We start from the raw sequence: 56164 nt of genomic DNA, 5'->3' as shown, positions 1-56164 counted from the left end.
AGCGGCGGGTGATAGTCGCCCAGGGGCTGCTCGACCAGCTCGCCGAGACGCCGTCGGCCGCCGAGAAGGAGGCCGGTTACTCGACGTACGTGCGGGGCGGGATGAGCGTCTGGGGACCCCGGGCCGGGGATCCCGACGACACGCTGCGGCTGAGTACGTCGCCGCCGCAGCTGACGTCGTACGCGCTGGCCCAGATCGTGTGCACGCTGTCCGACTCGGCGGCCGCGGAGGGGGACGGGTCGGTGATCCTGGGCGGGCCGGGGACGGAGCCGTTGCGGCGGTACGAGTGCACGGACGCCGTGCGGAATGCGCCGGGTGGCAGCCGACCCCCGTCCACTGAGGTGGCTTCCGGGTGAGGGGCGTCGGGGCGCCTAAGGGGGTGCCGCCTAAGGGGGTGCCGCCTGAGGGTATGGGGCGCGTGCGGGTTGTGGGGGGTTGCTCGCGCAGTTCCCCGCGCCCCTGACGGCGCGCGTCTGCGGGGGCGCGTGTTCGCGGGCGTGTGTCCGAGGCCTCACTCCCGTATCCGGAACCGATCGTGTGCACGGGGGCGTCTTGGGGGGCGTGCAGCGTCCAGGCTCCATCGGCGGCAGCGCCGCGATCCGCGTCCGTGTGGCAGGAGGTGTCCTCCTTGTCGCACACCTCGTGTTCGTCGCCTGGCTGATGCTGCGGCCGCTGGACGTGCCCTGGGTGATGCCCGCCAACCTGCACCCCTTCGCCGGTATCCGCGCCGACCTGGCGCTGGGCTGGCGCGAGGCGGCCCACCGGATCGGTGAAGGCCTCGCGCTGCTCGCCCCGCTCGGTGTGCTGCTGCCGATGACCCACGGGAAGCTCCGGGTCTCCCCGCTCGCCTCGCTGATCAGTTCGGCCGCCGCGGGCGCCATGATCTCGCTGGGCATAGCCCTGCTGCAGACCGGAGTGCCCGGCCGTGTGGTGGACGTCGACTCGATACTCCTCAACACGGCCGGCGTCGTCGTCGCGCATCTGGCGGTGGTTCCGGCGGCCCGCTCCCGGCTCCGTCGGCGGGGTGAGCGGCGGCGGCCCGCCGCCCTCCCCCAGGAGGAAGCGGCTCAGGGTCTTACCCCGACGATTCCCAGGGTCGGGATCGCCCCGTAGAGCGACGCTTCGACCCGGTTCGTCTCCGTAGCGTTGAGGGCAGACGAGGGGCCGGAAGGGCCGCCTCGCACCGGACGCTCACGAAGGAGCCGCAGATGTCCAGCCTCGCCCGCCCCACCCATGGCCGCATGATCGGCGGAGTGTGCGCCGCGCTGGCCCGGCGCTTCGGCACCTCCGCGACGACGATGCGGGTGATCTTCCTGCTGTCCTGCCTGCTGCCTGGCCCGCAGTTCCTGCTCTACATCGCGCTGTGGATCCTCCTCCCCTCGGAGGAGAAGGCCGCCGCCTGGTAATCCGCTAATCCCCTTGTACGACCTGTACGGCAACGCCGTTGGGGCGCCTCGGTAGACACCGGGGCGCCCCAACGGCGTTGCCGATCGGCTGGGGAGAGGTCAGCCGAGCGGAATCCCGTTGATCGGCAGGCCGTGCGTGGGCAGACCCTGGAGCGGCAGTCCGCCGAGGAGGCCGGCGACGGGCTTGGTCGGGCCGTCGGCGAGGGCCTGCTGGACGGCGGGCTGGACGGCGGTCAGGCCGGCCCCCAGGGCGGTCTGCCCCTGCGCGAGGGCCCCACCGGCGACCGGCAGGGCCTTGGCGACGTTCTCGGCCGGCAGCGTCTTGGTGACGGTGCCCAGGGCCTGGGGGGCGTCCGGGACGGCCGGGGCGGCGTTGGCCGCGCCCGCGCCGACGGCGGCGAAGGCGGCACCGAGGGCGGCGACACCGAGGGTCTTGGCAGCAGACTGCTTCATCGTTAATGCGTCCTTGGAATGCGGTGACGGGGATCGATAACGCGCTGAGCGGTCCACGACCGTAAACATGCCGGGCCGCCCGCCGCAAACACCGAAATGCGGACGGATAGTGAAGACCCGTCCGCATTCCGTTCCCCACCCGGATACCCGATCAGCTCTCCGGATCGACAGAACCGCTGGTGGAGGCGGCCTGTCGGAACAGCCATTCGGATTTCAGCTCCGCATAACCGGGCTTGACGACGTCATTGATCATGGCAAGGCGTTCATCGAAAGGAATGAACGCTGATTTCATCGCATTGACGGAGAACCACTGCAGGTCGTCGAGCGTGTAACCGAACGCCTCGACGAGGTGCTCGAATTCGCGGGTCATGCTGGTCCCGGACATCAGCCGGTTGTCGGTGTTCACGGTGGCCCGGAAGTGCAGCCGGCGCAGCAGCCCGATCGGGTGCCCGGCATAGGAGTCGGCGGCCCCGGTCTGGAGGTTGGAGCTGGGGCACAGCTCCAGCGGGATCCGCTTGTCGCGGACGTACGACGCCAGCCGGCCGAGCTCGACCGTGCCGTCCTCGCGGACCTGGATGTCGTCGATGATCCGCACCCCGTGCCCGAGCCGGTCGGCGCCGCACCACTGGAGCGCCTGCCAGATGGACGGCAGCCCGAAGGCCTCACCGGCGTGGATGGTGAAGTGGTTGTTCTCCCGCTTGAGGTACTCGAAGGCGTCGAGGTGCCGGGTGGGCGGGTAGCCCGCCTCGGCCCCCGCGATGTCGAAGCCCGCCACCCCCAGGTCCCGGTAGCGGTTGGCGAGCTCGGCGATCTCCAGGGAGCGGGCCGCGTGCCGCATCGCGGTGAGCAGGGCGCCGACCCGGATCCGCCGGCCCTTCTCCCGGGCGATGGCCTCGCCCTGCCGGAACCCCTCGTTGACGGCCTCGACGACCTCTTCGAGGGAGAGGCCCTGCTCCAGGTGCTGCTCGGGGGCGTACCGCACCTCGGCGTAGACGACGCCGTCCTCGGCCAGGTCCTCGGCGCACTCGCGGGCGACCCGGACGAGGGCGTCCTGGGTCTGCATGACACCGACGGTGTGCGAGAACGTCTCCAGGTACCGCTCCAGCGAACCGGAGTCGGCGGCCTCGCGGAACCAGATGCCGAGCTTGTCCGGGTCGGTCTCGGGGAGGCCGGCGTACCCGGTCTCCTGAGCGAGGTCGGCGACGGTGCCCGGACGCAGGCCGCCGTCGAGGTGGTCGTGCAGCAGAACCTTCGGCGCCCGGCGGATCTGGTCCGGCGTCGGGGTGTTCGCGGTGCTCTGGCTCGTCATTTCCGCACTGTAACTCCTACGCGCGTAGATCGCCTGGTACTCGGAGATTCCCGTTTCCGTCGATACGCAATGGTGACCGCACGGACGGGTCGCGTACACCGCCTCTTCTGACACTGTTCTGTCATGGCACAGCAAGCGACGCCGGCCCGAACGGCCAGCCTGAGCAGGCCGGTCGGCCAGGAACCGACGACGGCGACCGGGGCGGTCCTGCTCCTCCCCGGCGGGGAGGAGATCTCCGCGCGCAAGCCGTCCCTCGTATGGGCGACGGCCCTCGTCCGCGCGCTCGGCCGCCGACTCGCCCGGGACGGCCGGGACGAGGGGCTGGCCGCGCACGTCGTCCACTACCGCTACCGCGGCTGGAACGGCAACGAGGCGCATCTCGCGGGGGACGCCGGTTGGGCGGCGGACGAGGTGGTACGACGGTACGGCGATGTGCCGGTGTGCCTGCTCGGCGTGGGGATGGGCGGCCGGGCCGCGCTGCACGCGGGCGGCCACGAGGCCGTCAACTCCGTCGTCTCCATCGCCCCCTGGCTGCCCGAGGCGGACGTGGCGGTGCCCGAGGAACCGGTTCGCCAGCTGGTGGGGCGGCGGGTGCTGATCGTGCACGGCACGAACGACGAACGGACCGACCCGGAGCTGTCGTTCCGGCTGGCGGCGCGGGCGAAGAAGGCGAATCGGGAGGTGTGCCGGTTCGAGGTGCACTCGGACGGCCACGGGCTGCATCAGCACCGGGACGAAGTCCTCGCTCTCGCCTCGGACTTCGTCATGGGGGCGCTGTACGGGCGGGCGGTGTCTCGGCCGGTGGAGGACGCACTTGCCGCGCCGCCGCCGATCGGGTTGCGGATGCCGTTGGCTGCGGGGTTCGGGCGGTCGCTCCGTAAGAGCTGAGGTCCGGTTTCGGGGTGCGGGTGCGGGGGGGCTGGTCGCGCAGTTCCCCGCGCCCCTAGGGAAGGAGACTCCCCCGCCTTGAAAGCAGAAACTTCTTGAAGGCGGCCACCGGCGGGGTGTCCGGGTGGCCCTCCAGCCAGGCCACGCCGATTTCTCTCGCCGCTCTCGGGGCCGTGACCGTGAGTTCGACGACTCCCGGGCGGGGAAAGGCGGGTGGCGGCAGCAGCGCGACCCCCAGTCCGGCCGCGACCAGGCCTCTCAACGTCTCCGCCTCCTCCCCCTCGAAGGCGATCCTCGGCCGGAAACCCGCCTCCTTGCACAGGTCGTCCGTGATGCGGCGCAGGCCGTAGCCCGGTTCCAGGGTCACGAAGGTCTCGTCGGCCGCCTCGGCGAGGCGGATGCGCTTACGGGACGCCAGCCCGTGATCCGCGGGTACCACCAGCCGCAGCTTCTGTTCGTCGAGGCGGCGGGCGGCCAGGTCCGGGGCGTCCGGCATCGGGGAGGTCAGGCACAGGTCCAGCTCGCCCGCCCGCAGCTTCTCGATCATCGCCTCGCCGTAGTTCTGGACGAGGCTGAAGCGGATGCGGGGATGGTCGACGCGGAAGGCCTGGAGGAGGCCGGGTACGGTCTCCGCGCCCATGGTGTGCAGGAAACCGAAGGCGACCTTGCCCGTCGTGGGGTCGGCGTCGGCGCGTACCTCGTCGGCGGCGCGCCGCACCTCGGCGAGGGCGCGCTCGACCGAGGTGAGGAAGGTACGGCCGGCGGGGGTGAGGGAGACGGTGCGGCCGTGCCGGGTGAAGAGGTCGACGCCCAGGTCCTGTTCCAGACGGACCATGGCGCGGGAGAGGGTGGACTGGGGGACGTCGAGCTCCTGGGCGGCCCTGGTCACATGCTCGGTGCGGGCCACTCCGGCGAAGTACGCGAGGCGGGGCGCGAGCAACATCGTCATGTCTTCTCTGTCACTGTACGGTGACAGGCGCTCCGCTGACCTCTGCTGATGCTCCATGGGAACGATTATGGCAATTCCATGCATTGGACGGATCAGCATGGCGGTCCGTACGTTCGAAGCATGTCTCCCGCCAGTACCGGGGCGTCCACCACCGTGGACGCCGTCCCGTCCCTCCCCGCCTCCGACTCCCGCCTGACCCCGGGCGGTCCCGGCTACCGCCGGATGAGCTTCGCGCTCTTCCTGGCGGGTGTCGCGACCTTCGCCCTCCTCTACTCCACGCAGGCCCTGCTCCCGCTGATCTCGGACGGCTACGGCGTGTCCGCGAGCGACGCGAGCTGGACGGTGGCGGCGGCGACCGGCGGCCTGGCGCTGTTCGTCCTCCCGATGAGCGCGCTCTCCGAGCGCTTCGGGCGTCGTACGGTCATGACGGCCTCGCTGGCGGTGGCGGTGACCGTCGGACTGCTGGTGCCCTTCGCGCCCTCCCTGGGCGTGCTGGTGGTGCTCCGTGGCGTCCAGGGCGCGGCGCTGGCCGGCCTGCCGGCCTCCGCGACGGCGTACCTGGCCGAGGAGGTCCGCCCGAAGGCGCTGGTCACGGCCATCGGCCTGTTCGTCGCGGGCAACAGCGTCGGCGGGATGAGCGGCCGGGTCATCACCGGCTGGGTCGCACAGGAGTGGGGCTGGCGGGTCGCCGTGGGCGTGATCGGGTTGATCGCCGTCGGCTGCGCGATCGCCTTCCGGCTCCTCCTCCCCGCCCCTCGGCACTTCAAGGCGGGCTCGCTGCACCCGCGCCGGCTGCTCGGCACGGTCCGCGACCACCTGGCCGACCCGCTGCTGCGCCGCCTGTACGCGATCGGCGCGCTGTTCATGACCGTCTTCGGCGGCGTCTACACGGTGATCGGCTACCGCCTGACCGAGGAGCCCTTCTCGCTCCCCCAGGGCATCATCGGCTCGATCTTCCTGGTGTACCTGGTGGGTACGGTGTCCGCGTCCACGGCAGGCCGCCTGGTCGGCCGCCTGGGCCGCCGAGGAGCCCTGTACCTGGGCGGCGGCACGACGGCCGCCGGCCTCCTCCTCTCCCTGGCCGACTCGCTGCCCCTGGTCCTGCTGGGCCTCGTCCTGATCACCGCGGGCTTCTTCGCGGGCCACGCGGTGGCCTCCTCCGCGGTCAGCAAGACAGCCACCCACGGCAGGGCCCAGGCCTCCGCCCTCTACCAGTCCGCCTACTACATCGGCTCCAGCGCGGGCAGCACGGTGGGCGCGATGGCGTTCCACGCGGGGGGCTGGGCGGGCACGGTCGGCGTCGGACTGCTCGCGATCCTGGGCGTCGTGACGATCACGGTCCTGGGCTCGGTGGCGGCGCGCAGGCACGTCCTGGCGAACGCTCACTGATCGGCGCCCTCACTGGAGCGCCCCGAAAGGGGCGCGGGGAACTGCGCGAGCAACCACGACGGCGCCGCACCCGCCACCCCACCGCACACCCCACCCCCTTGGGCGACCACCCCACCTCACCTGCACGTTTCCCCACTCCGGGGGCCGTTGTCAGTCCCCTGCGGTAGCTTCCGAAGTGCTGGAGCGCAACGGCGCGCGAACAGGAACGGCCACAGGGGTGGGTGGACGGAAGATGACCGACGGCACGGCGACGGCGGAGCTGGACGTCGCACTGGACAAGTACCGGACCGAGCTGACCGGGTACTGCTACCGGATGCTCGGCTCGTCCTTCGAGGCCGAGGACGCGGTGCAGGACACGCTCGTGCGGGCCTGGCGGAGCTACGAGAAGTTCGAGGGCCGCTCCAGTCTCCGGTCGTGGCTGTACCGGATCGCGACGAACGTGTGCCTGGACATGCTCAGCGCGGGCAACAAGCGGGCCCGGCCGATGGACCTGAGCGAGTCGACGCCGCTCGCCCAGGCGGCGCTCTCCCCCCGGCCCGACAACACCTGGCTGGAGCCGGTGCCGGACGCGCGCGTGCTGCCGACGGTGGACGACCCGGCGGAGGCGGCCGTGGCGAAGGAGTCGATCCGGCTCGCCTTCATGGCCGCGCTCCAGCAGCTGCCGCCCAAGCAGCGGGTGGTGCTGATCCTGCGCGAGGTGCTGGCCTGGAAGGCGACCGAGGTGGCCGAGCTGCTCGGCACCACGGTCGCGTCGGTCAACAGCGCGTTGCAGCGGGCCCGGGCCACCCTGGCCGAGCAGCGGCAGTCGGGCGCCGCCGCCGAGGTCTGCGACCCGCTCGACGAGGAGCAGCAGAAGCTCCTGGAGCGCTATGTCGCCGCCTTCGAGGGCTACGACATGACGGCGCTGACGGCACTCCTCCACGAGGACGCCGTCATGACGATGCCGCCGTTCGACCTGTGGCTCACCGGCCACGACGACATCACCGGCTTCATGACCACCATCGGCTCCGCCTGCGAGGGCTCGCGGCTGCTCCCGGTCCAGGTCAACGGCCTGCCCGGGTTCGCCCAGTACAAGCCCGACCCGGACACCGGGGGCTGGAGCCCCTGGTCCGTCCAGGTCCTGGAGATCTCAGACGGCCGGCTGACCGGGTTCCACTTCTTCCTCGACACCAAGCGCTGGTTCCCGCTCTTCGATCTCCCCCTCCACCTGGAGGCCGAGGCCGACGAGACGGAGGAGGGAGCGTAGGGCGGGGCCGGGGTCGCGGAGCCGTATCCGTCCTCCCGCCCTGCGGGCCGCCAGCTCCAGCCGGGCCAGCAGGTCGACGGCCGCCAGCCCCGGCGGTCCGGGACCAAGACCGCCCACGTCGCAGACGACCACCCCGGCGCCGGTGACCGCCAGCAGGTCGCGCACGTCGTCACAGAGCCCCGGCACCTCGTCCCTGGTGACGGGGCCCGACAGCACGAGCACGGCGGGGGGCACGGCATCCACGAGGCGGTAGACCCCCGGCAGCGCCCCGACTCATCGCCAGGGGCCGCGACTCATCGGTAGAGGGTCGCGCAGATCACGTCGATCACAAGGACCACAACGTTGACCTGCACCTGACCGACCCAGAGGGTTGGTGTATGCGCCACGCACCGCCATCGCCCCCGCCGCCCGTCGGCCACCCGGCACCCGCCGAGGGGGTCCCGTGCAGGGGGTGCTGAGCGGTTTCGCGGTCATCGCGATCGTCATCGCCGTCGGCTACGTCCTGGGCCGCGGCGGCCACCTGGGGGCGAACGGCCGCGAGGTCCTCACCGAGCTCGCCTTCCACGTCGCCTCCCCCGCCCTGCTCTTCACCACCCTCGCCAAGGCCGTGCGGCGGCGGGCGCGTTCGTGGCGGTGGGCGTCGTGTGGCACCGGGGCGTGGACCCCACGGCGACAGGCGTGGCGGCGTTACCGAGACGGGATCAGTCGGCGGGGAACTCGGCGGTGTCGATCGTCAGGTCGAACGGCTCCGGCAGCTTGATGGGGTCGCCGAACTTGACGGCGCTGAGGACTCGGTAGACGTCCCCCTTGGGCTCGCCGTAGAGCGTCGCGGTGGGGCCTCCGGGCGCCCAGCGGTCGACGAGGAGGTAGAGCGGGATGCCCGCGGTGGCGTAGGCGGCCGGCTTGCTGACGCGGTCGTGGCGGGCGTTGGCCTTGGAGGTCACCTCGACGACGAGTTCGGCGAGAGCGGCCGGGATGTGGGATTCCGCCTCCACACAGTCCTGCACGGGTGCCACCACCAGGTCCGGGATGAGCATGCCCAGACGCGACGGCACCGCGATGGCCAGTGTCTGGAAGATCTCCAAGTCGTCAGGAACCACGCTGTAGAGGCGGCGCTGGATGCGGGCCGCGATGACGTTGTGGCGGGAGGCGGGAGCAGGTGACACGGTGACGATCCCCTCAATGATCTCCACCTTGCTGCCCTCGGGCCGATCCATCTCCTCCCAGAACCGGACGAGTTCGTCCCAGCTCTGCTCGGGGTCGTGGCCCACGGTGAGTGCGCTCATGGCGGTCTCCTTCGGGTGCGTCACCGATCCCAGCATGCCGAACGGGACCGGCGCAGGTCCACCGGTCCCGTTCACCCGATCGAGAAATCCCCTGGTCAGGCGATACGTTCCAGCACAACGGGCGACGCCGTGAACTCCGTGCCCGCCGCCCCGATGTCGTACGAGCCCTCGACCGCCTGGAGCGCGTACTCGAAGCGCTCCGGCGTGTCCGTGTGCAGGGTCAGCAGCGGCTGGCCCGCCGTCACCGTGTCGCCCGGCTTGGCGTGGAGTTCGACACCCGCGCCCGCCTGTACCGGGTCCTCCTTGCGGGCGCGGCCGGCGCCCAGGCGCCAGGCGGCGACGCCGATGTCGTAGGCGTCGAGGCGGGTCAGGACGCCGGACGAGGGCGCCTTGATCACGTGCTGTTCCCCCGCCACCGGGAGCACCGCGTCCGGGTCGCCGCCCTGGGCCGCGATCATCCGGCGCCAGACGTCCATCGCCGAGCCGTCGGCCAGGGCCTTCGCCGGATCGGCGTCGCGCACGCCGGCCGCGTCGAGCATCTCCCGGGCCAGAGCGATGGTCAGCTCGACGACGTCCGCGGGGCCGCCGCCCGCGAGGACCTCCACCGACTCGCGGACCTCCAGGGCGTTGCCCGCCGTGAGGCCGAGGGGGGTGGACATGTCCGTGAGGAGGGCGACCGTCTTCACGCCGTGGTCGGTGCCGAGGCCCACCATGGTCGAGGCCAGTTCGCGGGCATCGGCCAGCGTCTTCATGAAGGCGCCCGTGCCCACCTTCACGTCCAGGACCAGGGAGCCGGTGCCCTCGGCGATCTTCTTCGACATGATCGAGGAGGCGATCAGCGGGATCGCCTCGACCGTGCCGGTGACGTCGCGGAGCGCGTACAGCTTCTTGTCGGCGGGGGCCAGGCCGTCGCCCGCCGCGCAGATCACCGCGCCGGTGGTGTCCAGCACCGACAGCATCTCCTCGTTGGAGAGGAGGGCGCGCCAGCCGGGGATCGACTCCAGCTTGTCCAGGGTGCCGCCGGTGTGGCCGAGGCCCCGCCCGGAGAGCTGGGGGACGGCCGCGCCGCAGGCGGCGACGAGGGGGGCCAGAGGCAGGGTGATCTTGTCGCCCACGCCGCCCGTGGAGTGCTTGTCGGCGGTCGGGCGGGACAGGGAGGAGAAGTCCATGCGCTCGCCGGACGCGATCATCGCGGCGGTCCAGCGGGCGATCTCGCGGCGGTTCATGCCGTTGAGGAGGATGGCCATCGCGAGCGACGACATCTGTTCGTCGGCGACCTCGCCTCGCGTGTACGCGTCGATGACCCAGTCGATCTGCTGGTCGCTGAGTTCACCGCGGTCCCGCTTGGTGCGGATGACGGAGATGGCGTCCATGGTGGCCATGGCGTTCCCTTCGAGAGGTGCGATGCGTACGGCCCCTCCGGACGCGACGGACGCGGAGGGGCCGTACGGGAGTTACTTGGTGAGATGGGCCGGGCCGAAGGCCTGGGGCAGCATCTCGGAGAGGGGCAGGACGCCCTCCGGGGTGTCCAGGAGGAGGTCCGGGCCGCCGAACTCGTAGAGCAGCTGGCGGCAGCGGCCGCACGGGACCAGGAGCCCGCCCGTGCCGTCCACGCAGGTGAAGTGCGTGAGCCGGCCGCCGCCCGTGCGCTGGAGCTCGGAGACCAGTCCGCACTCGGCGCACAGGCCGAGGCCGTACGACGCGTTCTCCACGTTGCAGCCGGAGACCGTGCGGCCGTCGTCCACCAGGGCCGCGACCCCGACCGGGAAGCCGGAGTACGGGGCGTACGCGTGGGACATGGCCTCGCGGGCCTCCGCGCGCAGGGACTCCCAGTCGAAGTCGGCGGCCGCGGTGGTCACTTGCCCTGTCCCTTCCGGTACGGCAGGCCGTCCGCCTTCGGCATCCGCAGGGACTGCGCGGACAGCGAGAGGACGAGCAGGGTGACGAGGTACGGGGTCGCGGTCACGAGCTGGCGCGGGACCTCGTTGGTGGTGGCGTACCAGATGAACATCAGGACCGAGATGACGATCGTGATGACGGCCGGGACGTACTTCCTGCGCCAGGCCAGGTAGGCGGCGCCGAACACCAGGAGGATCGCGAGCAGCAGGATCAGCGCGTGCACGTTCACCGTGCCGCCGCGCAGGTTGAGGCTGTCGGTGTAGCCGAACAGGCCGGCGCCGAGGGCGAGGCCGCCCGGCATCCAGTTGCCGAAGATCATCGCGGCGAGACCGATGTAACCGCGGCCGGCGGTCTGGCCGTCGAGGTACACGTTGGAGGCGACGATGGAGAGGAAGGCGCCGCCCAGGCCCGCGAAGCCACCGCTGATGATCACCGCGATGTACTTGTACTTGTAGACGTTGACGCCGAGGGACTCGGCCGCCACCGGGTTCTCGCCGCAGGAGCGCAGGCGCAGGCCGAAGGCGGTGCGCCACAGGACCCACCACGTGATCGGGACGAGGGCCACCGCGATCACCGTCAGCGGCGACAGGTCGGTGAGCAGACCGCCGACCAGGCCCGCGATGTCGGAGACGAAGAACCAGTGCTTCTGGTTGAGCGTGTCCAGCCAGTCGGACAGGCCGGGGACGCTGAACGTGCCGAGTGAGTCGATCGGCGGGGACTGCTTGGAGGAGCCGCCCTCGGCGTTCTCGAAGGTGAACTTCGAGAGGTAGCGGGTGGCGCCCAGGGCGAGGATGTTCAGGGCCACACCGGAGACGATGTGGTTGACGTTGAAGGTGACGGTGGCGACGGCGTGCAGCAGGGCGCCGAGCGCGCCGCCGAGGATGCCGAAGACGACGCCGACCCAGGGGCCCCACTGGTAGCCGGCCCAGGCGCCGAACCAGGTGCCGAGGATCATCATGCCTTCGAGGCCGATGTTGACGACGCCCGCGCGCTCGGCCCACAGACCGCCGAGACCGGCGAGGCCGATCGGGACGGCGAGGCGCAGCGCGGTGGACATCTGGCCGGTCGAGGTGATGCCCTCGGCGCCGGTGATGATGCGCACGGCCGAGGTCAGGACCAGTACGCCGGCGATGACCAGCAGGAGTACCGGGAGCGACATTCGGCGGCCGCCCCTGCCGGGCTGCTTCGCCTGCGGCTTGGCGATGGTCGCGGTGGACATCAGGCCGCCACCTCCTTCTTGGTGTTCTTGGCGGCGGCCGCGGCGAGCTCCGCGCCGACCTGGCGCTGCTGGCGGCGCAGACCCCACTGCCGTACGGCTTCGTAGGAGATGACGACGGAGAAGACGATCAGGCCCTGCATGATCGTGGCGATCTCCTTCTCGTACGCCACCGGGGTCGCGTAGTCGAGGGCGGGCGAGGCCTTGTCGAGGAAGGCCCACAGCAGGGCGGCGAAGGCGATGCCGCCGGGGTTGTTGCGGCCGAGGAGGGCGATGCCGATGGCGGTGAAGCCGAGGCCGGCCGGGAAGTCGAGGCTGTAGGTGTGCGAGTCGCCGAGCAGCAGCGGGAGGCCCGCGAGGCCGGAGACGGCGCCGGAGATCAGCATGGAGACCAGGACCATGCGCTTGGCGTCGACGCCGGAGGCGGCCGCGGCGGACTCGGAGGCGCCGGTGGCACGCAGGTCGAAGCCGAACCGGGTGCGGTTGAGGACGACCCAGTAGCCGATGCCGAGGGCGATGGCGACGAAGACCATGCCGTAGATCTCGCCGACGTCGGAGCCCAGGTTGATGCCGGGGAACCAGCCGGACTTCTTCATCACGCCGGTCGTCATGTTGTTGCCGACCTGGACGCCCCACACGTTGGAGAGGGTGATGTATCCGATGACGCTGGTGGCGATGGCGTTCAGCATGATCGTGGCGACGACCTCGCTGACGCCCCGGGTGACCTTGAGGACGCCCGCGATGCCGGCCCAGAAGGCGCCGGTGAGCATGGCGACCAGGAGCAGCATCGGGATCTGCAGGAAGGCGGGCAGGCCCACGTTGGCGCCGACCACGGCCGTCATCACGGCGGCGAGGCGGTACTGGCCGTCGACGCCGATGTTGAACAGGTTCATCCGGAAGCCGAGGGCGACCGCGATGGCCGCGATGTAGTACATCGCGGCCTGGTTGATGATCAGGACCTGGATGTCCGAGTACGGCAGCTGCTGGAGCATCAGCACGTACGGCTCGAACGGGTTGCGGTTCGAGGCCAGCAGGACGATCGAGGTCAGGGCGATCGCCAGGACGAGCGCGATGACCGGGCCGGCCACCGCGAGGAGCACCCGCTCCTTGTCGAACTTCTTCATCGGGCCTCGTCCTCCGGACCGGCGTCGTCGTCGGTGGTGGTTTCCACGTGTTCCAGGTGGCCGGACGCGGCACCCGTCATGGCGGAGCCCAGCTCCTCCGGGGTGATGGTGGCCGGGTCGGCGTCCGCGACCAGCTTTCCGTCGTAGATCACGCGCAGGGTGTCCGACAGGCCGATCAGCTCGTCCAGGTCGGCGGAGATCAGCAGCACGGCGAGGCCCTCGCGGCGGGCGTCCCGGATGCGGTCCCAGATCTGCGCCTGGGCGCCGACGTCCACACCGCGGGTGGGGTGGGCGGCGATCAGGAACTTGGGGCTGTGGCTCATCTCGCGGCCGACGATCAGCTTCTGCTGGTTGCCGCCGGAGAGGGAGGCGGCGGTGACGTCGATGCCGGGGGTGCGGACGTCGAACTCCTCGACGATCCGGCGGGTGTCCGCCTGGGCGCCCTTGATGTCCAGCCAGAAGCCCTTCGCGTTGGGCTTCTCGGTGACGTGGCCGAGGATGCGGTTCTCCCAGAGCGGGGACTCCAGGAGCAGGCCCTGGCGGTGCCGGTCCTCGGGGATGTAGCCGACGCCGGACTCGCGGCGCCTGCGGGTCTGCCAGCCGGTGACGTCCTCGCCGAGGAACTCGATCGCGCCGGAGTCGGCGTGCTTGGTGCCGATCAGCGCGTCGATCAGCTCGGTCTGGCCGTTGCCCTCGACCCCGGCGATGCCCATGACCTCACCGGCGTGGATGGTGAAGGAGACGTCGTCGAGGACGCGCTTGGCGGCACCGGGGGTGGTGGCCTCGGTGAGCACGTCGGCGCCCGGCGCGGCACCGGACGAGCCGACCGTCGCGGTCTCGGGCTGCGCGCCGACCTCGCCGAGGGAGGCGATGCCGCCGCTGGCGTAGACGGTGAGGTTCTTGACCGTGACCACGGGCTTGTCGGTGACCGTGGACTCGGCGGTCTCCGGGGTGGGCAGCTCGCTGCCGACCATCAGCTCGGCCAGCTGGCGCGGGGTGGTCTCGGAGGGGATCGCGGTCCCGACCGTCGTACCGCGGCGGATGACGGTGATGTCGTCGGCGACGGACAGCACCTCGCCGAGCTTGTGGGAGATGAAGATGACCGAGAGGCCCTCGGACTTCAGCTCGCGCAGGTTGTCGAAGAGTGCGTCGACCTCCTGCGGGACGAGGACGGCGGTGGGCTCGTCGAGGATCAGGGTCTTGGCGCCGCGGAAGAGGACCTTGAGGATCTCCACGCGCTGCCGGTCGGCGACACCGAGGTCCTCGACCAGGACGTCCGGGCGGATGCCGAGGCCGTACCGGTCGGAGATCTCCTTGATCTTCTTCCGGGCGTTGCCGCCGATGCCGTACAGCTTCTCGCTGCCGAGCACGACGTTCTCGAGGACCGTCAGGTTGTCCGCCAGCATGAAGTGCTGGTGGACCATGCCGATGCCGCGCGCGATGGCGTCGGCCGGGGACGAGAAGGAGACCTGCTCGCCGTCGACCGCGATGGTGCCCTCGTCCGGCTTCTGCATGCCGTAGAGGATCTTCATCAGGGTCGACTTGCCGGCACCGTTCTCGCCGACCAGGGCATGCACGGTGCCCTTGCGGACGGACAGGTGGATGTCGTGGTTGGCTACGACACCCGGGAATCGCTTGGTGATCCCCGCCAGCTCGACCGCGGCTGTCGTCTCTGCGGTGAGCGGAGGGCTGCTGGACGCGTCGATGGCGCACTCTCCTAGAGAAAGGGGCCGCTCTACGCGCGTAGCGCCCCTGCTTTAAATAGTGCCCGGACCTGACCGAGCTTTTTCGACTCTCGATCCGTTCCGAGCATTCTGCCGCGCGAACGGGGGTTGCCCCTGCCGCTGATCCACCGGACCCGTACCCGAGCTTCCTGACCGAACGCTCGGATCCGCGCCAGGGCCCCGACCGGGTCCCCGGATCATGGCAGGGGGCGCGGGAAGAACATCCTTCCCGCACCCCGTTCCGTGGCCGTAACGCTGCCATTACAGCGTCTCTTTGACCATGCCTACGACAAGGTCATGACCGCCGGGTCAGGAGGTCTTGACCGTGATGGAGCCGTCCTTGATGCCGGCCTCGGCCTTCTTGAGCGCGGCCTGCAGGGTGGCGTTGTTCTTGAAGACCGGGTTGGAGTCGGCCAGGCCGACGCCACCGTTGGTCAGGGAGCCGCGGATGTCGCCGGACAGCGGCTTCTTGTCCTTGATGACGGACTTGGCGAGGTCGTACACCGCGCCCTCGACGTTCTTGAGGGCCGAGGTCAGGATGTAGTCCTTGTACTTCGACAGCGCGGCCTGGTTGTACTGGTCGGAGTCGACGCCGATCGCCCACACCTTGTGCGCGGCGGCGGCCTTGATGACGCCCTGGCCGGAGAGGCCGGCGGCGGCGTAGACCACGTCGGCGCCCGCGCCGATCTGGCCCTCGGCGGCGGCCTCGCCCTTGTCGGGGCTGGAGAAGCCGCCCTCCTGGGCGGTCTGGGTCAGGTACTGGGCCTTGACCTTGACGTTCTTCTTGGTGTCCTTGACGCCCTGCTCGAAGCCCGCCTCGAACTTGTGGATCAGCGGGACGTCCACGCCGCCGATGAAGCCGACGGTGTTCGACTTGGTGGTCAGCGCGGCCGTGACGCCGGCCAGGTACGAGGACTGCTCCTCGTGGAAGACCATGTCCGCGACGTTGCTCGACTGGTCCTGGTTGTCGTCGATGATGCCGAAGGTGACCTTCGGGAACTTCGCGGCGGCCTCCTTGACGGCGGGCGCGTAGGCGAAGCCGACACCGATCACCGGGTTGTAGCCGGCCTTGGCCAGGGTCTCCAGCCGCTGGACCTTGTCCGCGTCGGACTCGCCGTCCTGCGGCTCGATGTCCCGGCCGGTGACGCCGAACTCCTTGTCGGCCTTCTGGAAGCCGGCGTAGGCGGCGTCGTTGAAGGACTGGTCGCCCTTGCCGCCGACGTCGTACGCGAGACCGACACCCTTGGACGCGCCGGCCTTGCCGGTGGACGAGCTGGACGAGCTGCCGCACGCGGAAACGGTGACGGCAAGGGCTGCGGTTGCAACGCCCGCAACGGCGATTCGGGACACCCGGCGCATGGAACGAGACTCCTTCGTGCAAGCGCCCAAACCAGGCGCTGGTTCCGCGGCAGCGTAACGCGCGTAGACCAGACGGAAAACCCCCAATGTCCGGTCCGTTATCTAGCTGTGGCCACAGTCACTGCCAAGGCTACGGACAGCAGCGCGCCCCTTGCGGGAGGCAAGGGGCGCGGGAACTGCAACGACGCCAGGGCAGCCGTACTCGCGGGTACGGCCGCTCACCCGGCGACTTATATATGTCGCATTACTTCGTGTTGACGGTGACCTTGCCGTCGATGATGTCCTGCTTGGCCTTGTCGACGGCCGCGACGACCTCGGTCATCGCCTTGTACTTCGGGTTGGTGTCCGCGAAGCCGACGCCACCGGTCTTGAGGGTGCCGTTGACGACACCGCTCTCCGGCTTGCCCTCGTAGACCGACTTCACGAGGTCGTAGACCGCGCCGCCGACGTTCTTCAGGGCGGAGCCGAGGATGTAGTCCTTGTACTTGGCGAGCGCGCTCTGGCTGTACTGGTCGGAGTCGACACCGATCGCCCACACCTTGGCGGTCGAGGCGGCCTCGATCACGCCCTGGCCCGAGAGACCGGCCGCGTGGTAGATGACGTCGGCACCGGCGTCGATCTGGCCCTGCGCGGCGGCCTTGCCCTTGTCGGGGCTGGAGAAGCCGCCCTCCTGGGCCGTCTGGGTCAGGTACTGCGACTCGATCTTGACCTTCGGGTTGACCGACTTGGCACCCTGGTCGAAGCCCGCCTCGAAGGTGTGGATGAGCGGGATGTCGACGCCGCCGATGAAGCCGATGTGGTCCTTCTTGGTGGCGGACGCCGCGGCCACGCCCGCGAGGTACGAGGACTGCTCCGCCGCGAAGACCATGTCGACGACGTTGGAGGCCGTCACCTCGTTGTCGTCGATGATGCCGAAGGTGATCTTCGGGTACTTGGCCGCGACCTCCTTGACGGCGGGCGCGTAGGAGTAGCCGACCCCGATGATCGGGTTGTAGCCGGCCTTGGCGAGCGTGTCGAGGCGCTGCACCTTGTCGGCGTCGGACTCGCCGTCCTGCGGCTCGATGTCCCGGCCGCTGATGCCGAACTCCTTCTCGGCCTTCTGGAAGCCGGCGTACGCGGCGTCGTTGAAGGACTGGTCGCCCTTGCCGCCGATGTCGTAGGCGAGGCCGATGCCCTTGCCGTTGTACTTGCCGGACGAGTTGGTGCTGGTCGCACCACTGTCCGAGCTGGACTTACCGCATCCGGCAGCCGCGAGGGCGAGGACCGCCACGGTCACCGCTGCCTGGGAGAACCGTGTCCTCCGACCCGAGATATGACGCACAGCAAGCACCCCTTCGTCCCCACGGCACCGTCACCGGCCCGCTTCCCCAACCGTCCACCCTCGGTGGCGATTTCGGCGCACAGTAACGCGCGTAGAAGCGGAGGGGAACGGGGTTTCTCCGGGCCGTTATCGAACCGTGCCGACTCCGGGTTACAAGCGGAGGCCAACGGTTACGGCGGGGTGACACAAGGGGGCGAAGAGGTACCGACCGGGCACCTCTTCGCCCCCTGGGGAACTTGCGCGGCTTACGGGGGAAGCTGACCGTTTCTCCCGCCGTCTGATACGACTACCACCGCTGTGACTACATGGTCGCGTCGATCAGGGCGGCGGCCGTGAACAGCTCCACCCCGACGGTGATGGCCCGCTCGTCGGCGTCGAAGTGGCCCTGGTGCAGATCGCGCACGGTCCGCTCGCCCGGCGTGCGCACCCCGAGCCGGGCCAGCGCGCCCGGCACGTGCTCCAGGTACCAGGAGAAGTCCTCGCCGCCGAGGCTCTGCTCGGTGGTCTCGATGGACTCGGTGCCGCGCCGGGCGGTCATCGCGTCCCGCAGCAGCTCGGTGATCACCGGGTCGTTGACGACCGGCGGCACCCCGCGCACGTAGTTGATCTCGGACTTGGCCCGGTGCAGGGTCGCGACCTCGTCGATCGCCGCGTGCACGACGTCGGGCGCCGTCCGCCAGGCCTCCAGGTCCAGGCAGCGCACGGTCCCGGACAGCTCGGCGTGCTGGGGGATCACGTTGGGCGCGTGCCCGCACTCGATCCGGCCCCAGGTCACGGCGAGCCCGCTCCGGCTGTCCACCCGGCGTCCGATGATCGCCGGCACGTCGACGGCGACCCGGGCGGCGGCGGTGACCAGGTCGGTCGTCAGATGCGGGCGTGCGGTGTGCCCGCCGGGCCCGTCCAGGGACACCTCGATCCGGTCGCAGGCGCTGGTGATGGCACCGGTCCGGAGCCCGATCCGCCCCACGTCCACCCGGGGGTCGCAGTGCACGGCGATGATCCGCCCCACCCCGTCCAGCACCCCGGCCTCGATGGCGTCGGCGGCACCGCCGGGCAGCACCTCCTCGGCGGGCTGGAAGAGCAGCCGTACCGGCCGCGGCAGCTGCCCCTGCGCGTGCAGCTCGGCGAGAACCAGTCCGGCGCCCAGCACCACTGTCGTATGCACGTCATGCCCACAGGCGTGCGCCCGGTCCGGCACGGTGGACCGGTACGCGCACTCGGTCTTCATGTCCGGGATGGGCAGGGCGTCGATGTCGGCGCGCAGGGCGAGCACCGGAAGCCCGTCCCCGACCGGTCCGATGTCACAGATGAGCCCGGTCCCCGCCGGGAGGACGCGCGGCCGGAGACCGGCCTTCTCCAGCCGTTCCTTGATGGCGGCCGTGGTGCGGAACTCCTGGTTCCCTAGCTCGGGATGCATGTGCAGGTCGCGGCGGAAGGCGACGAGTTCGGCGTGCAGTTCCTCGCTGAGCACGCCGGGGAGCACATCCCCGGGAAGGTCGGCCTCGGTCTCTGTGGACATCAATTGGTTCACCCTCTGAAGGGTAGGACGCCCGAAGGGTCAACTGACCCGAGATCAACAAAAGTTCAGCCCGTTAGGGGAAGAAAATCTGACCGCGGACGCATGACCTCGGACGTGGTTGGGTAACACCTATGTTTCCTCTTCCACGCATACCACGCGCGGCGACGATCACGCCGGTCCTGTCCACCCACCGAAACGGGACCGAGCCGCAACCGGGTCTTCGCCACGCGGGCCACGCCCGCCCGGTAGCGTGCGCGACCGTGACGGACTCGGAGACACCCGACTTCATACAGACCACCCGTACGTCCTACGACACGATCGCCAAGGACTACTCCGCCGCCTACCCCGGCCTCCCCGAACGGCCGGTGGACATGTCGATGATCGCCGCCTTCGCCACGCTGGTGAAGGCGAACAGCACCGCCCCGGTGGCCGACCTGGGCAGCGGCCCCGGCGACATCACGGCCCACCTCAACGACCTGGGAGTCCCCGCCTTCGGCATCGACCTCTCCCCCGCCATGGTCGGCCTGGCCCGCGAGGCCCACCCCGCCGTGCGCTTCCACCGGGGCTCCATGACGTCCCTGGAGCTGCCCGACGAGACCCTCGGCGGCATCCTCGCCCTCTACTCGATCATCCACGTCCCGGACGACCACCTCCCGGCGACCTTCGCCGGCTTCCACCGCGCCCTGGTCCCCGGCGGCCACGTCCTGCTGTCCTTCCAGAAGGGCGAGTCACCCGGGCTCCACCTCACCGAGCGCTTCGGCCACGAGATCGACCTGCGCTACTACTGGCGCCCCGCGTACGCGGTCGGAGACATGCTCGCCAAGGCGGGCCTGGAGGTGGCGGCGACCCTGATCCGGGAGCCGGTGGAGTCGGAGAAGTGGCCCCGGGCCTTCGTCCTGGCCCGTAAGCCGGGCTGAGCGGACGGGCCCAGGGGCCGCCCAGGGGGCACCTGCGACCCCGTTCATCCGGTGTGGGCCACCAGGGCGTCGATGATCTCGGGCCAGAGCTCGCGCGGGCGGTCGTGTCCCATGTCGGGGACGAGGAGGAGGTCGGCGCCGGGCACCAGGTCGGCGGTGCGCCGGCCGCCGTCGACGCCGATCAGGGTGTCGTCCAGGCCGTGGATCACCAGGGTCGGCACCCGGAGCTCGCGGAGCGCCTCCGCGCGGGAGCCGCCGAGGATCATCGCGCCGAGCTGACGCCCGGTCCCGGCGGGGTAGTAGGCCCGGTCGTAGCTGCGAGCGGCCAGCTCCCGCAGCACCGCCGGGTCGCCGTAGCGCCTGGACGCCCACACCAGCTCCCGCTCCGCCGCCGCGACATACCCCTCGCGGTCCGCCGGTTTCGGACTGAACAGCACCGCCTGGGCCTCGGGGGTGGGCCGGCCGTACTCGCTCTCCCCGGTCGAGGACATCATCGACGTCAGCGTCAGCACCCGCTCCGGCCGGGTGACGGCCATCGTCTGGGCGATCATCCCGCCCATCGACGCCCCGACCACGTGCGCCCGCTCGATCCCGAGCGCGGCAAGCAGGCCCAGCCCGTCGTCGGCCATGTCCCGCAGCCGGTACGGGACCATCGCGACGGCGGCGGAGACGTCTCCCGAGCTCACGGCGGCGATGAACCGGCCGACGTCGACGGGATGGTCGTCGAACTTACTGGAGAGCCCACAGTCACGGTTGTCGTAACGGATCACATGACGACCACGCCCCGCCAGCTCCCGGCAGAAGTCCTCGTGCCAGGCGATCAGCTGGGCACCGAACCCCATCACGAGCAGCACCGGAGGGTCGGAGGGGTCGCCGAAGCAGTCGTAGGCGATGGACACTCCGGGCGATACGTCGACGATCGGCATACCCGGATCCTGCCAGCCCCACCACCCGGCGCACCCGAATTACCGGCCGGGCCCCCGCTCGGCGATCACTCCTCGGCGAACAGTTCCGCGGCGTCGGTGACGTGAACCGCGCGCTGGGCCCAGAGCTCTGCTCTGCGCTGATCACCCACGCGGGACGGGCGGGTGTGGAAACCCGTGTCCTCCGCAGGGTCGTCGGTGTCCTGTGCCTTCTCTGCTCACGAAGATGCGTAGCCATGGCTGCGTGTCACTGCGAGCCTGTGGCCACCAGGGTCGCGGTGATGGGTTCGAGCTCGGTGATCAGTTCGTCGAGTTCGGCGGGGGACAGGGCGTCGTAGGGCGGGGCGGCGAGTTCGTCGGTGAGGGTTTCGATGCGTTGTCCGGTCGCGCGGCCGGCGTCGGTGAAGTGGCCGTCGGTGTCGATGAGTCCGCGTTCGCGCATGCCGTCCATGACCGCGGCCAGTCGCTCTTTCGGCAGGTGATGGATGCGTCCGAACGACTCCGGGGGGTGGATGCCCTGTCCCAGAGCGCAGAGCACGTGGGCCTCCGTGCCGCCGATGCGCGCGCCGACGAGAGCGGCGATGTGCCCGTCGCCGCGGTGCTCGCGCAGCATGTTCGCGGAATGCCACAGCCGGGCGACGGGGTCGCTGGGCACCTTGAGGGTGCGCATGCCGGCGTACATCACCCGGCCTTCGGTGGGGGCGCTCGTCGCGGCCTTGGTGGTCAGGTCTGCGGCGCGCACCAGGCCCGGCGAGTCGGCCAGTTCGTCGCCGAGGATGCGCCGCAGGGAGGCCGCGCTGCCCCGCTCCCGCGCCGCGACGGAGGCCTCGGGCGGGATCGTCTCCCAGGCGCTGGGAATGTGCCGTTCGGCTTCCCCGTCGGCGAAGTTGTAGAAGGCTGCGTGCACGACCTGGGCCGGCACCCGTCCCAGTGGTGCGGCGCGGCTGGCGAAGTAGCCGTCCCAGTAGGTGCGGTGGCCGAGTGCGGCCAGTTCCTGGTTGCACTCGTCGGCCATGTAGGTGACCAGGCAGATCGGCTCCAGGAGCTCGAACATGCGACGGGCGATGTGAGTTGTCGGATGCAGGCGCGTCCTGCCCATCGGCTTCTCCCTTTGTCAGGTGTGCCGACTTGGACCGTCCGGCACACCGAAACTCATCGGCGTCGGCCCGGGCCATCAGAACTGATCTGGACGAAACTCCCTAGTTGCGCAGCATCACCACGAGCAGCACCACCAGGGCGATCAGGAGCGCGGCGGCCGCCGACGCCAGGGCGATCTTCACCGCGCTGTACGGCCGCTCCCCGATGACCTCGCCGGTGCGGGCGTTGACCATCACCGGCCATGCCTTGCCGGCGTGGAGGTAGGTCAGGAACCAGACGGGCAGCAGCACCAGCTTGTAGGTGAGGCCGCTGTAGGACGTGGACATCGAGTGCACCCGCTGCTCGTCGCCGCCGATGTCCCGCTTGCAGTCGGCGCGGATCACCGGTGCCATCCGCGCCTTCGCCGCCTCCAGGCCGGCCTCCGGCTCGACGTCGTAACGGACGGTGCGGAAGCCCGCCAGGTACTCCTCCTGGTAGGGGACCGTCTCCTCCAGCGGCCAGGGGGTCAGCTTGTCCAGTTCCTGCACGGGCACCTGGCCGCTGCCGGGCACCAGCACGTCGTCGAAGAACCGGCCGACCGTCCCGGACGTGTGGTGCCACCGGGTGTGCCGCACCTGCCGCTTGCGGCCCTCGGAGTCCTCCTCCTCCACCCAGTAGTGCTCGCCGCGCTCACCGGTGTAGTGGGTGGTGGTCTGCGCGTCGTACGTCCAGTGCGGCAGGTAGCTGCCCCGGAAGGTCTCCGCCTCGGTGACCTTCTTCAGCTCGTTCGGCGCGAACCAGCGGGACGTGGTCCACTTCGCCAGCGCCGCACGGGCCTGCTCCCGGTCCACCCCGAAGGGCAGCACCGCCTCGGGCACCACACGCTCGGTGCCGGAGGCGTCCGAGACCAGCGGGGTGCCGCAGAACTGGCACTTGTCGCTGAGCGTGTCGCTCTCGGTCACCGCGTGGCAGCCGGGGCAGGTGTACACCTTCACCCGGTCCGGCGCGGATGCCCGGCGGGGCAGCGCGGCCAGTTCCTCGACCGGGTGCTCGGTCACCTGCCGCGGTACCGGCGTGATGTCCTGCTCGTGCTTGCAGTACGGGCAGCGCAGCGCGTAGGTCCCGGGCGCGTACTCGCTGACCCCGCCGCAGGCCTCGCACTGGAACGCCCGGTCGGGCGCCGGCACGACGTCCTGATCCGTCAACTCACTTCTCCGATCTCAGCCCTGCGGGGGCAGCGGCGGCGGGACGTCGGCGAGCAGCGAAGTGAGTTCCGGGACCTGGTCCGCGGGCTGCCAGGCGGCCTGCCCGCTGCGCCAGACCAGCGTGGTCCGGGTCAGGTTGCCGGCCGCCACCTGCCCGGCCAGCGCGCTCTCGTCGTACGGGCCCTGCTGCTGTCCGCCGACCGCGATGAACCAGCGGGGCGCGGTGGGCAGCGGCGGCGGGACGTCGGAGGGGGCGGGAGCTGGGGCGGGCTGCGGCGGGACCGCGGCGGCAGCCGCACCGGACGTGCTCTGCACGATCCGCTGGCCCAGCGCCATGCCCACACCCAGCCCTACCGCGTCTCCGCCGGTGCCGGGGTTGGCGGCGGCGAGCGGGATCGCGTCGGCCGCCTGGAGCTTGGCGTAGTCGTCCAGGTTGCCGGTGATCGCCATCCGGGAGCGGGTGTCGATCGCCGCCTCGACCTCCGGCGGGACGCTGATGTTCTCGATGTAGAACCGGGGGATGGAGATGCCGGTGGCGGACAGTTCCAGGGTCAGCGCCTTGGCCAGCTGCTGCCCGATGCCGTCCTGCCGGGCGGCGAGATCGAGGAGCGGCACGCCGGCCGCGCCCAGGGCCGAGCCCAGCTTGGAGACGATCAGCTGACGCAGGTGCTCGCCGACCTCCTCGGTGCGGAACTGCGGGTCGGTGCCAACGAGTTCGCGCAGCAGCGCGGCGGCGTCCACCACCTGGGCGGCGAAGGTGCCGAAGGCACGGACCCGGACCATGCCGAACTCGGCGTCCCGCAGGATCACCGGGTTCTGGGTGCCCCACTTGAAGTCGGTGAACTGCCGGGTGGTGACGAAGTAGACCTCGGCCTTGAACGGCGACTCGAAGCCGTGCTTCCAGCCCTTCAGCGTGGACAGGACCGGCATGTTCCGGGTCGAGAGGGTGTACGTGCCCGGTTGGTAGACATCGGCCAGCCGGCCCTCGTTGACGAAGACGGCCACCTGCGACTCGCGCACCACGAGCCGGGCGCCCATCTTGATCTCGTTGCCGTAGCGCGGGAAGCGCCACACGATGGTGTCCCGGCCGTCGTCGGTCCACTCGATGATGTCGATGAACTCACCGCGGATGCGGTCCATCAGCCCCACAGCAACCCCCCACTCCGCGCGGCAATCAAACGATCAGCCGACAGTATGCCCAATACGGTCAACGCGACTACGGGCGGGCGCGGGCCCTCAAGGTGCGCGGCGGGTCGTCACTTCCACGGCGCGTTGAACGCCCGTCCCGGTACCGGCTTGGCGATCAGGGCGATCGGGATGAAGAAGTTGACCTGGCCGATCACGAACATCAGGGTGGCGAGGGCTTTCGGCTCGTAGAGTTCGGCCGCCTGGGCGTAGAGGTCGTCGGGGACCCGCTCGCCGTCCGCCGGGGGCTGGAGCACCGCCTCCGTCAGGGCGAGCGCGGCACGCTCCGCGGCCGTGAAGTACGGCGAGTCCTGCCATGACGCCACCGACGTGATCCGCTCCTCCGGCTCCCCGGCCTTCCGCAGGAACCCCGTGTGCAGGACCGTCAGGTACGTGCTGCCGACGATCTGACCCGCCCGCAACTGGACCAGGCTGATCGTCGGGCGCGGTACCGAGCCGTTGCCGGCGGCCCGGAACAGTGCCGCCGACACGTCCGCCAACTCGGGGACGAGCTGCGCGGGGTCGTCGGACATCCGCGGGGCCGTCGGGACCTCTGCCGTGATCGAACGTGCTGCCATCGCCGTCTCCTCGGTGAGAGCTGGTGAGCGCTTCGGTGTCGCTGTCACCGCACTGACGGACCCCGGGAGGGAGATGTGACGACGGGAGACGTGAGCGCGGTCACAGTCCCGTCGGCGCGGGGCCGGTCCGGGCCAGTCCCGCGCGCAGGCGGGCCGCGTCCTGGATCGGCGGGAGGCCGTAGGCGGTGCGGTACTCGCGGTTGAACTGGGTGGGGCTGACGTAGCCGACGGCCTGGGCGATCTGGGCGGCCGTGGCGTCGCCGACGGCCAGGCGGCGCCGGGCCTCCTGGAGGCGCAGGTGTTTCTGGTACCTGAGCGGGCTCATGCCGGTGGCCGCCTTGAAGTGCCGGTGCAGGCCGGCCGCGCTCATGTGTGCCACCGCGGCGATCTCGTCGATGGTCAGCGGCTCCGCGTAACGGGCGCGGATCCAGCGGGCCACCTCGCGCACCCGGGTCGTGGTGGAGTCGGCCAGTGACCACTGGCGCAGGACGGGGCCGAGAGAGCTGCGCAGCAGCCGGTAGAGGATCTCGCTCTCGATGCGGCCGGCGAGCGGGCGGATGTCGTCGGGGGCGTCGAGGAGCTGGACCCAGCGGGTGACCGCGTCGGCGAGTTCGGGGGGCATCGGCGCGGCGACGTGCGCGGCGGTGGGCGCCGGGGCGGGGCGGGCCGCCTCGTCCAGCTCCACCAGCAGTTCGGTGAACGCCTCACTGTCGAGACGCAGGGACGCGGACCGGTACGGCACCTGCTCCAGGTCGGCGGTGACGGGCAGGTCGATGGTGGTGAGCAGCATCTCGCCGGGGCGGGCGACCCGGACCAGGTCGCCGGCGGTGGTGCGTTTCGTGCCGTCGGCGACGAAGCAGATCGCCGGTTCGTAGAGGAGGTGCGCGGGCTCCACGGGCTCGTCGACCGCGGCGAGGGAGAGCCGGGGAACCGCGGTGTCCGTGCCCGACGCGACACAGTGCCGGTCGATGGCGGCGACGAGTCGGTCCAGCACAGCACGCTCCGTCCCTGAGAGGATCAGGCAATCCTATGCGAGCGACGGCCCATGCTTCCCGGGCCGCTCGTCCCTAGCGTGGGCGGCATGACAGAGCACACCTCACACCTTCCCCGGCGCACCCTCGGCACCCAGGGCCTCACGGCCGGGGCGATCGGTCTCGGCACCATGGGCATGACGATGGCGTACGGCACCCCGGACGAGCGGAGCAGCATCGCCACCCTCCACCGGGCCCATGAACTGGGGGTCACCCTCTTCGACACGGCCGAGCTGTACGGCCTCGGTACCGGCAGCAACGAGCAGCTGCTGGGGCGCGCGGTGAAGGGCTACCGCGACGAGATCCTGATCGCGACCAAGTTCGGCTTCGACCTCACTGATCCGGCGCGGATCGGGCACGCGCTGGACAGCCGTCCCGAGCACATCCGGGAGGTGACCGAGAGCAGCCTCCGACACCTGGGCACGGACCGCATCGACGTGCTGTACCAGCACCGCGTGGACCCCGACGTCCCCATCGAGGACGTGGCGGGTACGGTCGGCGAACTGATCGCCGAAGGCAAGGTCCGCTACTTCGGGCTGAGCGAGGCCGGGCCCGAGACCATCCGCCGCGCCCACGCCGTCCACCCCGTCTCGGTGCTCCAGACCGAGTACTCGGTGTTCGAACGGGCCGTGGAGGCCGAGGTGCTGCCCGTGGTCCGGGAACTGGGCATCGGTTTCGTGCCGTACTCCCCGCTCGGGCGCGGCTTCCTCACCGGCGCGGTCAAGCCGGCCGCGGAGTACGACGCCGACGACATGCGGCACACCCTGGACGAGCGCTGGCGGCCCGGCAACTACGAGCAGAACGTCGCGGCGGTGCAGCGGCTGACCGCCCTGGCGGAGAGCAAGGGCTGCACGGTCACCCAGCTGGCGCTGGCCTGGCTGCTCGCACAGGGCGACGACATCGTGCCCATCCCGGGCACCCGCAGCCCGCACCGGGTCGAGGAGAACGTGGCCGCGGCGTACGTCGAGCTGACGCCCGGGGACCTCGCCCGGATCCAGGAGATCCTGCCGCGGGGTGCGGCCGGTTCCCGCTACCCGGCCGCGGCCATGCCGACCTGGCGGTGAGCTGGCCGCCCCGCAGGCCGTCCCGCGTTCGGCGGGCCCTGTAGATTCGGCACAGGGCCGGTGAGAGGGGTTGGTCGAGATCGCCAGGCAGGCCGGTGCCGTCGCTCAGCCGCGGGTGCCGCTGAGCCGGCCGCGGGTCCTGGACGCGGCCGTCGCCCTCGCCGACGACGGGGGCGTCGACGCGCTCAGCATGCGCCGGATCGCGCAGGCGCTGGGTGTCGTCCCCATGGCGCTGTACAAGCACGTGGCCAACAAGAACGAGCTGCTGGACGGGATGATCGACGTCCTGGTGGGTGAGATCGATCCGCCGACGCCCGGCATCGCCTGGAAGGAAGCCGTACGGCGCCGCGTGCTGTCGGCCCGCCGCATGCTGCTGCGCCACCCCTGGGCGCCCGAGGTCATCGAGTCCCGGATGAAGGCGCGGACCACCCCCACCCCGGCCCTGTTGGCGTACCTGGACTCGATGGTCGGGATCTTCCGGGCCGGCGGGTTCCCGATCGGGCTGGTCCATCACGCGCTGCATGTGATGGGCAGTCGGCTGCTGGGCTTCTCGCAGGAGCTGTTCGAGGACCGGCCCGGACAGGCCCCGGACGCGGACGCGTTGCCGGCCGAGGAGATGGCCGCGCGGTTCCCGCACCTCGCCGAGCTGGCCATGGCGGTGACCCACGACCCGGAGTCGGTCGTCGGCTCCGGCTGCGACGACCAGTTCGAGTTCGAGTTCGCCCTGGACCTGACGCTGGACGGCCTTGAGCGGCTGCTGACCGCGGCCTGAGTCCCGGTCTGCCGGAACCTTGACGGGTGTACGCCGTACACCTACCTTGCCCTCAAGGGGGTGTACGCCGTACACCACAGGGGGAGCAAGGGGGGGGTCCCGATGAAGGCGATCGTGCAGGAGCGGTTCGGGCCGCCGGACGTGCTGCGGGCGGCGGAGATCGAGTCGCCGACGGCCGGTCCGGGCCAGGTGCTGGTACGGGTGCGAGCGGCGGCCGTCAATCCGTACGACTGGCATCTGCTGCGCGGCGACCCGTACGTGGCACGGCTGCTGGGAGGTGTCGGGCTGACCCGGCCCAGGTCCCGGGTGGCCGGGATCGACGCGGCCGGGGAGGTGGCGGCGGTCGGCGCCGGGGTGGCCGGGCTGCGGCCCGGCGACGAGGTGCTGGGCTTCTGTCCGGGCGCCTTCGCCGAGTTCGCGTGCACCACCCCCGAGCTGCTGGTGCCGAAACCCGCCGGGCCCACCGGGCTCACCTTCGAGGAGGCCGCGGCCCTGCCGATGGCGGCGGTGACCGCGCTGCGCGGGATCCGGACCGTGGGCCGGGCGGAGGCCGGGCAGCGGGTGCTGGTCAACGGGGCGGGCGGCGGCACCGGCACCTTCGCCGTGCAGATCGCCGTGGACCTCGGCGCCGAGGTCACCGCCGTGTGCAGCGCACGCAACGCCGAGCTGGTGCGCTCGCTGGGCGCGGCGCACGTCGTCGACTACACGCGGGAGGACTTCACCGGCCGGGGCGAGCGCTACGACCTGATCCTCGACAACGTGGGCGGCCGTCCGCTCCACCGGCTGCGCCGGGCCCTCGCCCCGCGCGGGACGCTGGTGGCCAACGGCGGCGGTTCGCCCGGTCATGTCTTCGGGGCGATGGGCTCGATGCTTCGGGTCGTCGCGGCCGACCCGTTCGTCCGGCAGCGGCTGCGGCCGCTCGTCCCCTCGGTCCCGAACGGGCCCGTCCACCAGGACCTGCTCGCCGTGACCGCCCTCGTCGAGGCCGGCCGGCTCGCCCCCGTGGTCGACCGGACCTACCCGCTGGCGGACACGGCCGCGGCCGTACGGCACGTGGAGCAGGGGCACGCGCGCGGCAAGGCCGTGATCAGCGTGGCGTGAGGCGGTCGCGGGCCCGGTCGTCAGCCCAGGCCGGCGGCGATCCCGGTCGCGGCCGTGCGCAGCGGCGGAAGAAGCGGCTCGATGTCGGCGTGCCCGAGCCGGGTGCCCGGCGCCGAGACGGTGACCGCGGCCACGCACAGTCCGGCGGAGTCCCGGACCGGCATGCCGATCGCATGCACCTCGGTGACGCTCTCGTCGAAGTTGAGGGCGTATCCCCGGGCCCGGCTGACCGCCAGGTCGGCCAGGAGGGCTTCGAGGTCGGGGAGGGTGTGGGGGGTGAGGCGGCTGAGGCCCTGCGGGTAGCGCATCCGCACCGTCTCGGGGGGCAGTTCGGCGAGCAGCGCCTTGCCCCCGGCCGCGCCGTACGCGGCCAGATGATCGCCCGTGCGCGCGGCGACCCGCAGCGTGCGCGGGCCTTCCACCCCGTCGAGGAAGAAGGCGTCGGGCCCGTCGAGGACGAGCAGGTTGGCCGTCTCCTGGGTGGCCTCGCGCAGCGCCTCCAGATGCGGGCGCGCGACCCGGATCAGCGCGCGTTCGTCGACCATGCCGCGCGCCAGCGCGAGCAGCGCGGGACCGAGCCGGTAGCGCTTACCGCCGAGTTCCTGCTCCACGAAGCCGTGCGTGCGCAGGGTGGACAGCAGGCGGTGTGCCGTCGACCGCGCGATGCCCAGGTGATCGCTGACGTCCGTGAGCCGCACGGACTCGCGCCCGCGCAGGAACAGCAGCGTGCGCAGGGCGTTGGCCACGGAGGCGGCGCCGTAGGGGTCCCGGGTGGACGTGTCTGACACGGGGTTGCTTTTCGGCATAGCAGAAATACTAGTCGGCATTGTTCCGCAGAGTGGGAGTACTTCCTACGGTGGGCCCACGAAGGACACCGCCCGTCCCCGCCCGCCCTGGAGAGCCGCCATGCAGTCCGAAACCGCAGACACCCCACCCCCCGTGGCACCGGCCGAGCCGGACCGAGCAGCCGACGCGAGCGCGACCGGCCGGAGGATCAAGCCCTGGCACAGCCTGTGGCTGCTGCTGATGCTCGGCTGGACGGTGAGCGCGGCCGACCGCTCCGTCACCGGGCCCGTCGTCACCTGGATGATCGACAACCACGTCGGCTTCCTCGCCGACGCAGACCGCCCCTTCGCGCTGGGCGGCCTGATCGGCGGGCTGTTCTTCGCCGGCTACATGCTCACCCAGTTCCCCGGCGGCTACCTGGGCGACCGGTACGGCCACCGGACGCTGATCGTGGTCAGCCTCGTCTGGGCCGGTGTCGCCACCCTCGTCACCGGGCTCATCGGCGGACTCGTGACGTTCATCGTCGTACGCGTCGTCACCGGTCTCGGGGAAGGCGCCTACTACTCCAACGACCGCACGGTCATCACCGAGACGACCCCGGAACGCGAACGCAGCCTCGGCCTGGGCGTGGTCATCACCGGCCTGGCCCTCGGCATCACCATCGCCACCGTCTTCACCCCGAACTTCATCGACCTGGGCAAGCTGTGGCTGCCCGACGTCGACGCCTGGCGGATGACCTTCTACATCCTCGGCACCGCCACCCTGCTCGCGGCCGCCGCCCTCGCCTGGCGGTTCCGCAAGGACCTCGACGCCCGCGTGGTGGGCCGCGCCACGCTGCACCTGGCCGGATACTCCGCGGTCTCCCTCGCCCTGATCATGGCCGTCTATCTGGTGGGCACCCGGGCCGGGCTGTCGGACCTGTGGATCGCCGTGCTGGAGGTCGTCCTCGCCGTCGGCCTGGTGCTGTTCGCCCTGGCCCGCAAGGGTGAGGAGCTCGGGCCGGTCCTGAGGAACCGCAGCCTCTTCCTGATCTACCTCTCGTACATCGCGATCCTGTGGAACCTCTGGTTCTTCAGCTTCTGGTCGGTGTCGATCGTCGCGGGCGCCGCCCACTCCTCCTTCGCCGGCGCCGCGCTGACCGCCGGCTTCAACGCGGGCGCCGGCATCCTCGGCTTCCCGGCCGGCGGGTGGCTCTCGGACCTCGCGGTGCGCCGCGGCTGGGGGCGCAAGCCCATGCTGCTGTCCTTCACCGGCGTACAGGCCGTGCTCACCGTGGTGTTCGCCTGGTACCTCGCCGCCGCGGGCAAGCCGTCGCTGCTGGTCATGGGGGTGCTGCTGTTCACGGCGAGCCTGTTCTTCAACGCGCTGCAGCCCATCGGGCACGCCCTCACCGCCGAGCTCGCCCCGCCGCGGCTGCGCGGCTCGGCCTTCGGCATGCAGAACCTCATCGGGGAGACGGGCGCCGTGCTGTCGCCCGCCGTCGGCGGGGTGCTGCGCGACCAGACCGGCGGCTGGACGGCGGCGGTGTGGCTGGACGCCGCGATCATCGTCGCCGGGTTCTGCCTGCTGATACCGGTCCGCGACCCGCGCCGCGGCGGCGGCACGCCGGCCTGATGGCCGACCCGTCCGCAAACCCGTGTCACGGCGCCGGAGATCCCGGTCCCGGCGCCGAGAACCCCGTCACGGAGAACCCCGTCACGAAAGAGGAACCCCCCACCATGCGAACTGTGCGAGACGCCGCCTTCGACGTCCTGCGCCTGCACGGCCTCACCACCCTGTTCGCCAACCCTGGTTCGACCGAGGTGGCGCTGCTCACCGACCTGCCCGACGACCTGGACTTCGTGCTGGCCCTGCACGAGGGGTCGGTGGTCGGCGCCGCCACCGGCTGGGCCGTCGCCCGCCGGGAACCCGCCCTGGTCCTTCTCCACACCACGGCCGGACTGGGCAACGCCGTCGGCGCCCTGGCCACCGCCCGGGAGAACCGGGCTCCGCTGGTGGTACTGGTCGGCCAGCAGGACCGCCGCCACCTCGCCCAGGAGCCCTTCCTCGCCGGGCGGCTGGCGGGCCTGGCCGGTGACTATCCGGTGCGGGTGGAGACCCCGGCGCGCGCCCAGGACGTCCCCGGCGCGATCGGCCGGGCGGCCCACGCGGCGCGCATCGGGCGGGGCCCGGCGCTGGTGGTGGTGCCGATGGACGACTGGGCGCAGCCCGCGGACGACCTCCCGGTGCCCGCCCCCAGCGTGCTGCGGCAGGCGACCGGCGCCGACGCCGGCGCGGTCCGGGAGGTGGCCGCCCTGCTGGACGCGGCCGCCCGTCCCGCGCTCGTCGTCGGAGCCGGCGCGGACGACGCGGCGACCTGGCGGGCGCTCACCGCGCTGGCCGAACGGCTGCGCTGCCCGGTGTGGCAGGAGCCGTTCGGGGCGCGCGCCGGATTCCCGCAGGACCACCCGCTGTTCGCCGGGCACCTGCCCGCCGAACGTGGGCCGCTGCGCGCCGCGCTCTCCCCGTACGACCTGGTGCTGGCCGTCGGCGCTCCGGTGCTGCGCCAGAACCTGTACGAGGACGGCCCGCTGGCCGGGGCCGGGACGCGGTGGGCGATGGTGACCGACGATCCCGCCGAGGCGCAGCGCGCGCCCGTCGGCCTGGCCGTCGTCGCGCCGCTGCCGGCGTTCTGCGGCGAACTGGCGGCCGGTGTGCGGGACCGTGCCGAGGCCCCGATGCCGGTTCTCGGCCGCCCGGCCGCGCCCCGCCCGCCGCGCGCGGGCGAGGGCCTGCGGGCCGCACAGGTCCTGGCCGCCCTCGCCGAGCGGCTGCCGGCGGACGCCGTCCTGGTGGAGGAGACCCCGTCCAGCCGCCCCGACCTGCACGCGCTGGTACCGGCCCGGCAGCCGCTCGGCTTCCTCAGCGCGGCGCAGGGCGGGCTCGGCTTCGCGCTGCCCGCCGCGATCGGGGTCCGGATGGCCGCTCCGGAACGGCCGGTGGTCGCGGTCGTCGGCGACGGATCCTCGCTCTACCAGATCCAGTCCCTGTGGACGGCGGCCCACTACGGCGTCGGCGCCCTCTTCGTCGTCCTGGCCAACGGCCGCTACGCGGTCATGGACCAGCTCGCCGACCGGCACGGCGGCAAGCCGCCCTGGCCGGCCTTCGAGGAGATCAGCGTCTGCGGGCTGGCCCGTTCACTGGGCTGCCCGGCCCGCCGGGTGACCGACGGGCCCGCCCTGCTCGCCGAACTCGACGCACTCCTGCCCGACCTGGCGCACCGCACCGAACCACTCCTGCTGGAAGTGGCCGTACGCCCCGACCGGCCGCTCGCACCCGGCTCACACCCCGCACCCGAGGAGCTCGCATGACCGTCACCCGTGACCTGTTCATCGGCGGCAAGGACGTGCCCGCCGCGTCCGGCCGTACCGAGGAGGACATCAACCCGTACACCGGCGAGGTGTACGCGACCGTCGCCGCCGCCGGTCCCGAGGACGTACGACGGGCCGTGGACGCCGCCCAGGCCGCCTTCGCCGAGTGGGCGGAGCTGGCGCCCTTCGCCCGCCGGGCGATCTTCCTCAGGGCCGCCGACCTGCTGGACGCGCGGGCCGAGGAGGTGGCCGGGCTGATGGCCCAGGAGGCCGGCGGCACCCGCCCCTGGGCGTACTTCAACGTCGCCCTCGGCGCGAACATCCTGCGCGAGGCGGCGGCCGCGATCACCGCCCCGCGCGGGGAGGTGCTGAGCGCGCAGGAGCAGGGTGCACTGGGCCTGGCGGTGCGCGAACCGCTGGGCGTGGTCGCCGCGTTCGCGCCGTGGAACGCGCCGGTCATCCTCGGGATCCGGGCGGTGGCGGCGCCGCTGGCGGCCGGGAACACGGTGGTGGTGAAACCGAGTGAGGACGCGCCGATCGCCTGCGGGCTGCTGGTGGCCGACGTGCTGCGGGCGGCCGGGCTGCCCGACGGCGTGCTCAACGTGGTCACCAACGCCCGCGAGGACGCGCCCGAGATCGCCGAGATGCTCATCTCCGACCCGCGGGTGCGGGCGGTGAACTTCACCGGGTCCACCGAGGTCGGCCGGATCATCGGCGGTCACGCGGCCCGCCATCTCAAGCCCGCCGTACTGGAGTTGGGCGGCAAGAACGCGGTGATCGTGCTGGCGGACGCGGACGTGGACTACGCGGTCGACGCGGTCGCCTTCAGCGTGTTCATGAACTCCGGGCAGATCTGCATGTCCGGCGACCGCGTCCTGGTCCACGAGTCACTGGCGGACGAGTTCACCCGCAGGTTCACCGCGAAGGCCGCCTCGCTGCGGGCGGGCGACCCGGACGATCCGGGCACCGTCGTCGGCCCGCTGGTCAGCGCGCGGTCCGCGCACCGGGTGGCGAGGCTGGTCGGGGACGCGGTGGCGAAGGGGGCCACGGTGCTGGCCGGCGGCGGGGAACCGGAGGGCGCGCTGCACCCGGCGACCGTGCTCACCGACGTGCCCGAGGCCGCGGACCTCTACCACGCGGAGGTCTTCGGCCCGGTCTGCGTCATCGAGAGCTTCCCCGACGACGACACGGCCGTGGCCCTCGCCAACGCCACGGACCAGGGTCTGACCTGCGGCATCATCACCGAGAACGCCACCCGCGGGCTGGCCGTGGCCCGGCGCGTCCGCACCGGCATCGTGCACGTCAACGACCAGTCCGTCGCCGACGAGCCCCAGGCCCCGTTCGGCGGCGTACAGGCCTCCGGCTACGGCCGCTTCGGCGGACGCTGGGGCATCGAGGCGTTCTCCAACACCCGCTGGGTGACGATCGCCACCCAGCACGCCCACTACCCGTTCTGAGACCGCTGAGCGCTCCAAGCGGGTCCGGCGGAGTCCGCTGCGGTTCGGCAGCGCCCCCGAAGGGGCGCTGGGGGTACCCCCGGCCGAAGGCTGGGGGAGGAACTGCGCGACCAGCCACGACGGCGCCGCAGTCGGCAGACGGCACATCGCGGCACTTGCAGCGGAGCGCTTACGCCGGGCCCGCGACCGCCGCCAGCCGGTGCACGTCCTTCGCCGTCCCGGTGACCCCGGACAGGAACCCCTGCGCCCGCGGTGACGCGGTCTCCGTCAGCCAGGTCGGGTCGATGTCGCAGACGGCCACGCGGACGCCCGTGCCCGCCAGGGCCAGGGGCAGGGTGTGGACGACGGTCGAGGGGAAGCTCAGGATCGTGCGGCCGATGGGGCCGCGGCGGGCGATCAGTTCCAGGGGGAGGTCCGGGCGGACTATCTCCAGGCCCGTCTCGACCGCCAGGCGGTGGAGTTTCTCCGTGCTCTCCCGGCGATGCGCGAAGTAGCGGGTCGCGCCGTGCGCCTTGGCCAGGGTCTGGACGGCCTCCAGGTAGCGGTCGCCGTCCACGACGCCCGTCTCCACCAGGGAGGTGCCCACCATGTCGGCGCCCTTGGTGATGCGCGGCGGGCCGAAGCGGGCGCGGGTCCAGCCGAAGTCGTTCGCGGTGACCGTGACGCCCGCCGGGGTCTCGGTCATCGGCATGGAGGAGAAGACCTCGACGCGTCGGCGGGCGCTCGGCGTGAGGCGGCGGCGGGCGGAGGAGGAGACCGGCGCGAAGAGCAGGTCCCGCGCGCCGGGGCGGCCGCCCTTGCGGTGCCAGCGGACCAGGCGCTCGCCGCGCGCCAGCTGGGCGACGAACTCCATCGTCGCCGTGCCGTCGTCGACCACGACCAGGTCACGGGCCCGGGTGATGGTCAGGAGCAGCTGTACGTAGCGGGAGAACGGGTCTCCCATCACGATGCGGTCGGCCCGGCGCAGCGAGCCCGCCAGGCCGCCGATCGTCTGGAAGGGGGCGGTGGTGCCGCCCCGTGCTTCCTCCCAGCGGACCCGGTATCCCTCGTCCCGGGCCAGGTCCGCCATGCGGCGCAGCTGACCCCGGGTCATGGGGTCCGTCGGGGACAGGACGACGATCGTGAGTTCCGCGCCGGGTGCCGATATGCCGGATGCCGAGCGCCGTACCTGACCGGGTACGGCCGGCATCGGGTCCGCCGACCCGCGCAGGGCATGGACATGCGCCCACTCCAGCACGTTCAGCAGCTGCACCGGACTCTCGACGAACGCGAGTGTGTGGGGGCCGGTGTTCCCGGCGCGGGGGCTCATCGACGTACGACCGTCCCGTCGTCGTAACAACAGAGGTGTCAGACCTGGACCGGCTCGCCGGCGGCCGCGGCGATCTCCGCCTCGGCGACGACACCGGTGACGCGGCGCAGCTTCTTCATCGGGCCGAGCTCGGAGTCGTAGACCTTCTTGACGCCGTCGCCGAGGGAGGCCGAGATGGTGCGGATGTCGCGGACCAGGCGGGTCAGGCCCTGCGGCTCGACGGAGGCGGCCTGGTCGGAGCCCCACATCGCGCGGTCCAGGGTGATGTGACGCTCGACGAAGGTGGCGCCCAGGGCGACCGCGGCGAGGGTGGTCTGCAGGCCCGTCTCGTGGCCGGAGTAGCCGATCGGGACGTTCGGGTACTCCTTCTCCAGCGTGTTGATCACGCGGAGGTTGAGCTCCTCGGCCTTCGCCGGGTAGGTGGAGGTGGCGTGGCAGAGCAGGATGTTGTCCGAGCCGAGGACCTCGACCGCGTGGCGGATCTGCTTCGGGGTGGACATGCCGGTGGAGAGGATGACCGAGCGGCCGGTGGCGCGCAGCGCCTTGAGGAGCTCGTCGTCCGTGAGGGACGCGGAGGCGACCTTGTGGGCGGGGACGTCGAACTTCTCCAGGAAGGCGACGGCCTCGGTGTCCCACGGGGAGGCGAACCAGGCGATGTTCCTGCTCTTGCAGTACTCGTCGATCTGGCGGTACTCGTCCTCACCGAACTCCACGCGGTGGCGGTAGTCGATGTAGGTCATGCGGCCCCAGGGGGTGTCGCGCTCGATGTCCCACTGGTCGCGCGGGGTGCAGATCTCCGGGGTGCGCTTCTGGAACTTGACGGCGTCGCAGCCGGCCTCGGCGGCCACGTCGATCAGCTTGAAGGCGTTCTCCAGCTCACCGTTGTGGTTGATGCCGATCTCGCCGCAGATGTAGACGGGCTGACCGGGGCCGACCTCACGGGAACCGAACGTGCGCAGACGGGAGTTGCTCATGACTGTGGGGTGTCCTTACTTCGGGAGGGAATCGAGAGAGGGGCCGAGGATCCAGCTGGCGATCTCTCGGATCGCGCCGTCACCGCCGGGGAGGGTGGTGACCGCGCGTGCGGCGCCGCGTACGACGTCGTGGGCGCTCGCGACCGCCACGGGCCAGCCGGCGACGGCGAAGCACGGGAGGTCATTGACGTCGTTTCCGACGTAGAGCACGCGCTCGGGAGCGATGCCCTGCTCCTCGCACCACTGCTTCAGTGCGAGGTCCTTGCGGTCGATGCCGTGCAGGACCGGAATCTGTAGCTTCCGGGCCCGGGCGGCGACGACCGGGTTCTGCTCCGTGGAGAGGACCAGCATCTTGAGCCCGCTCTTGCGCAGGGCGGCGATGCCGAGTCCGTCGCCGCGGTGCACGGAGACGAACTCCTTTCCATCGGCATCGATCAGCACCCGGTCGTCGGTCTGGGTGCCGTCGAAGTCCAGTACGACCGCGTCGACGTCGTCGGCGGTCGGGAGCGCGCCGGGGCGGTCCGCGTCGAAGAGCGGGGCCAGGGCGCGGGCGCGCGCGAGCTCGTGGTGGTCGTCGATCTCCAGGACGCGCGCGGGGTCGGTCCGCACCAGTTCGGTGTGGCCGAAGAAGCGGTGCTGGTGCTCGCGGAAGCCGTCGGCGCGCATCGCGTAGGCGGCGCCGGTCTCCAGGAAGTCCTGCGGGCGGTCCTGGCGGCGCGGGCGGAACGACTTGTCGTGGTTGACGCCGAAGCCGCCGCTGGCGGACGCCTCGTCGGCGTCACCGACAGCCGGTACCGGCACCGGGGCGTGCACCTCGTCGCGCCAGACGAAGCCGTGGAAGGGGGCGACGGTCAGGGCCGTGTCGGCGCCGTTCTCGACGATCGCGCCGACCACCCCGTCGATGTCCTCGCGGACGATGAACGGGCTGGTGCACTGCACGAGCAGGACCACGTCGACCGTGGCGCCGTGCAGCGCCTCGTGGGCGTCCATGGCGTGCAGGACGGCGGCCTCGGAGGTGGCGGTGTCGCCGGCGATGGCGGCGGGGCGCAGCACGACCTCGGCGCCGGCGGAGCGGGCGGCCGCGGCGATCGCCTGGTCGTCGGTGGAGACGACCACGTCGGTGACCAGGCGGGAGGCGACGCACTCGCGGACGGCGCGGGCGACCAGCGGGACGCCGCCGACCGGGGCGAGGTTCTTCGCGGGCACGCCCTTGGAGCCGCCCCGGGCGGGGATCACGGCGAGGACGCGGGGCACTGCGGCCCCTTCGGGGTGGGACATCGGCTCTGTTCCTTCGGCAGGCACGGGCGCAGACGGCTCTGACTGCGCCTGGTGCGGGATCCGGTCGCTCACAGCTCTCCCATTCGTCGGATCACGGGGGCCACCCGCTGGACGCCGTGGCGGTAGGCGCCGCGTGCGGCCCGGCGCACGATCTGGCGGACGGCGCCCGGGGCCTTGTCGGCGGCGGGCGCGCCCGGAAGCGGGACGCCGTCGGGGCCGAGGTGGTGGCGGGCCAGGATGCCGGGCAGGTAACCGGACGCGGTCTCGGGTGTGTAGTACGGGTTCAGGGGCGGCAGCCCGCCGGGCCGTGCGAGCAGCTTCGCGATGCGCTCGCGGCCCGCGTCGAAGGCGGTGGCGTAGCTGCCGTCGGCGACGACGCCCTGCCGTGAGACCCACTCGGCGTCGGGCACCGGGCGGTGTCCGGCGTCGAGCTGGTCCCAGGAGGCGAGGCAGCCGGAGCCGACGAAGTGGTGGTTGCCGAGCGCCTCGCGGATGCCGAGGTCGGTGAGGACCACGGTCGGGATCCGGCGGTGCAGGGACTCCAGGGCGGCCGTCGAGCTCATCGTGACCAGGAGGTCGGTGCGGTCGAGCACCTCGCCCATGTGGCCGTAGACCAGCCGGAAGTTGGCGGGCACGTCCTTGCCCTGGACCAGCTTCTGGTACGGCAGTTCCTCGATGTGGGTGGTGTGCTCGCCGGGCTTGGAGCGCAGTTTGAGCAGCACTTCCCGCTCGGGGTGCTTGCGGGCGTGCTGGATCAGCCGGTTGAGCAGGTAGGTACGGTCCTTGCGGCTGTCCGGGACCGAGGGCTGAGCGGCGAAGACCACGGTGTACGGGTCGTGTTCGCCCTCGTAGGGCGCCCCGCCGAGGAACGGCAGCGCGACCTCGGTCACCGACGAGGAGTCGGCGCCGACCCCGTCGTACACCGCCCGGAACCGGTCCGCGTCCTGGCGGGAGTTGGCGAGGACGAGGTCCGCGCCGTGCCGCAGCAGCAGGCCGTCGGCGAGCTTCTCGTAGACGACGCCGACATAGCCGGTGACGACGACGGGCCGCTTCTCCCGGCCGGCCCAGGCGCTGCGCAGCCCGTGCAGCATGGCCTGCGTCCCGCCGCCGACGAGGGAGAGGACGAGGATGTCGTACGACTGCTGTTCCATGTCTCTCAGGAACTCGACGGCCGTCACTTCGCGGAGCGAGTCCGCGTGGACGCCGACCTCCTGGAGCTGGCGGGCGGTGGGGGTGGCACGGCCGCGCAGGAGGTAACCGTCGAGCCGGACGTCCGAATGGTCGGTTTCGTTGGGAATCAGACGCTTCGCGGTGAGCGCCCCCCACTTCCACCGAGTATCGGAATCCGCCAGGACCGCCACTCGCAGGGACTTCGTTGCACTTGCTGGCACGTCGAAGACGCTAGGAAGCCATTCCGAGGAACTCCCGAACCCGAATCCAACAAAAGGTTAACAACACGTCGCCGAATGGCGAACCAGCCCAGGATTGCCCATCAAAAAGCCCTGGTTCATGACTTCGCCACACGTCGTTCACCTCGTATCAAGGCGGCGGTCAAGACGCACGACGGACGCTCCTCTAACGTCCCCCACGTGGTCAAGCTCTCCGTCATCGTGCCGTTCTACAACGTGCAGCAATACGCGCCCGACACCCTGAGGAGCCTGCGCGCGAACGCGCGTGAGGACTTCGAATTCATTCTCGTCGACGACTGCTCGACCGACGGGACACCAGAGATTCTCGCGCGAGCCGAGCGCGAGCTCCCAGGCGCGGTCCATGTCAGACACGAGCAGAACGGGGGGCTGGCCACCGCGCGCAACACCGGCATCGACAGAGCGCGCGGCGAGTACGTGACCTTCCTGGACGGCGACGACTGGCTGGCACCGGGCTACTACCCGCAGCTCGTCGCCGCGATCGAGTCGCTGAACTGCGACTTCGTCCGCACCGACCATGTGCAGTGCACCGCGCGCGCCCGGTCCGTGACCCGGGTGCCGGTCGGCCGCCGCAACGTCGTGATGAACCCGCGGGAGGCCATCCTGCCCGCCGACCGGTCCACCTCCGTCGACTACGCCTACGCGTGGGCGGGCGTCTATCACCGCCGTCTGGTGGACAAGGGACTCGTCCATTTCACGGACGGACTGCGTACGGCCGAGGACCGGCCGTGGATCTGGAAGCTGCACCGGGAGGCCGAGTCCTTCGCGGCGGTGAACCTGCTCGGCGTCTTCTACCGGCGTGGCGTAGCCTCTTCACTCACGCAGATCGGCGACGTCCGTCAGCTCGATTTCATTCGCGCGTTCGACCAGGTGATCGAGGAAACGGCACAGGACGCCGACGCGAAGGATCTCCTGCCGAAGGCCGTCCGCACGTATTGCGCCATCATTTCCCATCACCTGGGATCCATCGAAAGGTTCGAGCCCGCGGTGGCGAAGAAGCTGAAATCCATGAGTGCGGCCGCACTGCGGCGGATGCCGCAGGACGTGCTGGACGAGGCCCTGGACTCCATGGACCTCCAGCGCGCCACCAAGCTGCGCCGGCTGCGCCGCCGTCCCGCCCCCGCGGGAGCCGCCGCGTGACCACCCAGATCTTCCAGGCGTCCACCCTCTACGGCACGGCCACCCTGGCCGCCGCCCTGGACTCCGGCGCCTTCCGCCCGGCCGACCGGCGCATCCTGCTGGTCTGCAACAACGCGGCGACCCCCGAGACCACCCCGGGCCTGGACGAGGCGCCCGGCTTCGAGCGGCTGCGCGACCGCTTCGACGACGTGATCTCGTACAACGAGACGATCTTCCCGTTCCACCCCGGCGGCTGGGCCCCGCGCCTGGAGGACTTCCCGCTGTGGGAACGCTTCCTGCGCCACGAGTGGCAGCTGGGCGACGACGACGTCGAGTTCGCCGTCGAGTCGATCCAGGTCAACCCCTCGCAGAGCCTCACCCAGATCTTCACCGGCGCCCCGGTCACGGTCTACGCCGACGGCCTGATGAGCTACGGCCCGACCCGCAACAAGATCGACCCCCTGGTCGGCACCCGCGTCGACCGGGTCCTCCACCTCGACCTGGTGCCGGGCCTGCAGCCGATGCTGCTCACCGAGTTCGGCGTCCCCGGCGAGGTCGTGCCGACCCCGGCGTTCACCAAGGTGCTCGCCGAACTCTCCCCCAGCGGCGACGAGCTGCCCGAGATCGAGGAACCGGCCCTGCTGCTCGGCCAGTACCTCTCCGCGCTCGGCATCCTCTCCGCCGAGCAGGAGGAGAACCTGCACGTCCGGATGCTCAAGGGCGCCGTCGAACTCGGCCACACCAAGGTCGTGTTCAAGCCGCACCCCTCCGCCCCGGCCCGGTTCGCCCGCACCCTGGAGCAGGAGGCCGAGAAGCTCAAGGTCGACCTCACGGTGCTGGACACCACGGTCCTCGCCGAGGTGCTCTACCAGCGGATGCGTCCGGCCCTGGTCGTCGGCTGCTTCTCCACCGCGCTGCTCACCGCGTCCGCGCTGTACGGCCTGCCGACCGCACGCATCGGCACCGACACGCTCCTCGACAAGCTCACCCCGTTCGAGAACAGCAACCGGATCCCGGTCACCGTCGTCGACGCGCTGATCCCCGAGCTCACGGACCGCAAGGCGGTCGAGGAACAGCGTCCGCTGCTGAGCGTCGAGCAGCTCGGCGACCTGGTCCGGGCGGTGGGCTTCGCGATGCAGCCGAGGATCCATCCGCAGCTGCGCGCGGAGACCGAGCGCTACCTGACCAAGCACCTGAACGACACCACCATCCGCTACTTCAAGCGCAAGCGACTGACCTCGCTCGGGCTGCCCGGCGGGGTGCCGGCGCAGCTGTCGTTCCCGCTGCGGAACGCGACGGTGCGCCGGATGGCGCGTAAGGCGCGGAACCTGCGGCGGGTTGTGCGGCGGTAAGTTCCGCCCTAAGCGCCTTGTCGTGTCGTCCGCGGCGCCGTTGTGGCTGGTCGCGCAGTTCCCCGCGCCCCTTTGGGGCGCTGTCGAACCGCTTCTCGAAGGGGCGGGTCCGGATCTCCGGGCCCGCCCCTTCGGTGTTACCTGCCCAGGATCTTCTTGATCGTGGCGCGGTTCTCCTCCGTGACCTTCCACAGCTGTTCCTGCCGGTCGTGCACGTCGGCGACGGTCCGGCTGTGGTTGTCGAGGATGCCGATGGCGCGCTCGGTGAGGATGTCGCCGAGCTCCCGTTCGTGCACCGAGACGCCCCACTCGGGCCGCTCGATGTCGTTCAGGAAGTACGCCATCTTCGGGTGCGAGATGAGCGAGATGATGGGCGTGCCGACCCCGAACGGGATCATGCCGGCGTGCCCGCGCATGCCGATGACCAGGCGGGTCTTGGCGTACGTCTCGCGGATCTCGTCGTTGGAGAAGTCGTACATCGGGATCACCGGCAGCGAGATGCCGTGCTCGCGGCGCAGGTCGAAGGCGATCTTCTCGTCGTCGAGGGAGTGCGCGACGCACTTGACCTCGGTGTGCTCGCCGATCTTGCGGACGGCCTTGGCCATCTCGGCGAGGAAGTGCGCGTAGTCGTGGCCGAAGCGCAGCCCGGCGCGGTCGTAGGCCGCGTTGAGCATGACCGTGTCCTCGCGGTACACCGGGTCGGTCCAGCCGGCCACCAGCTGGCGCATGACCGTGGTGGGACAGGGCTGGAAGACGACCTTGTCCTGGAGCTCCGGCGGGAGCATGCCGCGGACCTTGGCGATGGAGCCGTGGTTGCGCAGGCCGAAGAAGGAGGACTTCTCGACCAGCAGCCGCAGGCTCTCGTTGAACCGCTGGGCCCGGTAGGACTGGCCGTCGAAGGCGTTGAAGCCGACCGCGTAGATCATGATCGGGACGTCGATGGCGCGCAGGTGCTCGTCCGGGACGTTCCACTGCCAGGCGCTGTTGCCGTTGGGCATGGTGTCCGGGATGAACAGGCCGCCGCCGCCGATGACCAGACCCCGGCGGGCGTTGACGCGCTCCAGGGCGGCCTTGTCGAAGTAGCGGTGGGCGTGCACCGAGTGCCAGCGCCGGGAGGTGGTGTCCGGGCCGAAGCCGAGCCGGACGGTCTCCGGGAGCAGCTTGTCGCCCGCGTTGCCCTGCCGGTCCATGTAGAACGCGACGTGCGCCAGCTGGTCCTCGGCGCTGCCCTGCTCCTGGGAGGGGACGGCGGCCGCGCGCTGCGCCCACAGGCGGCTGGAGCGGTGCGTGGGGTCCACGGTGAGGCCGGCGGTGGCGTACCGCAGGGCCTCGGTGTTGTCGCCGTACACCCAGGAGATCTGGGCGAGCCGGGAGAAGGCGGTCGCGGCCCGGTTGGGGGCGGCGGACGCGAGCAGCAGCTGGGTCTTGGCCTCCTCGATGCGGGAGACGCTCATCAGGGCGTGCCCGAGCACCTCGTGCGGCCAGGCCTCGTCCAGCGGGATGCGGACGCTGCTCATGACGTCGACGGCGTCCTGGTAGTCGCCGGACGCGATGTGCGCGGCGGCCACCTTGCGGGCGATCTCGACGTCACCCGTGCGCTTGACGTGCGGGGTACCGAAGTGGACGACCAGGTCGTGGTGGAGGCCGCCGGAGGAGGCGAAGTAGGCCGCGTGGAACTCGGCGTCGCTCAGCTCGAACTCGCGCCAGCGGTCCTCGGCCTGCGCGTAGCCGGACTCACCGCCCTGCCACGGCTTGTGACGCCCCGTGAAGTGCAGGATCTTGGTGTCCTCGGGGACCGGGAGGTCGCCGGAGAGCCGCCGCTTGACGAAGTTGTACTTGGCGTCGAGGCGGACGAAGTCGCCGTCCAGGACGGCGTTCAGGATGCCCTGGTCGTGCTTGTCCAGCTCGTAGTCGCCGCTGCGGCCGGTCTTGTCGATCTTCGCGCAGAACTCGTCGGACAGGTACTCCTTCTGGATCACCAGAAGGCCGGAGTTCAGCTTGTGCTGCCCGTAGAAGAACTGGGGCACGGCCGCGAGGCCCTCGCGCAGCTCCAGGAGCTCGCCGAGACCGCCGAGGACGACCATGTCGGTGTCCAGGGTGATGACGGTGTCGTAGTCGCGCAGCCGGAAGATGTCGAGGATGAAGTACGCCTTGCGGACCAGGTAGTTGTCCTGGTCGCCCTTGACGTACGAGTCGTAGTGCGTGTCGTTGACCCGCTGCAGCACGATGCGCGGGTGCAGGGCGCGGATCTTGGCGATGGAGGCCGGGCGCAGGTCGTCGTAGAGCACGACGAAGTCCTCGCAGACGCCCGGGTTGGACAGGGCGAGGCTGCGCAGCAGGACCAGGAAGCCGGGCAGGTAGTTCTCGTCCACGTAGGACGCGAAGGCTATCCGGCGCTTCTTGGTGAGGGCGCTCGCGTCGGTGTTCGGTGCCGCCGAGGTGAAGGTGGTCGTCATCGCAGGGAGATCCTCATGTCGGTCACGCTCTGGGCCCGCTGCATGACCCAATCCTTCTCGCTGGTGTATTCGTGCACGGAGGTGATGGCCAGCTTCATGGCCTCCTGCACGCGGTAGGCGCCGCTCTCGTAGAAGTCGAAGCCGATCAGGTCCAGGGTCGGGCTGACGTCCAGGAAGTCCAGCAGCCACAGCATGTTGAACCCGGAGGTCGGGATGCCCGACCAGGTGTCGGTGCTGATCTGCCCGATGTTCCGCATCGGCCAGCGCAGCGACTCGTCGCCGAGGAACTTCTGCGCGCCGGGCACCAGCTTGTTGCGCAGCGAGTGCTTCCAGTCGCCGGAGACGCCACCGAAGATCAGCCGGGTGGTCACCGGCTTCTCCCAGTTGAAGGCGTGCTTGTGGATGCTGACGTGGATGTCGGTGCGCTCGCCGGTGTGCTTCGGGTCGATCTTGTACGAGTTGAAGCGCACGACCAGGTCGTAGTCGTCGATCTGCTTGCCGATGCCACTGGCGCCGACGCGGCCCGAGTTGGCGATCAGGCAGACCGACTTGCCGGCGATCTGGTTGCGGAACTCGCCGAGGCTGATCCACTGCACGCCGTCGACGGTCGGGTTGGCGACCGGGCCGCGCATCCGGATCCGGCGCTGCTCGGCGTAGAGCGCGACGGCCTCGGCGATGCCGGCGTCGTTGCCCTCGGCGAGGCGCAGGTCCAGGTACTGGCTGAGCAGCTCCTGCCGGTCGTTCACCGGTGCCTCGTCCTCGGCGAGGGCGAGCAGCGCGCCGACCAGGCGGGGCTCGGCGGCCTGCCAGTCGCCGACGGCCTGCAGGGCGAGGCCCTCGGCCCAGGTGGCGGTGGAGGGCGCCCGGACGTGGTCCGCGGCGGCGGGGACCTGGCGCTTCAGGAGGCCGAGGAGTTCGCCCTCGCGTTCGGCTGCGCGGCGCATGCCGGAGATCCGGTTGGCGACGCCGAAACCGTCGTCCTTGGTGAGCTCCAGATAGCGCTCGTAGGCCTCGATGGCCTCGCGCTCCTCGCCGAGCCCCTCCAGGATGCGGGCGCGCAGCCGCCAGCCGGCGCGGGAGTTCTTGCGCTCGGCGAGCACGGTGTCGCTGATCACCAGGGCGAGGTTCAGCTCGTCGTTGTAGCCGCACTCCAGGGCCTTGTTGGCGACCGCGAGCAGAGCGTCCAGCAGGTCGTTGTTGATCCCGCCGGAGGGGCTGGCCGCGCCCTTGACGGCGCGCTTGAGAAGCGCCGTCGCACCGCCGGCCGGGGCGGGCGCGGGTGTGGTGGTGCCTTCCGTGGCGACGACCACCAGCAGCTTGCGCAGCTGCTCCGCCAGCTCCGCGCGACGGCGGTCGAGGCTGCCGACCACTTTGCCGCTGTGCACGGCGCAGGCGTGCAGGCAGTCGTCCAGCTCCCCTCCGCGCGCAGGTGCCCGCCTGTTCTGGACCCTCGTCATAGCTCTCCTGATTTTGCCAAGCAAAGCTTGTGCAACCGCTGTGTGTGGTGGGTTGACCCGCATCGGGGGGATGGATGGAGAAACTAGAAAGCCAAAACGACTATATGGTTAACGAATCCCGACGGGTAAGAGAATGGTTAGCAGGTTCACCGCGCACTTTCTATGATTCCCCCAGGTGACGGTATTGGACTTCCCACGTCCCGGGGACTTCGCGAACAGATCGGATGATTAGCCGTCCGGACCCGGGTAGGGGTCCCGGACCATGTCACTCGCGACCCCCACACTGGCGCCCTCGCCTGCGAAGATCCCGGTCGTCCCGGCCCCACCCGGACACCCCCGCACCCGCCTGCTCGCCCTCGACGGACTGCGGCTCGCCGCCGCCCTGCTGGTCTGCCTGTACCACTACGCCGGACGCGGCGGAGTCGTCTCCGCGTCCTGGCACCAGAACCCCGCCCAGGTCTTCCCGACCCTGTCCCGGCCGGCCGCCTACGGCTGTCTCGGCGTCGAGCTCTTCTTCGTCATCAGCGGCTTCGTCATCTGCATGAGCAGCTGGGGCCGCCCCCTCGGCGACTTCTTCCGCTCCCGCGTCGCCCGCCTCTACCCCGCGTACTGGGTCGCCGTGGTGCTGGTCACCGGCGCGTCCCTGATCCTGCCGGTCGTCGTCCGCGCCGTGCGCCCCGACGAGTTCCTGGTCAACCTGACGATGCTGCAACAGCCGATGGGCGCACCCCGTGTCCTCGGCGTCTGCTGGACGCTCTGGGTCGAGGTCCGCTTCTACGCCCTGTTCGCACTGACGGTCGTCCTGCCGGGCGTCACGTACCGCAGGGTGGTGCTGTTCTGCTCGGTGTGGACCCTGGCCGCCGTCCTGTCCACCGCGGCGGGCGACGGGTCATGGGCCGAACTGGTCGTGATGCCCCGGTACGCCCCGTACTTCGTCGGCGGCCTGGCCCTCTACCTCGTCCACCGCTGCGGCGGCCGGCTCCTCCCCTGGGGCATCGTGGCGCTCTCCTGGATCCTCGGGCTGCGCGCCGCCACCGAGGGGCTGTGGCACCCGGGCGCCCCCCGGAACCCGTACGTCGTGATGCTCGTCGTCACCCTCGCGTTCGCCGCGGTCGCGGCGGTGGCGGCGGGCTGGACGCGCCGCGCGGCCTGGCCCTGGCTGACCACGGCCGGGGCGCTGACCTACCCCTTCTACCTGGTCCACGAACACATCGGATGGTTCGTGATCCGGGTGCTGCACCGGGGGTGGGGAATTCCGCCATGGCCGACGCTGTCGATCACGGTGTGCGGGATGCTCGGGCTGGCCTGGCTGATCCACCGGTTCGTGGAGACACCCTTCGGGCCCAGGCTGAAAAGGGCCCTGAAGGCGTCGTGATTCGGCTCTGATTCACCTCTCGTTCACTTGGGGAAGTTTTGTCCGTCGTTCACCTCACCGTTGGTTTCGGAGGTGTACGGCGGGCAGGCACCGTAGAGCCCTGCCGCACACAGGCGGCCCGCAGGGTTCCCACAGGCTTCCGTACCGCGTATCGAGGGAGTGCCCCTTCCGTATGGCCACCACCCAGGAAACGACCCGCCCGCCCCACCGTCTCGACGACGTCCCCGGCTGGTTCCCCGTGCTCGACCAGGTGCTGTTCGACTGGTTCCTGAGCCGCCAGGAGGCCTCCGGAACGCGGGGCGACCTGCTGGAGGTCGGGGTCTACATGGGCAAGAGCGCCATCTTCACCGGCCGGCACCTGCGGCCCGGCGAGTCGTTCACGGTCTGCGACCTCTTCGAGGGCGACGCGCCCGACTCCGCGAACCGCGCGGAGTCGACGAAGTCCTACGGCAGGCTGACCCGGCGGATCTTCGAGGAGAACTACCTCGCCTTCCACGACGCGCTGCCCCGGGTGCTCCAGGGGCCCAGCTCGGTCGTACCGGCCGAAGTCGCGCCCCGCTCCTGCCGGTTCGTGCATGTCGACGCGTCGCACCTGTACGAGCACGTGCACGGCGACATAAGGGCGGCCCGCGAGCTGCTCCTCCCCGACGGGATCGTGGTCCTCGACGACTTCCGCTCCGAGCACACGCCGGGTGTCTCCATCGCCACGTGGGAGGCGGTCCTCAACGGGGAACTGCGGCCGATATGCATCAGCACCCAGAAGCTGTACGGGACGTGGGGCGACCCCGGGCCGGTGCAGGAGGAGCTGATCGCGATGGTGCGGGGGCGGAGCGACTGCCACCTGAGCATGCAGGAGGCGGCGGGGCACCGGATCATACGGCTGAAGTCGAAGGGGATGCGGGCACCGGAGTTTCCGTTGTCGCGCTATGCATCTGCGCCCATCGCGCCGGAGGCGCCTGGGCCGACTTCAGCGCCTGCGGCGCCGGCGGCGTCCGGGTCGGTTCCTCGGCGGCGGAGTCGGGTGCGGAGGGTTGCGGTGGATCTGCTGCCGCCTGTGCTGACGCGGGCTCTTCGGAGGGCGATGCGGTAGCCGCCCCGGGGGGGAGGGGGCACGGGTTGTGGCGCCGGTGCGGGTGCGTCGTGGCTGGTCGCGCAGTTCCCCGCGCCCCTTACGGGGCGCTGCCGTGGGCGGAAGAGCACGTGCGAACGCGCGGCCGGTCGCGCCCGCGCGGCGGAGCCGCATATTCGATACAGCCCCGCGCCCCTATGGGGCGCAACGCCCCGCGTCTCAGGAGCGCGCCGGTCTCAAGGGATCTTGTAGCGGGTGCTGATTCCGGTGATGACCAATTCCAGGCCCTCCTCGAACTGGTCGTCGTAGTCGGTGAAGAGTTCCCGGCCCGCTGCTGCCGACAAGGGGAAGTCGGCCAGGATGCGGGCTCGTTCGTCCACGTCGTAGCCCTCTCGGCGTTGGCCCGGGAGGGGTTCGACGCCCTGTTCCTCGGTCACGAAGCCGATCGTGTAGGCGTTCACCGTCCGGCCCGCTGCCGCCGCCTGGGCGAGGGTGAAGCCGGCCTCCGTCGTGAGGCGCAGGTACGCCTCCTGCTGCGGGGCGTGGTCGATGCCGGTGAAGCGTGAGCCGCTGTAGACCTTGGCGCCGTCGCGGTAGCCGAGCAGGGCCGTGCGCAGCCCCCGGCTCGTCGTGCGCAGTCCGTCCTGCCAGGTGCCGGCGGGGTCGAGCCGGGTGTCCGCGGCCATGCGGCGGTAGATCTCCGTCGCCATCTCGTCGAGCAGCGCCTGCTTGTCCTTGAAGTGCCAGTAGAGGGCCGGCGCCTTGACGTCCAGCTCCTTGGCGATGGCCCGGAGGGTCAGGCCCTCCAGTCCGGCCTCGTTGAGCAGGCGCAGGGCCGTGTCGGCGACCCGGCGGCGGTCGAGGGGGGCGCGTCGTTCCGTACTCACGCTTGACAGCTTAACAGCGTTAAGGGCAGCCTTGTCGCCGACGGCACTTAACAACGTTAAGGAGAAATGTGATGACTGCGGTGGATGTGGTGGATGCGGTGGACGTACTGGTCGTGGGCGCCGGGCCCACCGGGCTCGCCCTCGGGATCGACCTCGCCCGGCGCGGGGTGGACGCGCTGGTCGTGGAGGCGGGCGAGACGCTGTCCCCGGGCTCGCGCGGCAAGGGGATCCAGCCCCGCACCCAGGAGGTCTACTACGACCTCGGCGTGCTCGACGCGATGCGCGCGGCCGGCGGCCCCTACCCGCCCCGGCTGCTGTGGAAGAACGGCGAGCCGCTCGACACGAAGCCGATGTTCGACGCGGTGGCGGCGGACGAGGGGGCGCCGTACACCGAACCGCTGATGGTCGCGCAGTGGCGCACGCAGGAGGTGCTGTACGCGCGGCTGCGGGAGCTGGGCGGCCGGGTCGGGTTCGGGCGCGGGCTGACGGGTCTGGAGCAGGACGCGGAGGGCGTGACGGCCGGCCTCGCCGACGGTACGACGGTTCGCGCGCGGTACGTGGTGGCGGCGGACGGCGGCCGTTCGACCGTACGGCGCGCGGTGGGCGTCGGGATGACCGGCGAGTCGGTCGACCCGAGCCCCTTCCTGGTGGCCGACCTGCGGGTGCGGGGCCTCGACCGCGACCACTGGCACACCTTCGTCGGTGACGACGGCTGCGGTGTGGCGCTGTGCCCGCTGGCCGGGACCGACGACTTCCAGCTGGGCGCCCGGCTGCCCGAGGGCACGCGGATCGACCTGTCCCTGGAGGGTCTGCGCCGGCTGGTGACGACGTACAGCCACCTCGACGCGGCGGACATCACCGAGGTGCGCTGGGCCTCCGACTTCCGCCCCCGCGCCGCACTGGCCGACCGGTTCCGGGTGGGCCGGGTCTTCCTGGCCGGAGACGCGGCCCATGTCCACTCCCCGGCCGGCGGCCAGGGCCTGAACACCAGCGTCCAGGACGCCTACAACCTGGGCTGGAAGCTGGCCGCGGTCCTCGCCGGCCGGGCCCCGGACGCCCTCCTCGACACCTATGAGGAGGAGCGCCGCCCGAACGCCGCGGCCATGCTGGGCCTCTCGACGAGCGTCCACCACGGAGAGGTACGGCGGGGCGAGGCGACGGTCCAGCTGGCGCTCGGTTACCGGGAGTCCTCGCTGACGGAGGAGACCCGGGCGCACCCGGGGCCGGTACGGGCGGGCGACCGCGCGCCGGACGGGCGGAACGCGGACGGGGTGCGGATGTTCGACGCGTTCCGGGGCCCGCACTGGACCCTGCTGACCCCGGAACCGGTGGCCGGCGTCGACGGCCTGCGGGCCCCGGAGTCGTACGGCCCGGGCGTGTTCCTGGTCCGCCCGGACGGCTATGTGGGCTGGGCGGGCGAGACGGCCGCCGAGGGACTGCGGGCGTACGCGGCGCGCACCGGAGCGTAAGCGCTCCGCTGGGAGCGCCGCGTCGGGTCGTCAGGCGGCTGCGGCGCCGTCGTGGCTGGTCGCGCCGTTCCCCGCGCCCCTTACGGGGCGCTGCAGGCCGCGCAGACCGACCCGTATCGCCGGGAACAGGGCCCAGCACACCGACGCCCAGTGGGTGACCAGGGCGACCGGTATGGAGATGAGGAAGGCCAGCATCATCGCGGTCAGCCAGCCCAGCGTGCTGGAGACGGCCTCCGGCGCATCGGAGGTGTCGAGCGCGCCCGACCTGCGCAGGTCCGCGAAGGCCAGCCGGAAGAACAGGCAGGCCAGGACCTGGTCGGCCGCGTACACGATGAACTGGACCTGGTAGGCGTCGGCCTCGCTGGTCAGCAGCTTCGTCGTGAACGGCATGAGGACGATCGCGAGCAGCCACAGCAGGTTCCAGCGGATGGCACCGCCCGAGAGTCCGGTCGCGTACCGGAACAGGCGCTGATGGATCATCCAGTGGATGGCGACGGCCCAGAAGCTGACCAGGAACGCGATGTACTCCGTCAGATGCTCGCGCAGGAAGTGCAGGACACCACTGTTGCCGTGGACCTCCCCGGTGGGGACCGGGAGTTCCAGGGCGAGCAGGGTGATGGCGATGGCCACCACCGCGTCCGAGAAGTAGATCAGCCGCTCCGGACTCACCGGCCGGCCGGCGTGGGCCGCCCCGGCCTGCTGCGCCTCCCCCGCCTGCTCGGTCTTCGCGGTTTCCTCCTGCGGCCCGGCGGTGTGCTGCGCGCGGGTGTCGGGCATCTTCTGCTGCTTTCTCGTAGAGCTGTGGACGGTCATGAGCTGTGGACGTTCAGAGCTGTGGGCGGTCAGAGCTGTGGGCGGTCAGAGCTGTGGGCGGTCAGAGCTGTGGGCGGTCAGAGCTGTGGGCGGTCAGAGCTGTGGGCGGTCACGCCAGGGCCTGCGCGGCGCGGGCCCTGGCCCGTGCCGCGTACCGGCCGCCGACGGCGAAGGGGAGGGCGAAGGCCAGGACCTGGGCGGTGACGAGCGGAACCGTCGCGGAGTGGTCGTAGTCGACGACGGCGGCGCAGGCGAGCGCGCCGAGGGTGAACCCGGCCGCCCAGATGGCGGTCAGCACCATGTTGACGCTGAGGAACCGGGGGGAGTCCCAGAACTCCCGGGGCACCTCGGCCCGGGCGAAGGTCAGGGTGAACGGGCGGCGGACGGCGAGGGAGGCCAGGGCTGTGGTCGCCAGGGTGGCGTTGGCCAGGGCACAGATCCAGTGCTGGAGGCCGGAGCCGGGATCGGCCAGCGCGACACCGGCCGTGACCACGAAGAACCCGCAGGTGGCAGTGGTCAGCAGGTCGACCGTGCGGGTGCGGAGCTGCCGGGCTGAAAGAACCAGCGCGGCCAGGGCGGCGGCGCTCGTGCCCAGTCGCCAGTCGACCGGGCTCAGGGCCGCGTAACACAGCCAGGGCGCGAAACCGCGGACGTAATTCACCGGGTGTCTCCTTCGGGACAGACCGAGAGTCCAATGTTGGACGGTCCAAGAATGGCCGGTCGATCTTGCTCTGTCCAGCCGTGACGGGTGAATTCCGGAAAGGTAGGGTGAGGTCATGAGCTTGCCCCACGCCCTCCTCGGCCTCCTGGCCGAGCAGCCAGCCAGTGGATACGACCTGCTCAAGCGGTTCGAGTCGGGCCTGTCCGCCGTGTGGCCCGCCCAGAAGAGCCAGGTCTACGGCGAGTTGGCGAAGCTCAGCGAGAAGGGTCTGATCGAGGTCACCGGGACCGGCGCACGCCAGCGCCGCGAGTACGGCATCACCGACGCCGGGCGCGCGGAACTGCGCGGCTGGCTCACCGAACCCGGCACCGACTTCGCCTTCCGCAGCGCCGCCCTGCTGCGGGTGTTCTTCCTGTGGACGCTCAGCCGCGAGGAGGGCGTCGACTACCTGGAGAACTTCGCCCGCATCAACCGCGAACGCCTCGCCGCACTGGAATCCGTGCGGGACAACGTCGAATGGGTCGGCGACCCGGTGCAGATCTGCGGCTGGCTGATCCTCGAATACGGCCTGCGCGGCTCGACGACGTCCGCGGAGTGGGCCGACTGGGCCGCCGAACGGCTCACCGAACACCTGTGACCCCGGGCGCCCGGGGCCGCCCGTCGGCTCAGGCGCTGGCCAGCGTCAGCTTCACCGCGAACCCGAGGAACAGCACCCCGGCCGCCGAAGTGGCCGTCGCCGACATCCGCCTGCGGCGGCGGAACGCGTCGGCCAGCCGGGTGCCGCTGAATATCAGGGCGCTGAGGTAGAGGAAGCTGGCCAGCTGGGCGAAGGCGCCGAGGACGACGAAGGACACGGCCGGGTAGGCGTACCCCGGGTCGACGAACTGCACGAAGAAGGCGATGAAGAACAGGATCGCCTTCGGGTTGAAGAGGCTGATCACGAAGGCGCGGCGGTACGGGCGCTCGTGCGCCGGCGCGGCGACCGCCGCCTCCGGCCCCGCCGCCTGCTCCTTCCGCGACCGCCACATCGACCAGGCCGCCCGCAGCATCCCTATCGCCAGCCAGGTGAGATAGCCGGCGCCCGCGTACTTCACGATCCCGAACAGCACGGCGTTGGCCTTGAGCAGCGAGGCGACCCCGGCCGCGGACAGCGTCATCAGCACGGTGTCCCCGCACCACACGCCCGCCGCGGCGGTGTATCCGGCCCGGATCCCCTGGCGGGCGGCGACGGACAGGACGTACAGGGAGTTGGGGCCGGGCAGCAGGACGATCAGGACGAGTCCTGCCAGATAGGTGGGGAGGTGGATGACGCCGAACATGCGAAGAAGTCTCGCACGGACGTCCGACAACGCCCCCGCCGCGGGTCAGAAGGCGTCCGTCGGGACGTACCCGCCCCACACCTCCCGCAGCGCGTCGCACACCTCCCCCACCGTGGCCCGCGCCCGCAGCGCCTCCTTCATCGGGTGGAGGACGTTGTCGTCACCCTCCGCGGTCTTCTTCAGGGCGGCGAGGGCCGAGCGGACGGCCGGTCCGTCCCGGTCGGCGCGCAGCCGCGCGAGGCGTTCGGTCTGGCGGGCCTCGATGGCCGGGTCGACGCGGAGCGGCTCGTACGGTTCCTCCTCGTCGAGCCGGAAGCGGTTGACGCCGACCACCACCCGGTCGCCGGCGTCGGTCTCCTGGGCGATGCGGTAGGCGTTGCGTTCGATCTCGGCCTTCTGGAAGCCGTGCTCGATCGCCGCCACCGCGCCGCCCAGGTCCTCGACCCTCCGCATCAGGTCGACGGCCGCCGCCTCCACGTCGTCCGTCATCCGCTCCACGGCGTACGAACCCGCGAACGGGTCCACGGTCGCCGTCACGTCGGTCTCGTACGCCAAGACCTGCTGGGTGCGCAGCGCCAGCCGCGCGCTCCTGTCCGTAGGCAGCGCGATCGCCTCGTCGAAGGAGTTGGTGTGCAGGGACTGGGTGCCGCCGAGGACCGCGGCCAGCGCCTGCACGGCCACCCGGACCAGGTTCACCTCCGGCTGCTGGGCCGTCAGCTGGACCCCGGCGGTCTGGGTGTGGAAGCGGAGCATCAGCGACCTGGGGTCCCGCGCGCCGAACTCCTCGCGCATCACGCGTGCCCAGATCCGGCGCGCCGCACGGAACTTGGCGACCTCCTCCAGGAGCGTCGTACGGGCCACGAAGAAGAAGGACAGGCGCGGTGCGAAGTCGTCGACGTCCATGCCGGCCGCGACCGCCGTGCGCACGTACTCGACACCGTCGGCGAGCGTGAAGGCGATCTCCTGCACGGGGGACGCCCCGGCCTCGGCCATGTGGTAGCCGGAGATGGAGATGGTGTTCCACCTCGGGATCCCGGCCCTGCAGTACTTGAAGATGTCCGCGGTCAGCCGCAGGGAGGGCTTCGGCGGGAAGATGTACGTGCCGCGCGCGATGTACTCCTTGAGGACGTCGTTCTGGATCGTGCCGGTCAGCCGGTCCGCGCCGACGCCCTGTTCCTCCGCCACCAGTTGGTACAGCAGCAACAGCACGGCCGCCGGGGCGTTGATCGTCATCGAGGTGGAGACCTTGTCCAGCGGGATCCCGTCGAACAGCACCCGCATGTCGTCGACCGAGTCGATCGCCACCCCCACCTTGCCGACCTCGCCGTGCGCGAGGGGCGCGTCGGAGTCGTGGCCCATCTGGGTGGGCAGGTCGAAGGCGACGGAGAGGCCGGTGGTGCCGTGCGCGATGAGCTGCCGGTAGCGGGCGTTGGACTCCGCTGCCGTACCGAAGCCCGCGTACTGGCGCATGGTCCAGGGGCGGCCGGTGTACATCGTGGGGTAGACGCCCCGGGTGAAGGGGTACGACCCCGGTTCGCCGAGCTTCCCGGCCGGGTCCCACCCCGCCAGGTCCCCCGGGCCGTAGACCGGCTCGACGGGCAGTCCGGACTCCGACTCACGGACCATGGTGGGTGACCTCCACAGTGTGCCGTTGCACCGAACATGCCGGTACGTCTGTCGGTTCCCACGATGCCCCCTTGTTCGGCGGCGGTCACGCGGGGAAGCATCCTCGGCATGAAGGTCTCGGGGTACTCAGGGATCCTGGCCGCCGTACTGGCCGTGCTGTGCGGGTGCACGGTGCAGCCGCCGGACGGCGGGGACGCCAAGGGGCACTCGCCCGTCCACATCGACCTGCCGCACAGCCGGACGCCCGCCGGCGCCGCTCCCACCACTCCCACCGCTTCCGCATCCTCCCCGTCCGCCGTCGAGACCGTCCCGCCGCACATCGTCTTCACCCGCGGCGACACCGGCTCCGGCGTCCGCGAGCTCCAGGCCCGGCTGCGCCAGGTCGCCTGGCTGTTCGACGGGCCGACGGGGACCTACGACGACCTCACGGCCCAGGCCGTCAAGGGCTTCCAGGGCAGACGCGGGCTGCCGCGGACGGGTGAGACCGACGCCGTGACCTGGCGGCGGCTGGTGCGGATGACGCACAGGCCGGGAAAGTGGGAGCTGTACCTGATGGGCGGTCAGCCGGCCGCCGCCCCCGATCCGCGGTGCCTGACCGGGCGGGTGCTGTGCATCAGCAAGACCAGCCGGACGCTGCGCTGGATGATCGACGGGCGCACGGTGTCGACGATGTCGGTGCGGTTCGGGGCGCAGTACACCCCCACCCGTGAGGGTGTGTTCCACGTCTACTGGAAGTCCCGCCACCACGTGTCGACGCTCTACCACTCCTCGATGCCGTACGCGATGTTCTTCAGCGGCGGCCAGGCGGTGCACTACTCCTACGACTTCGCGGCCCGGGGCTACGCGGGCGGCTCGCACGGGTGCGTCAACGTGCGGGACGAGGCGGCGATCGCGGATCTGTTCGCGCAGGTGCGCAGCGGCGACAAGGTCGTCGTCTACTGGTGAGCGGGTGACGTGCGAAGGACGTGCGGGGCGCGGGCGGGGCCGGGGGGAACTGTGCCCCCCCCGCCCGAGCACGATCCCCCGGGTGTGTCTTTTA

51 protein-coding genes and 1 pseudogene (1 of these 52 running past the window's edge) are annotated in these 56164 nt (G+C 71.1%); 21 read left to right on the top strand and 31 right to left on the bottom strand.

All coding sequences use genetic code 11. The features are described 5' to 3' along the window. The 3 genes from ACFWPQ_RS04115 to ACFWPQ_RS04105 form a co-directional block, all read left to right on the top strand. On the top strand, positions 1-356 hold the 3' portion of the coding sequence (locus ACFWPQ_RS04115; protein WP_384029707.1) for a hypothetical protein. It extends 247 nt beyond the left edge of the window; the window shows 356 of its 603 coding nt (coding positions 248-603); its start codon lies off the left edge, out of view; the stop codon is at positions 354-356. 205 nt (positions 357-561) lie between these two features. Further along, positions 562-1113: a VanZ family protein gene (locus ACFWPQ_RS04110; RefSeq protein ID WP_361305480.1), complete on the top strand. Its 552-nt coding sequence runs from the start codon at positions 562-564 to the stop codon at positions 1111-1113. Positions 1114-1208: 95 nt separating this feature from the next. Then, the gene (locus ACFWPQ_RS04105) at positions 1209-1406 is read left to right on the top strand and encodes a PspC domain-containing protein (protein ID WP_046729811.1); all 198 of its coding nucleotides are present in this window, start codon (positions 1209-1211) and stop codon (positions 1404-1406) included. A gap of 99 nt (positions 1407-1505) precedes the next feature. Here the strand turns inward: ACFWPQ_RS04105 and ACFWPQ_RS04100 are convergent, their stop codons facing one another. Together ACFWPQ_RS04100 and ACFWPQ_RS04095 are read right to left on the bottom strand one after the other, a co-directional pair. Continuing rightward, the gene (locus ACFWPQ_RS04100; protein WP_384029704.1) at positions 1506-1859 is read right to left on the bottom strand and encodes an ATP-binding protein; all 354 of its coding nucleotides are present in this window, start codon (positions 1857-1859) and stop codon (positions 1506-1508) included. Positions 1860-2010: 151 nt separating this feature from the next. Further along, positions 2011-3168, bottom strand: coding sequence for an adenosine deaminase (locus tag ACFWPQ_RS04095; protein WP_384029702.1), 1158 nt, complete (start codon positions 3166-3168; stop codon positions 2011-2013). Between the two features lie 123 nt (positions 3169-3291). On the opposite strand from ACFWPQ_RS04095, the gene ACFWPQ_RS04090 reads away from it, so the two are divergent. Next, positions 3292-4056, top strand: a complete 765-nt coding sequence (locus ACFWPQ_RS04090; RefSeq protein WP_384029700.1) for an alpha/beta hydrolase — start codon at positions 3292-3294, stop codon at positions 4054-4056. Positions 4057-4111: 55 nt separating this feature from the next. Here ACFWPQ_RS04090 and ACFWPQ_RS04085 read toward each other — a convergent pair whose 3' ends face one another. Then, positions 4112-5062, bottom strand: a complete 951-nt coding sequence (locus ACFWPQ_RS04085) for a LysR family transcriptional regulator (RefSeq protein ID WP_384029698.1) — start codon at positions 5060-5062, stop codon at positions 4112-4114. 63 nt (positions 5063-5125) lie between these two features. Between ACFWPQ_RS04085 and ACFWPQ_RS04080 the strand changes: the two genes are divergently transcribed. Further along, complete coding sequence (locus ACFWPQ_RS04080) at positions 5126-6394, top strand: MFS transporter (protein WP_384029696.1); 1269 nt, start codon at positions 5126-5128, stop codon at positions 6392-6394. 232 nt (positions 6395-6626) lie between these two features. Beyond that, positions 6627-7640 carry a sigma-70 family RNA polymerase sigma factor gene (locus tag ACFWPQ_RS04075; RefSeq protein ID WP_384029694.1) on the top strand — a complete coding sequence of 338 codons (1014 nt, stop codon included), beginning with the start codon at positions 6627-6629 and terminating at the stop codon, positions 7638-7640. Here ACFWPQ_RS04075 and ACFWPQ_RS04070 read toward each other — a convergent pair. Continuing rightward, complete coding sequence (locus ACFWPQ_RS04070; RefSeq protein ID WP_384030080.1) at positions 7524-7805, bottom strand: STAS domain-containing protein; 282 nt, start codon at positions 7803-7805, stop codon at positions 7524-7526. The genes ACFWPQ_RS04075 and ACFWPQ_RS04070 overlap by 117 nt on opposite strands. Positions 7806-8082: 277 nt before the next feature. Here ACFWPQ_RS04070 and ACFWPQ_RS04065 point away from each other — a divergent pair. Next, a pseudogene (locus ACFWPQ_RS04065) lies at positions 8083-8247 on the top strand (AEC family transporter); the annotation flags it as partial. A 94-nt stretch (positions 8248-8341) separates the two neighbouring features. Here ACFWPQ_RS04065 and ACFWPQ_RS04060 read toward each other — a convergent pair. The 9 genes from ACFWPQ_RS04060 to ACFWPQ_RS04020 form a co-directional block, all read right to left on the bottom strand. Next, positions 8342-8926, bottom strand: a complete 585-nt coding sequence (locus ACFWPQ_RS04060; RefSeq protein WP_384029692.1) for a Uma2 family endonuclease — start codon at positions 8924-8926, stop codon at positions 8342-8344. Between the two features lie 95 nt (positions 8927-9021). After that, positions 9022-10299, bottom strand: coding sequence for a thymidine phosphorylase (locus ACFWPQ_RS04055; protein WP_384030078.1), 1278 nt, complete (start codon positions 10297-10299; stop codon positions 9022-9024). 81 nt (positions 10300-10380) lie between these two features. Continuing rightward, on the bottom strand, positions 10381-10785 hold the full coding sequence (locus tag ACFWPQ_RS04050; RefSeq protein ID WP_384029690.1) for a cytidine deaminase: 405 nt from the start codon (positions 10783-10785) through the stop codon (positions 10381-10383). Then, a complete protein-coding gene (locus tag ACFWPQ_RS04045; protein WP_384029688.1) occupies positions 10782-12044 on the bottom strand; it encodes an ABC transporter permease in 1263 nt (420 codons plus the stop codon). The genes ACFWPQ_RS04050 and ACFWPQ_RS04045 overlap by 4 nt, the downstream gene beginning before the upstream one ends. Next, positions 12044-13165, bottom strand: coding sequence for an ABC transporter permease (locus ACFWPQ_RS04040; RefSeq protein ID WP_361305459.1), 1122 nt, complete (start codon positions 13163-13165; stop codon positions 12044-12046). The genes ACFWPQ_RS04045 and ACFWPQ_RS04040 overlap by 1 nt, the downstream gene beginning before the upstream one ends. Beyond that, a complete protein-coding gene (locus ACFWPQ_RS04035; protein ID WP_384030076.1) occupies positions 13162-14871 on the bottom strand; it encodes an ABC transporter ATP-binding protein in 1710 nt (569 codons plus the stop codon). The genes ACFWPQ_RS04040 and ACFWPQ_RS04035 overlap by 4 nt, the downstream gene beginning before the upstream one ends. A gap of 327 nt (positions 14872-15198) precedes the next feature. Continuing rightward, the gene (locus ACFWPQ_RS04030; protein WP_384029686.1) at positions 15199-16248 is read right to left on the bottom strand and encodes a BMP family protein; all 1050 of its coding nucleotides are present in this window, start codon (positions 16246-16248) and stop codon (positions 15199-15201) included. 244 nt (positions 16249-16492) lie between these two features. Beyond that, the gene (locus ACFWPQ_RS04025) at positions 16493-17524 is read right to left on the bottom strand and encodes a BMP family protein (protein WP_384029684.1); all 1032 of its coding nucleotides are present in this window, start codon (positions 17522-17524) and stop codon (positions 16493-16495) included. A 346-nt stretch (positions 17525-17870) separates the two neighbouring features. Further along, entirely contained in the window at positions 17871-19088 is a 1218-nt protein-coding gene (locus ACFWPQ_RS04020) for a M20 family metallopeptidase (protein ID WP_384029682.1), read from the bottom strand. A gap of 260 nt (positions 19089-19348) precedes the next feature. Between ACFWPQ_RS04020 and ACFWPQ_RS04015 the strand changes: the two genes are divergently transcribed. After that, positions 19349-20005, top strand: a complete 657-nt coding sequence (locus tag ACFWPQ_RS04015) for a class I SAM-dependent DNA methyltransferase (RefSeq protein ID WP_384029680.1) — start codon at positions 19349-19351, stop codon at positions 20003-20005. A 44-nt stretch (positions 20006-20049) separates the two neighbouring features. Here the strand turns inward: ACFWPQ_RS04015 and ACFWPQ_RS04010 are convergent, their stop codons facing one another. The 6 genes from ACFWPQ_RS04010 to ACFWPQ_RS03985 all read right to left on the bottom strand — a co-directional run bounded on the left by ACFWPQ_RS04010 (position 20050) and on the right by ACFWPQ_RS03985 (position 25967). Then, on the bottom strand, positions 20050-20931 hold the full coding sequence (locus ACFWPQ_RS04010) for an alpha/beta fold hydrolase (RefSeq protein WP_384029678.1): 882 nt from the start codon (positions 20929-20931) through the stop codon (positions 20050-20052). A 244-nt stretch (positions 20932-21175) separates the two neighbouring features. Then, positions 21176-22027 (bottom strand): MarR family transcriptional regulator, encoded by an 852-nt coding sequence (locus ACFWPQ_RS04005; protein ID WP_384029676.1) that lies wholly within the window; start codon positions 22025-22027, stop codon positions 21176-21178. A gap of 100 nt (positions 22028-22127) precedes the next feature. After that, entirely contained in the window at positions 22128-23210 is a 1083-nt protein-coding gene (locus tag ACFWPQ_RS04000; protein ID WP_384029674.1) for a hypothetical protein, read from the bottom strand. Between the two features lie 15 nt (positions 23211-23225). Beyond that, on the bottom strand, positions 23226-24350 hold the full coding sequence (locus tag ACFWPQ_RS03995; RefSeq protein WP_384029672.1) for an SPFH domain-containing protein: 1125 nt from the start codon (positions 24348-24350) through the stop codon (positions 23226-23228). A gap of 116 nt (positions 24351-24466) precedes the next feature. Beyond that, positions 24467-24973, bottom strand: a complete 507-nt coding sequence (locus ACFWPQ_RS03990; protein ID WP_384029670.1) for a carboxymuconolactone decarboxylase family protein — start codon at positions 24971-24973, stop codon at positions 24467-24469. 100 nt (positions 24974-25073) lie between these two features. Further along, on the bottom strand, positions 25074-25967 hold the full coding sequence (locus tag ACFWPQ_RS03985; RefSeq protein ID WP_384029668.1) for an AraC family transcriptional regulator N-terminal domain-containing protein: 894 nt from the start codon (positions 25965-25967) through the stop codon (positions 25074-25076). A gap of 87 nt (positions 25968-26054) precedes the next feature. Between ACFWPQ_RS03985 and ACFWPQ_RS03980 the strand changes: the two genes are divergently transcribed. The 3 genes from ACFWPQ_RS03980 to ACFWPQ_RS03970 all read left to right on the top strand — a co-directional run bounded on the left by ACFWPQ_RS03980 (position 26055) and on the right by ACFWPQ_RS03970 (position 28941). Further along, positions 26055-27068 (top strand): aldo/keto reductase, encoded by a 1014-nt coding sequence (locus tag ACFWPQ_RS03980; RefSeq protein ID WP_384029666.1) that lies wholly within the window; start codon positions 26055-26057, stop codon positions 27066-27068. Positions 27069-27147: 79 nt separating this feature from the next. Further along, the gene (locus ACFWPQ_RS03975) at positions 27148-27840 is read left to right on the top strand and encodes a TetR/AcrR family transcriptional regulator C-terminal domain-containing protein (protein ID WP_384030074.1); all 693 of its coding nucleotides are present in this window, start codon (positions 27148-27150) and stop codon (positions 27838-27840) included. A 102-nt stretch (positions 27841-27942) separates the two neighbouring features. Beyond that, positions 27943-28941, top strand: coding sequence for an NAD(P)-dependent alcohol dehydrogenase (locus tag ACFWPQ_RS03970; RefSeq protein ID WP_384029664.1), 999 nt, complete (start codon positions 27943-27945; stop codon positions 28939-28941). 20 nt (positions 28942-28961) lie between these two features. On the opposite strand, the gene ACFWPQ_RS03965 is transcribed toward ACFWPQ_RS03970, so the two are convergent. Continuing rightward, entirely contained in the window at positions 28962-29729 is a 768-nt protein-coding gene (locus ACFWPQ_RS03965) for an IclR family transcriptional regulator (RefSeq protein WP_384029662.1), read from the bottom strand. Positions 29730-29847: 118 nt separating this feature from the next. Here ACFWPQ_RS03965 and ACFWPQ_RS03960 point away from each other — a divergent pair, with 118 nt between their 5' ends. The 3 genes from ACFWPQ_RS03960 (at position 29848) to ACFWPQ_RS03950 (ending at position 34534) form a co-directional block, all read left to right on the top strand. Further along, on the top strand, positions 29848-31341 hold the full coding sequence (locus ACFWPQ_RS03960) for an MFS transporter (protein WP_384029660.1): 1494 nt from the start codon (positions 29848-29850) through the stop codon (positions 31339-31341). A gap of 104 nt (positions 31342-31445) precedes the next feature. Further along, the gene (locus tag ACFWPQ_RS03955) at positions 31446-33077 is read left to right on the top strand and encodes a thiamine pyrophosphate-dependent enzyme (protein ID WP_384029658.1); all 1632 of its coding nucleotides are present in this window, start codon (positions 31446-31448) and stop codon (positions 33075-33077) included. Next, complete coding sequence (locus ACFWPQ_RS03950) at positions 33074-34534, top strand: aldehyde dehydrogenase family protein (protein WP_384029656.1); 1461 nt, start codon at positions 33074-33076, stop codon at positions 34532-34534. Before ACFWPQ_RS03955 ends, ACFWPQ_RS03950 begins: the two co-directional genes overlap by 4 nt. Before the next feature lie 169 nt (positions 34535-34703). On the opposite strand, the gene ACFWPQ_RS03945 is transcribed toward ACFWPQ_RS03950, so the two are convergent. The 4 genes from ACFWPQ_RS03945 to ACFWPQ_RS03930 form a co-directional block, all read right to left on the bottom strand. Beyond that, the gene (locus ACFWPQ_RS03945; RefSeq protein WP_384029654.1) at positions 34704-35843 is read right to left on the bottom strand and encodes a hypothetical protein; all 1140 of its coding nucleotides are present in this window, start codon (positions 35841-35843) and stop codon (positions 34704-34706) included. Between the two features lie 38 nt (positions 35844-35881). After that, on the bottom strand, positions 35882-36817 hold the full coding sequence (locus ACFWPQ_RS03940; RefSeq protein ID WP_217554169.1) for an N-acetylneuraminate synthase family protein: 936 nt from the start codon (positions 36815-36817) through the stop codon (positions 35882-35884). 15 nt (positions 36818-36832) lie between these two features. Then, on the bottom strand, positions 36833-38095 hold the full coding sequence (locus tag ACFWPQ_RS03935) for a cytidylyltransferase domain-containing protein (RefSeq protein ID WP_384029652.1): 1263 nt from the start codon (positions 38093-38095) through the stop codon (positions 36833-36835). 68 nt (positions 38096-38163) lie between these two features. After that, positions 38164-39486, bottom strand: a complete 1323-nt coding sequence (locus tag ACFWPQ_RS03930) for a DUF6716 putative glycosyltransferase (RefSeq protein ID WP_384029650.1) — start codon at positions 39484-39486, stop codon at positions 38164-38166. A gap of 198 nt (positions 39487-39684) precedes the next feature. Between ACFWPQ_RS03930 and ACFWPQ_RS03925 the strand changes: the two genes are divergently transcribed. Further along, entirely contained in the window at positions 39685-40662 is a 978-nt protein-coding gene (locus ACFWPQ_RS03925) for a glycosyltransferase family 2 protein (RefSeq protein ID WP_361283315.1), read from the top strand. Then, entirely contained in the window at positions 40659-41993 is a 1335-nt protein-coding gene (locus ACFWPQ_RS03920) for a polysialyltransferase family glycosyltransferase (protein ID WP_384029648.1), read from the top strand. The genes ACFWPQ_RS03925 and ACFWPQ_RS03920 overlap by 4 nt, the downstream gene beginning before the upstream one ends. Positions 41994-42130: 137 nt before the next feature. On the opposite strand, the gene ACFWPQ_RS03915 is transcribed toward ACFWPQ_RS03920, so the two are convergent. Next, positions 42131-44449 carry a glycosyltransferase gene (locus ACFWPQ_RS03915; RefSeq protein ID WP_384029646.1) on the bottom strand — a complete coding sequence of 773 codons (2319 nt, stop codon included), beginning with the start codon at positions 44447-44449 and terminating at the stop codon, positions 42131-42133. Continuing rightward, entirely contained in the window at positions 44446-45906 is a 1461-nt protein-coding gene (locus tag ACFWPQ_RS03910; RefSeq protein ID WP_384029644.1) for a glycosyltransferase family 29 protein, read from the bottom strand. Before ACFWPQ_RS03910 ends, ACFWPQ_RS03915 begins: the two co-directional genes overlap by 4 nt. 262 nt (positions 45907-46168) lie before the next feature. Between ACFWPQ_RS03910 and ACFWPQ_RS03905 the strand changes: the two genes are divergently transcribed. After that, positions 46169-47281 carry an acyltransferase family protein gene (locus ACFWPQ_RS03905; RefSeq protein WP_384029642.1) on the top strand — a complete coding sequence of 371 codons (1113 nt, stop codon included), beginning with the start codon at positions 46169-46171 and terminating at the stop codon, positions 47279-47281. 172 nt (positions 47282-47453) lie between these two features. Continuing rightward, positions 47454-48371 (top strand): class I SAM-dependent methyltransferase, encoded by a 918-nt coding sequence (locus ACFWPQ_RS03900; protein WP_384029640.1) that lies wholly within the window; start codon positions 47454-47456, stop codon positions 48369-48371. A 215-nt stretch (positions 48372-48586) separates the two neighbouring features. Here the strand turns inward: ACFWPQ_RS03900 and ACFWPQ_RS03895 are convergent, their stop codons facing one another. Continuing rightward, the gene (locus tag ACFWPQ_RS03895) at positions 48587-49237 is read right to left on the bottom strand and encodes a TetR/AcrR family transcriptional regulator C-terminal domain-containing protein (protein WP_384029638.1); all 651 of its coding nucleotides are present in this window, start codon (positions 49235-49237) and stop codon (positions 48587-48589) included. Positions 49238-49308: 71 nt separating this feature from the next. Here ACFWPQ_RS03895 and ACFWPQ_RS03890 point away from each other — a divergent pair, with 71 nt between their 5' ends. Beyond that, entirely contained in the window at positions 49309-50706 is a 1398-nt protein-coding gene (locus ACFWPQ_RS03890) for an FAD-dependent monooxygenase (protein WP_384029636.1), read from the top strand. 30 nt (positions 50707-50736) lie between these two features. Here ACFWPQ_RS03890 and ACFWPQ_RS03885 read toward each other — a convergent pair whose 3' ends face one another. Together ACFWPQ_RS03885 and ACFWPQ_RS03880 are read right to left on the bottom strand one after the other, a co-directional pair. Beyond that, positions 50737-51483, bottom strand: a complete 747-nt coding sequence (locus tag ACFWPQ_RS03885) for a TMEM175 family protein (RefSeq protein WP_384029634.1) — start codon at positions 51481-51483, stop codon at positions 50737-50739. A gap of 145 nt (positions 51484-51628) precedes the next feature. Then, the gene (locus ACFWPQ_RS03880) at positions 51629-52180 is read right to left on the bottom strand and encodes a hypothetical protein (RefSeq protein ID WP_384029632.1); all 552 of its coding nucleotides are present in this window, start codon (positions 52178-52180) and stop codon (positions 51629-51631) included. A 115-nt stretch (positions 52181-52295) separates the two neighbouring features. On the opposite strand from ACFWPQ_RS03880, the gene ACFWPQ_RS03875 reads away from it, so the two are divergent. Continuing rightward, on the top strand, positions 52296-52817 hold the full coding sequence (locus tag ACFWPQ_RS03875; RefSeq protein ID WP_384029630.1) for a PadR family transcriptional regulator: 522 nt from the start codon (positions 52296-52298) through the stop codon (positions 52815-52817). Between the two features lie 28 nt (positions 52818-52845). Here the strand turns inward: ACFWPQ_RS03875 and leuE are convergent, their stop codons facing one another. After that, entirely contained in the window at positions 52846-53499 is a 654-nt protein-coding gene (leuE, locus tag ACFWPQ_RS03870) for a leucine efflux protein LeuE (protein ID WP_384029629.1), read from the bottom strand. A gap of 45 nt (positions 53500-53544) precedes the next feature. Next, entirely contained in the window at positions 53545-55125 is a 1581-nt protein-coding gene (locus ACFWPQ_RS03865) for a methylmalonyl-CoA mutase (RefSeq protein WP_384029627.1), read from the bottom strand. Positions 55126-55233: 108 nt separating this feature from the next. Between ACFWPQ_RS03865 and ACFWPQ_RS03860 the strand changes: the two genes are divergently transcribed. Further along, positions 55234-56070 (top strand): L,D-transpeptidase family protein, encoded by an 837-nt coding sequence (locus ACFWPQ_RS03860; protein ID WP_384029625.1) that lies wholly within the window; start codon positions 55234-55236, stop codon positions 56068-56070. Positions 56071-56164 lie beyond the last annotated feature (94 nt).

Origin of the sequence: Streptomyces sp. NPDC058464, from assembly GCF_042721035.1 — a bacterium.
GTDB lineage: Bacteria > Actinomycetota > Actinomycetes > Streptomycetales > Streptomycetaceae > Streptomyces.
Note: the sequence above shows the minus strand (reverse complement) of the source record. Positions and strands in the feature narration are given on the sequence as shown.

Bases quoted from the DNA above. Each gene is read 5' to 3' on its own strand.
- ACFWPQ_RS04105 (WP_046729811.1), top strand. From the start codon at position 1,209: ATGTCCAGCCTCGCCCGCCCCACCCATGGCCGCATGATCGGCGGAGTG.
- ACFWPQ_RS04100 (WP_384029704.1), bottom strand. From the start codon at position 1,859: ATGAAGCAGTCTGCTGCCAAGACCCTCGGTGTCGCCGCCCTCGGTGCC.
- ACFWPQ_RS04095 (WP_384029702.1), bottom strand. From the start codon at position 3,168: ATGACGAGCCAGAGCACCGCGAACACCCCGACGCCGGACCAGATCCGC.
- ACFWPQ_RS04090 (WP_384029700.1), top strand. From the start codon at position 3,292: ATGGCACAGCAAGCGACGCCGGCCCGAACGGCCAGCCTGAGCAGGCCG.
- ACFWPQ_RS04085 (WP_384029698.1), bottom strand. From the start codon at position 5,062: ATGGAGCATCAGCAGAGGTCAGCGGAGCGCCTGTCACCGTACAGTGAC.
- ACFWPQ_RS04080 (WP_384029696.1), top strand. From the start codon at position 5,126: ATGTCTCCCGCCAGTACCGGGGCGTCCACCACCGTGGACGCCGTCCCG.
- ACFWPQ_RS04075 (WP_384029694.1), top strand. From the start codon at position 6,627: ATGACCGACGGCACGGCGACGGCGGAGCTGGACGTCGCACTGGACAAG.
- ACFWPQ_RS04060 (WP_384029692.1), bottom strand. From the start codon at position 8,926: ATGAGCGCACTCACCGTGGGCCACGACCCCGAGCAGAGCTGGGACGAA.
- ACFWPQ_RS04055 (WP_384030078.1), bottom strand. From the start codon at position 10,299: ATGGACGCCATCTCCGTCATCCGCACCAAGCGGGACCGCGGTGAACTC.
- ACFWPQ_RS04045 (WP_384029688.1), bottom strand. From the start codon at position 12,044: ATGTCCACCGCGACCATCGCCAAGCCGCAGGCGAAGCAGCCCGGCAGG.
- ACFWPQ_RS04040 (WP_361305459.1), bottom strand. From the start codon at position 13,165: ATGAAGAAGTTCGACAAGGAGCGGGTGCTCCTCGCGGTGGCCGGCCCG.
- ACFWPQ_RS04030 (WP_384029686.1), bottom strand. From the start codon at position 16,248: ATGCGCCGGGTGTCCCGAATCGCCGTTGCGGGCGTTGCAACCGCAGCC.
- ACFWPQ_RS04020 (WP_384029682.1), bottom strand. From the start codon at position 19,088: ATGTCCACAGAGACCGAGGCCGACCTTCCCGGGGATGTGCTCCCCGGC.
- ACFWPQ_RS04010 (WP_384029678.1), bottom strand. From the start codon at position 20,931: ATGCCGATCGTCGACGTATCGCCCGGAGTGTCCATCGCCTACGACTGC.
- ACFWPQ_RS04005 (WP_384029676.1), bottom strand. From the start codon at position 22,027: ATGGGCAGGACGCGCCTGCATCCGACAACTCACATCGCCCGTCGCATG.
- ACFWPQ_RS03995 (WP_384029672.1), bottom strand. From the start codon at position 24,350: ATGGACCGCATCCGCGGTGAGTTCATCGACATCATCGAGTGGACCGAC.
- ACFWPQ_RS03990 (WP_384029670.1), bottom strand. From the start codon at position 24,973: ATGGCAGCACGTTCGATCACGGCAGAGGTCCCGACGGCCCCGCGGATG.
- ACFWPQ_RS03980 (WP_384029666.1), top strand. From the start codon at position 26,055: ATGACAGAGCACACCTCACACCTTCCCCGGCGCACCCTCGGCACCCAG.
- ACFWPQ_RS03970 (WP_384029664.1), top strand. From the start codon at position 27,943: ATGAAGGCGATCGTGCAGGAGCGGTTCGGGCCGCCGGACGTGCTGCGG.
- ACFWPQ_RS03960 (WP_384029660.1), top strand. From the start codon at position 29,848: ATGCAGTCCGAAACCGCAGACACCCCACCCCCCGTGGCACCGGCCGAG.
- ACFWPQ_RS03955 (WP_384029658.1), top strand. From the start codon at position 31,446: ATGCGAACTGTGCGAGACGCCGCCTTCGACGTCCTGCGCCTGCACGGC.
- ACFWPQ_RS03950 (WP_384029656.1), top strand. From the start codon at position 33,074: ATGACCGTCACCCGTGACCTGTTCATCGGCGGCAAGGACGTGCCCGCC.
- ACFWPQ_RS03945 (WP_384029654.1), bottom strand. From the start codon at position 35,843: ATGAGCCCCCGCGCCGGGAACACCGGCCCCCACACACTCGCGTTCGTC.
- ACFWPQ_RS03940 (WP_217554169.1), bottom strand. From the start codon at position 36,817: ATGAGCAACTCCCGTCTGCGCACGTTCGGTTCCCGTGAGGTCGGCCCC.
- ACFWPQ_RS03935 (WP_384029652.1), bottom strand. From the start codon at position 38,095: ATGTCCCACCCCGAAGGGGCCGCAGTGCCCCGCGTCCTCGCCGTGATC.
- ACFWPQ_RS03915 (WP_384029646.1), bottom strand. From the start codon at position 44,449: ATGACGACCACCTTCACCTCGGCGGCACCGAACACCGACGCGAGCGCC.
- ACFWPQ_RS03910 (WP_384029644.1), bottom strand. From the start codon at position 45,906: ATGACGAGGGTCCAGAACAGGCGGGCACCTGCGCGCGGAGGGGAGCTG.
- ACFWPQ_RS03905 (WP_384029642.1), top strand. From the start codon at position 46,169: ATGTCACTCGCGACCCCCACACTGGCGCCCTCGCCTGCGAAGATCCCG.
- ACFWPQ_RS03900 (WP_384029640.1), top strand. From the start codon at position 47,454: ATGGCCACCACCCAGGAAACGACCCGCCCGCCCCACCGTCTCGACGAC.
- ACFWPQ_RS03890 (WP_384029636.1), top strand. From the start codon at position 49,309: ATGACTGCGGTGGATGTGGTGGATGCGGTGGACGTACTGGTCGTGGGC.
- ACFWPQ_RS03885 (WP_384029634.1), bottom strand. From the start codon at position 51,483: ATGCCCGACACCCGCGCGCAGCACACCGCCGGGCCGCAGGAGGAAACC.
- ACFWPQ_RS03875 (WP_384029630.1), top strand. From the start codon at position 52,296: ATGAGCTTGCCCCACGCCCTCCTCGGCCTCCTGGCCGAGCAGCCAGCC.
- leuE (WP_384029629.1), bottom strand. From the start codon at position 53,499: ATGTTCGGCGTCATCCACCTCCCCACCTATCTGGCAGGACTCGTCCTG.
- ACFWPQ_RS03865 (WP_384029627.1), bottom strand. From the start codon at position 55,125: ATGGTCCGTGAGTCGGAGTCCGGACTGCCCGTCGAGCCGGTCTACGGC.
- ACFWPQ_RS03860 (WP_384029625.1), top strand. From the start codon at position 55,234: ATGAAGGTCTCGGGGTACTCAGGGATCCTGGCCGCCGTACTGGCCGTG.